At 69.7% G+C, this 48922-nt stretch carries 42 protein-coding genes, 1 tRNA gene and 1 other RNA gene; 18 read left to right on the top strand and 26 right to left on the bottom strand.

The genetic code is table 11. The annotated features are described in order from the left end of the window. Positions 1 to 1418: DNA polymerase III subunit gamma/tau (locus K2X24_RS14780; RefSeq protein WP_292499132.1), on the bottom strand; the 1418-nt coding region annotated here is incomplete at its 3' end. Positions 1419 to 1489: 71 nt separating this feature from the next. Then, positions 1490 to 1586: signal recognition particle sRNA small type (gene ffs / locus K2X24_RS14775), an RNA gene on the bottom strand. Between the two features lie 177 nt (positions 1587 to 1763). On the opposite strand from ffs, the gene K2X24_RS14770 reads away from it, so the two are divergent. Beyond that, complete coding sequence (locus K2X24_RS14770; protein ID WP_292499131.1) at positions 1764 to 2225, top strand: DUF5991 domain-containing protein; 462 nt, start codon at positions 1764 to 1766, stop codon at positions 2223 to 2225. A 38-nt stretch (positions 2226 to 2263) separates the two neighbouring features. Here the strand turns inward: K2X24_RS14770 and K2X24_RS14765 are convergent, their stop codons facing one another. Beyond that, positions 2264 to 2527, bottom strand: coding sequence for a PepSY domain-containing protein (locus K2X24_RS14765; protein WP_243912755.1), 264 nt, complete (start codon positions 2525 to 2527; stop codon positions 2264 to 2266). A 162-nt stretch (positions 2528 to 2689) separates the two neighbouring features. Between K2X24_RS14765 and K2X24_RS14760 the strand changes: the two genes are divergently transcribed. Both K2X24_RS14760 and K2X24_RS14755 read left to right on the top strand, forming a co-directional pair. Beyond that, on the top strand, positions 2690 to 4225 hold the full coding sequence (locus K2X24_RS14760; protein ID WP_292499130.1) for a YifB family Mg chelatase-like AAA ATPase: 1536 nt from the start codon (positions 2690 to 2692) through the stop codon (positions 4223 to 4225). Positions 4226 to 4456: 231 nt separating this feature from the next. Beyond that, positions 4457 to 5713: an NAD(P)/FAD-dependent oxidoreductase gene (locus K2X24_RS14755; RefSeq protein ID WP_292499129.1), complete on the top strand. Its 1257-nt coding sequence runs from the start codon at positions 4457 to 4459 to the stop codon at positions 5711 to 5713. Between the two features lie 93 nt (positions 5714 to 5806). Here K2X24_RS14755 and K2X24_RS14750 read toward each other — a convergent pair whose 3' ends face one another. The 3 genes from K2X24_RS14750 to K2X24_RS14740 form a co-directional block, all read right to left on the bottom strand. After that, the gene (locus tag K2X24_RS14750; RefSeq protein ID WP_292499128.1) at positions 5807 to 7240 is read right to left on the bottom strand and encodes a mannose-1-phosphate guanylyltransferase/mannose-6-phosphate isomerase; all 1434 of its coding nucleotides are present in this window, start codon (positions 7238 to 7240) and stop codon (positions 5807 to 5809) included. A gap of 154 nt (positions 7241 to 7394) precedes the next feature. Continuing rightward, positions 7395 to 9560, bottom strand: a complete 2166-nt coding sequence (gene scpA / locus K2X24_RS14745) for a methylmalonyl-CoA mutase (protein ID WP_292499127.1) — start codon at positions 9558 to 9560, stop codon at positions 7395 to 7397. 214 nt (positions 9561 to 9774) lie between these two features. Then, positions 9775 to 10683, bottom strand: coding sequence for an N-formylglutamate amidohydrolase (locus tag K2X24_RS14740; RefSeq protein WP_292499126.1), 909 nt, complete (start codon positions 10681 to 10683; stop codon positions 9775 to 9777). 208 nt (positions 10684 to 10891) lie between these two features. On the opposite strand from K2X24_RS14740, the gene cpdR reads away from it, so the two are divergent. The 4 genes from cpdR (at position 10892) to K2X24_RS14720 (ending at position 12954) form a co-directional block, all read left to right on the top strand. Next, a complete protein-coding gene (gene cpdR / locus K2X24_RS14735; protein ID WP_003603128.1) occupies positions 10892 to 11248 on the top strand; it encodes a cell cycle two-component system response regulator CpdR in 357 nt (118 codons plus the stop codon). A 92-nt stretch (positions 11249 to 11340) separates the two neighbouring features. Continuing rightward, positions 11341 to 11598 (top strand): glutaredoxin 3, encoded by a 258-nt coding sequence (gene grxC / locus K2X24_RS14730; protein WP_292499125.1) that lies wholly within the window; start codon positions 11341 to 11343, stop codon positions 11596 to 11598. Continuing rightward, entirely contained in the window at positions 11595 to 12443 is an 849-nt protein-coding gene (locus K2X24_RS14725) for a carbon-nitrogen hydrolase family protein (RefSeq protein ID WP_292499124.1), read from the top strand. Before grxC ends, K2X24_RS14725 begins: the two co-directional genes overlap by 4 nt. A gap of 25 nt (positions 12444 to 12468) precedes the next feature. Continuing rightward, positions 12469 to 12954 carry a DUF1178 family protein gene (locus K2X24_RS14720; RefSeq protein ID WP_292499123.1) on the top strand — a complete coding sequence of 162 codons (486 nt, stop codon included), beginning with the start codon at positions 12469 to 12471 and terminating at the stop codon, positions 12952 to 12954. A gap of 48 nt (positions 12955 to 13002) precedes the next feature. Here the strand turns inward: K2X24_RS14720 and K2X24_RS14715 are convergent, their stop codons facing one another. Both K2X24_RS14715 and K2X24_RS14710 read right to left on the bottom strand, forming a co-directional pair. Next, entirely contained in the window at positions 13003 to 13491 is a 489-nt protein-coding gene (locus K2X24_RS14715) for a disulfide bond formation protein B (RefSeq protein ID WP_292499122.1), read from the bottom strand. Between the two features lie 2 nt (positions 13492 to 13493). Next, positions 13494 to 14075, bottom strand: coding sequence for a YqaA family protein (locus tag K2X24_RS14710; protein ID WP_238280774.1), 582 nt, complete (start codon positions 14073 to 14075; stop codon positions 13494 to 13496). Between the two features lie 191 nt (positions 14076 to 14266). On the opposite strand from K2X24_RS14710, the gene K2X24_RS14705 reads away from it, so the two are divergent. Continuing rightward, a tRNA-Leu gene (locus tag K2X24_RS14705) sits at positions 14267 to 14350 on the top strand. Positions 14351 to 14382: 32 nt separating this feature from the next. Here K2X24_RS14705 and K2X24_RS14700 read toward each other — a convergent pair. Both K2X24_RS14700 and K2X24_RS14695 read right to left on the bottom strand, forming a co-directional pair. After that, complete coding sequence (locus K2X24_RS14700; RefSeq protein ID WP_292499121.1) at positions 14383 to 15078, bottom strand: type 1 glutamine amidotransferase; 696 nt, start codon at positions 15076 to 15078, stop codon at positions 14383 to 14385. A gap of 184 nt (positions 15079 to 15262) precedes the next feature. Next, positions 15263 to 16447, bottom strand: coding sequence for a ceramide glucosyltransferase (locus K2X24_RS14695; RefSeq protein ID WP_292499120.1), 1185 nt, complete (start codon positions 16445 to 16447; stop codon positions 15263 to 15265). Positions 16448 to 16626: 179 nt separating this feature from the next. Between K2X24_RS14695 and K2X24_RS14690 the strand changes: the two genes are divergently transcribed. The 4 genes from K2X24_RS14690 to K2X24_RS14675 all read left to right on the top strand — a co-directional run bounded on the left by K2X24_RS14690 (position 16627) and on the right by K2X24_RS14675 (position 20352). Next, positions 16627 to 17589 carry an NAD(P)-binding protein gene (locus K2X24_RS14690; RefSeq protein WP_292499119.1) on the top strand — a complete coding sequence of 321 codons (963 nt, stop codon included), beginning with the start codon at positions 16627 to 16629 and terminating at the stop codon, positions 17587 to 17589. Then, a complete protein-coding gene (locus K2X24_RS14685; protein WP_292499118.1) occupies positions 17586 to 18500 on the top strand; it encodes a histone deacetylase in 915 nt (304 codons plus the stop codon). Before K2X24_RS14690 ends, K2X24_RS14685 begins: the two co-directional genes overlap by 4 nt. Before the next feature lie 47 nt (positions 18501 to 18547). Further along, positions 18548 to 19402 carry a creatininase family protein gene (locus K2X24_RS14680; RefSeq protein WP_292499117.1) on the top strand — a complete coding sequence of 285 codons (855 nt, stop codon included), beginning with the start codon at positions 18548 to 18550 and terminating at the stop codon, positions 19400 to 19402. A 116-nt stretch (positions 19403 to 19518) separates the two neighbouring features. Beyond that, entirely contained in the window at positions 19519 to 20352 is an 834-nt protein-coding gene (locus K2X24_RS14675; protein ID WP_292499116.1) for a sterol desaturase family protein, read from the top strand. 7 nt (positions 20353 to 20359) lie between these two features. Here K2X24_RS14675 and K2X24_RS14670 read toward each other — a convergent pair whose 3' ends face one another. Next, positions 20360 to 20938 carry a TetR/AcrR family transcriptional regulator gene (locus K2X24_RS14670; protein ID WP_292499115.1) on the bottom strand — a complete coding sequence of 193 codons (579 nt, stop codon included), beginning with the start codon at positions 20936 to 20938 and terminating at the stop codon, positions 20360 to 20362. Positions 20939 to 21230: 292 nt separating this feature from the next. Here K2X24_RS14670 and K2X24_RS14665 point away from each other — a divergent pair, with 292 nt between their 5' ends. The 3 genes from K2X24_RS14665 (at position 21231) to K2X24_RS14655 (ending at position 26541) form a co-directional block, all read left to right on the top strand. Then, a complete protein-coding gene (locus tag K2X24_RS14665) occupies positions 21231 to 22292 on the top strand; it encodes an efflux RND transporter periplasmic adaptor subunit (RefSeq protein WP_292499135.1) in 1062 nt (353 codons plus the stop codon). Continuing rightward, positions 22289 to 23365: an efflux RND transporter periplasmic adaptor subunit gene (locus K2X24_RS14660; protein ID WP_292499114.1), complete on the top strand. Its 1077-nt coding sequence runs from the start codon at positions 22289 to 22291 to the stop codon at positions 23363 to 23365. The genes K2X24_RS14665 and K2X24_RS14660 overlap by 4 nt, the downstream gene beginning before the upstream one ends. A gap of 62 nt (positions 23366 to 23427) precedes the next feature. Further along, the gene (locus tag K2X24_RS14655; RefSeq protein WP_292499113.1) at positions 23428 to 26541 is read left to right on the top strand and encodes an efflux RND transporter permease subunit; all 3114 of its coding nucleotides are present in this window, start codon (positions 23428 to 23430) and stop codon (positions 26539 to 26541) included. 27 nt (positions 26542 to 26568) lie between these two features. Here the strand turns inward: K2X24_RS14655 and tsaA are convergent, their stop codons facing one another. Together tsaA and K2X24_RS14645 are read right to left on the bottom strand one after the other, a co-directional pair. Next, positions 26569 to 27066 carry a tRNA (N6-threonylcarbamoyladenosine(37)-N6)-methyltransferase TrmO gene (gene tsaA / locus K2X24_RS14650; protein WP_292499112.1) on the bottom strand — a complete coding sequence of 166 codons (498 nt, stop codon included), beginning with the start codon at positions 27064 to 27066 and terminating at the stop codon, positions 26569 to 26571. An 81-nt stretch (positions 27067 to 27147) separates the two neighbouring features. Then, positions 27148 to 29532: an EAL domain-containing protein gene (locus K2X24_RS14645; protein ID WP_366934505.1), complete on the bottom strand. Its 2385-nt coding sequence runs from the start codon at positions 29530 to 29532 to the stop codon at positions 27148 to 27150. 257 nt (positions 29533 to 29789) lie between these two features. On the opposite strand from K2X24_RS14645, the gene K2X24_RS14640 reads away from it, so the two are divergent. Next, positions 29790 to 31283, top strand: a complete 1494-nt coding sequence (locus K2X24_RS14640; protein ID WP_366934504.1) for an AMP nucleosidase — start codon at positions 29790 to 29792, stop codon at positions 31281 to 31283. Between the two features lie 9 nt (positions 31284 to 31292). Here K2X24_RS14640 and K2X24_RS14635 read toward each other — a convergent pair whose 3' ends face one another. The 11 genes from K2X24_RS14635 to K2X24_RS14585 are packed head-to-tail and all read right to left on the bottom strand — an operon-like array spanning position 31293 to position 43187. After that, positions 31293 to 32573, bottom strand: coding sequence for an ATP-binding protein (locus tag K2X24_RS14635; protein ID WP_292499110.1), 1281 nt, complete (start codon positions 32571 to 32573; stop codon positions 31293 to 31295). 14 nt (positions 32574 to 32587) lie between these two features. Beyond that, positions 32588 to 33643: a lysylphosphatidylglycerol synthase domain-containing protein gene (locus K2X24_RS14630; protein ID WP_292499109.1), complete on the bottom strand. Its 1056-nt coding sequence runs from the start codon at positions 33641 to 33643 to the stop codon at positions 32588 to 32590. Between the two features lie 58 nt (positions 33644 to 33701). After that, on the bottom strand, positions 33702 to 34412 hold the full coding sequence (locus K2X24_RS14625) for a uracil-DNA glycosylase (protein ID WP_292499108.1): 711 nt from the start codon (positions 34410 to 34412) through the stop codon (positions 33702 to 33704). Beyond that, positions 34402 to 35166: a PIG-L family deacetylase gene (locus tag K2X24_RS14620; RefSeq protein ID WP_292499107.1), complete on the bottom strand. Its 765-nt coding sequence runs from the start codon at positions 35164 to 35166 to the stop codon at positions 34402 to 34404. Before K2X24_RS14620 ends, K2X24_RS14625 begins: the two co-directional genes overlap by 11 nt. Positions 35167 to 35170: 4 nt before the next feature. After that, a complete protein-coding gene (locus K2X24_RS14615) occupies positions 35171 to 36394 on the bottom strand; it encodes a glycosyltransferase family 4 protein (RefSeq protein WP_292499106.1) in 1224 nt (407 codons plus the stop codon). Next, entirely contained in the window at positions 36391 to 37236 is an 846-nt protein-coding gene (locus K2X24_RS14610) for a sugar phosphate isomerase/epimerase (RefSeq protein ID WP_292499105.1), read from the bottom strand. Before K2X24_RS14610 ends, K2X24_RS14615 begins: the two co-directional genes overlap by 4 nt. Beyond that, entirely contained in the window at positions 37233 to 38858 is a 1626-nt protein-coding gene (locus K2X24_RS14605; protein ID WP_292499104.1) for a YcaO-like family protein, read from the bottom strand. The genes K2X24_RS14610 and K2X24_RS14605 overlap by 4 nt, the downstream gene beginning before the upstream one ends. Beyond that, the gene (locus K2X24_RS14600; RefSeq protein WP_292499103.1) at positions 38842 to 39858 is read right to left on the bottom strand and encodes a Gfo/Idh/MocA family oxidoreductase; all 1017 of its coding nucleotides are present in this window, start codon (positions 39856 to 39858) and stop codon (positions 38842 to 38844) included. The genes K2X24_RS14605 and K2X24_RS14600 overlap by 17 nt, the downstream gene beginning before the upstream one ends. Next, the gene (locus K2X24_RS14595; RefSeq protein ID WP_292499102.1) at positions 39858 to 41042 is read right to left on the bottom strand and encodes a methyltransferase domain-containing protein; all 1185 of its coding nucleotides are present in this window, start codon (positions 41040 to 41042) and stop codon (positions 39858 to 39860) included. Before K2X24_RS14595 ends, K2X24_RS14600 begins: the two co-directional genes overlap by 1 nt. A 31-nt stretch (positions 41043 to 41073) precedes the next feature. Further along, positions 41074 to 41997 (bottom strand): hypothetical protein, encoded by a 924-nt coding sequence (locus K2X24_RS14590; protein WP_292499101.1) that lies wholly within the window; start codon positions 41995 to 41997, stop codon positions 41074 to 41076. Then, positions 41997 to 43187, bottom strand: coding sequence for an inositol-3-phosphate synthase (locus tag K2X24_RS14585; protein ID WP_243914969.1), 1191 nt, complete (start codon positions 43185 to 43187; stop codon positions 41997 to 41999). The genes K2X24_RS14590 and K2X24_RS14585 overlap by 1 nt, the downstream gene beginning before the upstream one ends. Before the next feature lie 318 nt (positions 43188 to 43505). Between K2X24_RS14585 and K2X24_RS14580 the strand changes: the two genes are divergently transcribed. Beyond that, entirely contained in the window at positions 43506 to 44693 is a 1188-nt protein-coding gene (locus K2X24_RS14580; protein WP_292499100.1) for a lytic transglycosylase domain-containing protein, read from the top strand. Positions 44694 to 44815: 122 nt separating this feature from the next. Here the strand turns inward: K2X24_RS14580 and K2X24_RS14575 are convergent, their stop codons facing one another. Both K2X24_RS14575 and K2X24_RS14570 read right to left on the bottom strand, forming a co-directional pair. Continuing rightward, positions 44816 to 46345: a DHA2 family efflux MFS transporter permease subunit gene (locus K2X24_RS14575; protein WP_292499133.1), complete on the bottom strand. Its 1530-nt coding sequence runs from the start codon at positions 46343 to 46345 to the stop codon at positions 44816 to 44818. A gap of 136 nt (positions 46346 to 46481) precedes the next feature. Then, positions 46482 to 47681, bottom strand: coding sequence for an HlyD family secretion protein (locus K2X24_RS14570; protein WP_292499099.1), 1200 nt, complete (start codon positions 47679 to 47681; stop codon positions 46482 to 46484). 320 nt (positions 47682 to 48001) lie between these two features. On the opposite strand from K2X24_RS14570, the gene K2X24_RS14565 reads away from it, so the two are divergent. Then, positions 48002 to 48646, top strand: a complete 645-nt coding sequence (locus tag K2X24_RS14565) for an HdeD family acid-resistance protein (protein WP_292499098.1) — start codon at positions 48002 to 48004, stop codon at positions 48644 to 48646. The last annotated feature ends 276 nt before the right edge of the window (positions 48647 to 48922 follow it).

Here is a 48922-nt window from a genome sequence, read left to right as displayed (position 1 = left end):
GCGAGCCCGGAATTCACGAGGGCGGGGCGCGAACCGCCGCCGTTGGCCGCCATGGACAGGGCAGGGCGGGGCGGGGGCGCCTCGGCGGAAAAGGTCGGTATCGGCGGCAGGGCCGGCCGGGCTTCGGCCGAGATCGATCCCGGGGCGGAAACCGCCCGTGCGGCGCTAGATCCGGACGCCGAGCCTGCCAGCGCCTGGGCCTTCATCTGGCGCAGGGCCTCGTCAGGGGTCGGCAGGTCCGCCGCGTAGGCGAGACGCACCAGGGCCATCTCGGCCGCCGCCAGGGGACGCGTCGCGGTCTGCACCTCGGGGATTGCTTTCAGCAGGATCTGCCAGGCCCGCGAGAGCACGCGCACGGAGAGCTTGCCGGCGAAATCGCCGCCGCGCACCCGCTCCGCCTCGCTCAAGGTCGGGTCGGCGGCGGCCTCGTCGGGAACGAGCTTCAGGCGGGTGACGAGGTGAGTGAAGCCCGCGAGGTCCGACAGGATCACCGCCGGGTCGGCGCCGGCCTCGTACTGCCCGCGCACCTCCGCGAAGGCGGCTGGGATGTCGCCGCGCATCACCGCCTCGAACAGGTCGACGATACGGCCGCGATCGGCCAGCCCCAGCATGTCGCGCACGCTCTGGGCACTCACGATGCCGGCCCCGTGCGCGATGGCCTGATCGAGGAGCGAGAGCGCGTCGCGCACCGAGCCCTCGGCCGCCCGCGTGATCGCCGCCAGGGCCTCGGCATCGGCCTCCACGCCCTCGGCCGTGCAGATGCGGGCGAGGTGCCCGACCATGGTCTCGGCCTCGACGCGGCGCAGGTCGAAGCGCTGGCAGCGCGACAGGATCGTCACCGGCACCTTGCGGATCTCGGTGGTGGCGAACACGAACTTGGCGTGCGGCGGCGGCTCCTCCAGCGTCTTCAGGAAGGCGTTGAACGCCTTCTCCGAGAGCATGTGGACCTCGTCGACGATGTAGACCTTGTAGCGCGCCTCCGTCGGCGCATAGCGGATGCCGTCGATGATGCCGCGCACGTCGTCGATGCCGGTATGCGAGGCGGCGTCCATCTCCAGCACGTCCATGTGCCGGGATTCCATGATCGCCCGGCAGTGACGGCCGAGTTCCGGCATCGCGATGGTGGGACCGGTGTCGGGATGTCCGTCGCGGACGTAGTTGAGCCCGCGCGCCAGGATTCGGGCCGTGGTGGTCTTGCCGACTCCGCGCACGCCCGTGAGCATCCAGGCCTGCGGGATGCGGTTCGCCGCGAAGGCGTTGGCCAGGGTGCGCACCATGGCGCCCTGGCCGATCAGGTCTTCGAAATTCTGGGGGCGATACTTGCGGGCGAGCACCCGGTAGGGCGTCGCGGCCGGCGCTGGCTCGGGAAGGCCGGGCAGGAACCCGGCATCGCTCGGTAGACCGGAGGTCGCGTCCATGCCGCCTTAGCTGGGTTCGGAGCGGCTCCGGTCGGAGGATGCCGCCACGCGAGCCGAAAGGCATCGATCGAGGTGGGAGGCTGGACGAAGACCCGCTCGGTCTCGTTAGGGCTGCTTCCTTCCGGACCTGACCCGGTTGGCGAGTGAAACGTCCCTCGCCAACCTCCCGAGGGCTATATGGCCGGGGTCCGTCGCGGATGCAAGCCAATGACGCCACGAACCGGACGCGCCGCACGCGCCGAAGTCGCGGAACGCATCGCGAAGCGCCGGAGGGTGCCCGCAAATTGCCCGATCCGGGCGCGAGGCTGGGCGAAACCCACCTGTGAACGGATGAGGAGATGCCGCATGCTGGGACGTTTCGGCCTGAGCCTGCTGGCCCTGTCGGGCCTCGGGGCGTTGGCCGCCACCGCCGCGACGGAGGCGGCGCGGGCGTGGGCCGGCAGCTATCACTACGAGCACGATGCGGGCCGTACGGTCGGCGGCTCGCCGATCATCGTCACCTATCGGCTCGATATCGCCGCGGGGCGCGGCAACCGGGACTGCCTCCTGCGGATCGAGGGCTTCCAGACCGACGAGACCATCGTCTGCAAGCTCAGCGGCGGGGACGACGCGGTCGCGGTTGGCTTTCATACCTTCGGGGATGGGCGAACCGTGAACGCCTACGGCACCCGGCTCTACGATGTCGGAGCGCCGCTCTTCGAGATGCGCCGGGGCGCGGGCCGCCTCCTGACGCAGTGGCGGGGCCTCAATCCCAGCGGCGCGGGGGCGAGCCCGCCCGCCGGGACCTACTTCTCCCGCCAGGGCTGATCCGGCGTCACGGCCGGACCGCCCGCGGAAGCCGAAACCTACTCGGCCTTGCGCTTCACGATGGCGAAGGTCTTCGGGTCGAGCTCGAGGTCGAACTGCTTGCCGTTCGCGTCGATCGCGTCGTCGATCTCGATCTCATCGTCCTCGACCTCGATCTTCTTCCATTTCGTGAAGCCTTCCTGCTTCAGGACGGCCTCGATCTTGGTCTGCTCCTCGGGGGTGGGCGCCCGATCCGCGAAGGCCGAACCGGTGAAGGCGAGGCCGAGGGCGAGGGCGGCGAGGCCCGTGAACTTGATCGACATGTCATCTCCCGTGGGTGGTGGAGTCCGTCTTCCGACGCCCACCGAACCGTCGAGGCCCGACGAGGTTCCAGCCCCGGCGGGAAAAGGCGCACGCGCAAAGGTTGTGTCGCGCTCGCCTGCCCCCTACGGTCGCGGGAGCGTCGACCCCAGGGGCGGTTCAGCATGGTCACCCGCGTTGCCACCGTCGCTTTCGAGGGAATCGAAGCGCGGGCCGTGGACGTCCAGGTGCAGATCGCCCCCGGCATCGTCGCCTTCACGGTGGTCGGGCTCGGCGACAAGGCCGTGGCGGAATCCCGCGAGCGGGTGCGCTCCGCCCTCATCGCCTCGGGCCTCGCGCTGCCGGCCAAGCGCATCACCGTCAACCTGGCGCCGGCCGACCTGCCGAAGGAGGGCTCGCATTACGACCTCCCCATCGCGCTCGCGGTCATGGGCGCCATCGGCGCCCTGCCGGCGGACGCCCTGGCGGGCTACTGCGTGCTGGGCGAACTCGCCCTCGACGGCACCATATCGCCCGTCTCCGGCGTGCTGCCCGCCGCCATGGCCGCCAACGCGCGCGGCCTCGGCCTTATCTGCCCGGCCGCCACCGGGCCCGAGGCCGCCTGGGCGGGCGGCGACATGGACGTTCTGGCGCCCCGCTCCCTGATCCAGCTCGCCAACCACTTCAAGGGCACGCAGGTCATGGCCCGGCCGGAACCCGCCATCGCGGCGGCCGGCGGCCCCCTGCCGGACCTGCGCGACATCAAGGGACAGGAGGGCGCCAAGCGCGCCCTGGAGATCGCGGCGGCCGGGGGGCACAATCTGCTGATGAACGGACCTCCGGGCGCGGGCAAGTCGATGCTGGCCGCGCGCCTGCCATCCATCCTGCCGCCCCTCGGTCCCCGGGAACTGCTGGAGGTCTCGATGATCCAGTCGGTGGCGGGGGAACTGAAGGGGGGCGCCCTCTCGAACCGGCGCCCGTTCCGGCAACCCCATCACTCCGCTTCCATGGCGGCCCTCGTCGGCGGCGGCATCAACGCCCGCCCCGGCGAAGCCTCGCTGGCCCATGGGGGCGTGCTGTTCCTCGACGAACTGCCCGAGTTCACGCCTCAGGTGCTCGATTCCCTGCGCCAGCCCCTGGAGACCGGCTCGGTGATGATCGCGCGCGCCAATCACCGGGTGACGTATCCGGCCCGCTTCCAGCTCGTCGCCGCGATGAATCCCTGCCGCTGCGGTCAGGCTCTGGAGCCGGGCTATGCCTGCCGCAAGGGGCCGAACGAGCGTTGCGTCGCTCAGTACGGTGCCCGCATCTCGGGCCCGCTCCTCGACCGTATCGACCTGCGCATCGAGGTCGGTGCGGTGACGGCGGCCGATCTCATCCTGCCGCCGCCCGCCGAAGGCTCGGCGGAGATGGCGGCCCGGGTCGCGGCCGCCCGCGCGCTCCAGGATGCGCGCTACGCGGCCTACGATCTCACCGGCGTCGTCACCAACGCCACCTGTCCCGCATCGGTGATCGAGGCCGTCGCGGCCCCCGATCCGGAGGGGGCGGCGCTGATCCGCTCCGCCGCCGAGAGCATGCGCCTCTCGGCCCGCGGCTTCCACCGCACCCTGCGAGTCGCCCGCACGCTCGCCGACCTCGACGGCGAGGCCAGGGTGCGCCGGATCCACCTCGCCGAAGCGCTGTCCTATCGGGGTCGCGCGGAGAGGCCGGCGCAGGTGTGATTCGTCAGGGCCGACCCGGCGATGAAAGCGTCTCGCAGGCAGGCGCGATGTGGAGACGATGGGCCGTTAACTATAAAAACTCAGGCCATCTCTTCGAGTGAAGCAAGTCGATCTGCGTAACGAGTACTGAGCCGGCGACATTCCGGCTTTCTTCCGGTCCTGCGGGCTTTCCATCTTGTCGGATTGCTGCGAGTGAATCTGAAAATTAATCCCTCGCGACCGTGAGGTTTTATGCTGAGCCAAGAAACCATCCCCGTGCCCATCGAGGACGCTGCGTGCGAGCCTTCGTCGGAGGCGGCGCGCGCTGTCCGGCGGACCGATGTCGTCATCATCGGGGCGGGTCTCGCCGGGAACGTCGCGGCCTCGACCCTGGCGCGGGCCGGCATCGATGTCGTGATCATCGACGCCGCGGCCGTCGTGCCTCCCAGCCTGCGGGCCGAAAAGCTCGGAACCCCCATCCTCGCCCTGTTCGATCGGCTCGGGCTCGGCGAAACGGTGCGGGCCGCGGCCACACCGATCTCAAGCGTGTGGATCGCCCGGTTCGGACGCGTCATGACGCGCCGGACCCGGCGCGAATACGCTTTCGCCTACAAGGACCTGGTCACCGCCTTGCGGGCGGTGCTGCCGGAGCGGGCCGAACTCCGGTATGGGCGCGTCACCGATATCGCCAGCGGAGCGGATCTCCAGCGCGTCACCCTGAACGACGGCTCCGTGGTGGAGGGCCGCCTCCTCGTCGTCGCGACGGGGCCGGGGGCCGCCATCCATCGGCGCGTCGGGATCGACATCGTGGATGCCCAGCGCGACCACTCGATCTGCATCGGGTTCTACCTGAAGGCGCCCCCGGCGGCCTTCCCCTTCGAGTCGATCGTCTATTACGGCGAGCGCTGGAACGACCGCGTGTCCTATATCTCGCTGTTCCCGATCGGGTCGCGCATGCGCGCCAACCTGTTCGTGTATCGCGAGCACGACGAGCCCTGGATGCAGGCGTTCCGCGCCGATCCCACCGAGACCCTACGGCGGACGCTCCCGAACCTCGAGCGGGTGTGCGGACCCATCGAGATCGCGGGCAACCTCGATATCCGTCCGATCGACCTTCGCCAGACGCAGGGGCACGAACGCGCCGGCGTGGTCCTGATCGGTGACGCCTACTGCACCTCGTGCCCCGTCTCCGGAACCGGGATGCACAAGGCCTTGATCGACGTGGAGCGCCTCTGCCGGGAGTACGTGCCGGCCTGGCTCGCGACGCCGGGTATGGACGCCGACAAGATCTCCGCCTTCTACGCCGACACCGTGAAGACCCAATTCGACCGGAACAGCCTCGCGATCAGCAATCGCCTGCGCGGTCTCGCCGTGGGGCGTGGCGCCCGTTGGCGCGTTTCCCGCGCGGCGGCGAAGGCCCGTTCCGCCTGTGTCTTCACCGCACACCGCTGCGCGCACCTCGCCGCTGTCCTGGCCACGCCGATCGCGGAGTTTCTGGAGCGGATCTGAAGGCGCGCCCAGAGCACGGTCGCGCCCGAAGCCGTCGCCATGGGGTCGTCCCGGCCCGTCCGACGCCATCGGACGGGCCGGATCGTCGCGGTCCTACCGACCGTAGATATCCTCGACGCGGATGATGTCGTCCTCGCCCGTATAGGAGCCGACCTGAACCTCGATGAGCTCCAGGGGGATCTTTCCGGGATTGGTCAGGCGATGCATCGAGCCGATCGGCAGGTAGACCGCCTCGTTCTCGTGCACCAGTACGACCGCGTCGTTGAGCGTGACCTCCGCCGTGCCCTTGACCACCACCCAGTGCTCGGCACGATGAAAGTGCTTCTGGAGCGAGAGCCGTCCCCCCGGCGTCACCATGATGCGCTTGACCTGGAAGCGCTCGCCGATGTCGATGCGCTGGTACCAGCCCCAGGGCCGGTACATCCGGCGATGGGCATCGGCCTCCGGATACGCCTTCGCGCGCAGGTTCGCGACGAGGTCCTTGACCTGTGAGGCTCGCGCCTTCGACGTCACCAGGACCGCGTCGGCGGTCGCCACCACCACCACGTCGTCGAGGCCCACCACCGTCGTCAGGTGCTCGCCCTCGCTGTGGATCAGGCTGCCACGGGTATCCACGGTCTCGACCCGGCCGCGCAGCGCATTGCCGTCCGCATCGTGCGGCAGCACCTCCCAGACCGCGTCCCAGGTCCCGACATCCGACCAGGGAAAGGAGACCGGGCGCACGCCGGCCCGCTCGGTGCGCTCCATCACGGCGTAGTCGATGGAGGTCTTGGGCGCCCGGCCGAAGGCGGCCGCATCGAGACGCACGAAGTCGAGGTCGCGGACCGCGCGCGCGAGAGCGGCCTGGGTGGCCTCCAGGATCTCCGGGGCGTGGGCTTCGAGTTCGGCCAGCATCACGTCGGCGCGGAACAGGAAGTAGCCCGAGTTCCAGAGCGCGCCTTCGGCGATCAGCCGCTCGGCCCCGGCCCGGTCCGGCTTCTCGACGAAGCGCGCGACCCGGTGATTCCCGGAGGCGTCGTCGAGGGGCTCGCCGACGCGAATGTAGCCGTAACCGGTGGCCGGTGCCGTCGGGGTGACGCCGAGCGTCATGATCTGTCCGGCCCGCGCGCCGGCGGCGGCGGCCCGGGCGGCCTCGACGAAGGCCCGCGTGTCGCCGATGACGTGGTCGGCGGCCATGATCAGCACTACGGCTTGCGGGTCCTGGGCGGCCGCGTGGAGGGTGGCGACCGCCACCGCGGCGGCCGAGTCGCGCCGATCGGGCTCCAGGATGATGTCGGCCGCGATGCCGGCCTGGGCGAGCTGCTCGGCGACGATGAAGCGCGCATCGCTGCTGGTGAGCACCGTGGCGCGGGCGAAGACGCTCGCATCCGTCAGACGGCGGGCCGTGTCCTGGAAGGTGGAACTATCGGGATTGATCAGCGGCGTGAACTGCTTGGGCATGCTCTCGCGGGAGGCCGGCCAAAGCCGCGTGCCCGACCCACCGCATAGGATCACCGGATGGATCAGATCGCCGGACCGCTCTGACATGACATTCTCCCCTCAAGTGATCATGCACGCCGAATTGCGTACAACCCGCATCTGCTGAGGGTCCTACCGTGTCACGGCTGGAACCGCCATCGCTCGCGGCGCCCTTCGACGACAGAATCGCGGCTTTCGAAGCCCTCCCCGATCCGCGGACGGCCTACTCGGCGGCTTGGCGGGCGGCGTAGCCGAGGCGCCCGTTGAGCTCCTCGATCAGTTTCACGGCGGCCTCCGCGATCACGGTGCCGGGTGGGAAGATCGCCGAGGCACCGGCGGCGTAGAGGGCGTCGTAATCGCCGGGCGGGATCACGCCGCCGATGACGATCATCACGTCGCCGCGGCCCTGCTCCGTCAGCGCCGCCTTCAACTCGGGCACCAGGGTCAGGTGGCCGGCGGCCAGCGACGACACGCCGACGATGTGCACGTCGTTCTCCACCGCCTGCCGCGCGGCCTCGGCGGGGGTCGCGAACAGCGGTCCGATATCCACGTCGAAGCCGAGATCGGCGAAGGCGGAGGCGATGACCTTCTGGCCGCGGTCGTGCCCGTCCTGGCCCATCTTGGCGACGAGGATGCGTGGGCGGCGCCCGTCGTTCTCCTCGAAGGTCTCCACGAGCTTGCGAACGGTCTCGACCACCGGCGACATGCCACCCACCTCCCGCTTGTACACGCCCGAGATCGAGCGGATCTCGGCCCGGTGACGGCCCCAGGCCTTCTCCAGAGCGTCCGAGATCTCGCCCACCGTGGCCTTGGCCCGTGCCGCGCTGACGGCGAGTTCGAGGAGGTTGCCCGTCCCCTGCGCCGCCGCCGTCAGCGCGGCGAGCGCGGCGTCGACGTCGGCCTGGCTGCGCTCGGCCCGCAGGCGCTTCAGCTTGTCGATCTGAAGGGTGCGGACGTTGCCGTTGTCGACGCGCATCAGCTCGATGGCGCGGTCGTCGTCCGGCTTGTACTTGTTGACGCCCACGATGGTCTGGCGGCCGGAATCGATCCGGGCCTGGGCGCGGGCGGCGGCTTCCTCGATGCGCAGCTTCGGGATGCCGGCCTCGATCGCCTTGGCCATGCCACCCAACTCGTCGACCTCGCGCAGGTGCTCCCAGGCGCGGGCGACGATATCCTGAGTGAGCTTCTCGACGTAGTAGGAGCCGCCCCACGGGTCGACGATGCGCGTCGTGCCGCTTTCCTGCTGCAGGAAGAGCTGGGTGTTGCGGGCGATGCGGGCCGAGAAGTCGGTGGGCAGGGCCAGCGCCTCGTCGAGGGCGTTGGTGTGCAGGGACTGGGTGCCCCCTTGCGTCGCCGCCATCGCCTCGATGCAGGTGCGGGTGACGTTGTTGAACACGTCCTGGGCGGTCAGCGACCAGCCGCTCGTCTGCGAATGGGTGCGCAGCGGCAGGGACTTGTCGGATTTTGGCTCGAACTCCTTGACGAGCTTGGCCCAGATCAGGCGCGCGGCCCGCATCTTGGCGATCTCCATGAAGAAGTTCGTCGAGATGGCCCAGAAAAAGGACAGGCGCGGAGCGAACTGGTCGATGGTGAGACCCGCCGCGAGGCCCGCCTTGATGTACTCGACGCCGTCGGCCAGCGTGTAGGCGAGTTCGAGGTCGTTCGTCGCCCCGGCTTCCTGCATGTGATAGCCGGAAATCGAGATGGAGTTGAACTTCGGCATGTTCTTGGAAGTGTAGGCGAAGATGTCGCCGATGATCCGCATCGAACCCGCCGGGGGGTAGATGTAGGTGTTGCGGACCATGAACTCCTTGAGGATGTCGTTCTGGATCGTGCCCGCGAGCTTCTCCGGAGGCACGCCCTGTTCCTCGGCCGCCACGATGTAGAGGGCGAGGATCGGCAGCACCGCGCCGTTCATCGTCATCGAGACGGTCATCTCGTCCAGCGGAATGCCGGAGAACAGGGTCCGCATGTCGTAGATCGAGTCGATGGCGACGCCCGCCATGCCGACATCGCCCGAGACGCGCGGGTGGTCGGAGTCGTAGCCCCGGTGGGTGGCGAGGTCGAAGGCCACCGACAGGCCCTTCTGACCGGCGGCGAGGTTGCGCCGGTAGAACGCGTTCGAATCCTCCGCCGTGGAGAAGCCGGCATATTGCCGGATGGTCCAGGGCTGGGTCACGTACATCGTCGGGTAGGGGCCGCGCAGGTAGGGCGCCACACCCGGATAGGTGTCGAGGAACTCGATGCCTTCGCGGTCCTGCGGACCGTAGACGCCCTTCACCGGAATGCCCTCGGGCGTCATCCAGGGGTCGCCGATGGGCGGCACCGGGGCCGGAACGGCGTCGGCCGCGTACGGAACGGTCGCGAAGTCGGGGATGCGAGACGTCATGGGCTCTGGCTCGTGCGGCGGCAGCGTGCCTGCATTATAGGTACGCGCTCGGTCTGGGCTACTCCTAACCGGACTTGCGCGGGATGGGGCGGCAAAACCGTCACTTTCCCGCGCGGACCGGCGAAATCTTTTCGGGGACGCCGCAAAGATTTCTTGGCCTCACGTGCTCGGCTCCACGTTCTTCGCCCCCGCGGAGGTTTCGCGGACCGAGACCTTATTCGGCAGCCATCCGCGTCGGCGAGAGGCCCTGCACCTCGGCGGCGACGGCCGCCACGACGCTGCGCAGGTGCCAGACCAGTTCCGAAAACCCCGGGGTGATCGCGAGGGTCGCCTCGTTCATGTAGAGGCCCCGGTTGATCTCGATCTGCAGGGCGTGGCGCTCGACGTTCGGCTCGCCGTAATGCTCGGTGATGAAGCCGCCGGCGTAGGGCTTGTTGCGCAGCACGCGGTAGCCCCGCGCCCTCAGGTGGTGCTCGAAGGCGTCGATCAGGATCGGCGCGCAGGCGGTGCCGAAGCGGTCGCCCAGGATGACGTCGGCCCGTGCCGCCTCGTCGCGCCCGAGGCTCGACGAAGGCATCGAGTGGCAATCGATCAGGATCGCGTGCCCGAACCGGCGGGCCGTGCGCTGGATGAGGCCGCGCAGGGTGCGGTGATAGGGCTTGTAGAGGGACTCGATCCGCTCCACCGCGACCTCCACGGGCAGGCGCCCGCGATAGATCTCCTGCCCGTCGGCCACGAGGCGCGGAATGGTGCCGAGGCCGCCCGCCACCCGCATGGAGCGGGTGTTCGCGAAGGCCGGCAGGCGCCCGTCGAACATGCGCGGATCGAGCTCGTAGGGCTCCCGATTCACGTCGAGGAAGGCGCGCGGGAAATGCGCCCGCATCAGGGGTGCGCCGAGATCGACCACCGGTGCGAACAGCCGGTCCACATGCGCATCCTCCGAGCGCCGCAGCGCGAGGCCCCCGAGCCGCGAGGCGGCGAGGAAGGCCGGCGGATAGACTGCGCCCGAATGGGGTGCGTTGAACACGAAGGGGAGGGTGTGCTCGGTCGGCTCATCCACCGTGAAGGGCGGATCGAAGGCCGCCGCTCCGGACGCCTCGGGGGCTTGGGACGACTCTGTCATCGCGGCGTGGGCGCCTCGGTGCGGACGGAACAACGCATGCGCTCACTTTGCGGTTTGCCGGCTGGCCTGTCCAGCAGCATGGGCGCGCCGCGAAGCCGCTACGGGTGCCGTTGGACACCCCGGCCGGAGCGCTTGGCAACGTTCTGTTTACCAAGCCGGTGCTTTGTGAAAAGAACACAACGAATCAAATGGTACGGGACGCCGCGCGATGAAAATCCTCCTGGCGGAAGACGACAACGACATGCGCCGCTTCCTGGCCAAGGCGTTGCAAAACGCCGGCTACGACGTGCTGTCGTTCGACAACGGCCTGTCGGCCTACAACCGCCTGCGCGAAGAGCCCTTCGAACTGCTCCTCACCGATATCGTGATGCCCGAAATGGACGGTATCGAGCTGGCGCGCCGCGCCACCGAGCTCGACCCGGACATCAAGGTGATGTTCATCACGGGCTTCGCCGCCGTGGCGCTGAACCCGGATTCCAAGGCCCCGAAGGACGCCAAGGTCCTGTCCAAGCCGTTCCACCTGCGCGATCTCGTCAACGAGGTCGAGAAGCTGTTGGCGGCCTGAGCAATTCTCGCCCCGTCGCCGGCTGACCGGTAGTAGGAAGTGCGGTCGCGCTCGCCTATATGCTGGTTGGATTGGGGTGGGGCGTTACGACGATGAAGCCGGTCACAATCTACACAACCGCATGGTGCCCGTACTGCTCGGCGGCCAAGAGCCTCCTGCGCGACAAGGGCATCGCCTTCACCGAGATCGACGTCGAGAGAACCTCCGGCTCGCGCGCCACGATGGTGCAGCGGGCAGGCGGGCGCACCAGCGTGCCCCAGATCTTCGTGGGCGACACCCATGTGGGCGGCTGCGACGACCTCTACGCCCTGAACGGCGCCGGCAAGCTCGACCCGATGGTGGCCGCGTGAGCGCCGCGCCCCGGTTCACCGCCGCCTGCGTGCAGATGCGCTCCAGGCGCGATCCGCTCGCCAACCGCGATGCCGCCGTGTCCCTGGTGCGCGAGGCCGCCGATGCGGGCGCGCATTACGTGCAGACGCCCGAGATGACCTCTCTGGTGGAGCGCAGCCGGACCAGCCTGTTCGAGAAGGTCACGGGGCAGGACGACGACCCGACCCTGGCGGCCCTGCGCGAGGTCGCGCGCGCGCGCGGGATCGTGATCCAGATCGGTTCGCTCGCCGTGCGCAACGGCGACAAGATCGCCAACCGCGCCTTCCTGATCGATGCCGAGGGCGCGATCACAGCGTCCTATGACAAGCTGCACCTCTACGACGTCGATCTGCCCAACGGCGAGCGTTGGCGGGAATCCGCCACCTATACGGGCGGTGCCTGCGCGGTGGTCGCCGACACGCCCTGGGCGGCGATCGGGCTCGCCATCTGCTACGACATCCGCTTTCCCGCCCTCTACCGGGCGCTGGCCGAGGCGGGGGGCGCGATCCTCACGGCGCCCGCCTGCTTCACGCAGCAGACCGGAGAGGCCCACTGGCACGTGCTCCACCGTGCCCGCGCCATCGAGACGGGCTCCTTCATGATCTCGGCCGCGCAGGGCGGGCATCACGAGGACGGGCGCGACACCTATGGGCACTCGCTCATTGTCGATCCCTGGGGCAAGGTGCTCGCCGATGCCGGCGGCTCCGAGCCCGGCGTGATCCTGGCGGAGGTCGACCTGTCCCGCGTCACAGACGCCCGCGCCCGCATCCCGACCCTCGAGCACGCGCGCCCCTTCACCGTCGAGCGTGTCGGACGTCCCGCCTGACCCTCGTTCCCCGAAACTCGGTCCCATGATCCGCTACACCCTCGCCTGCGAGGCCGGGCACGGCTTCGAGAGCTGGTTTCCGTCAAGTGATTCCTACGACGCGCAGGCCGCGCGCGGGCTGGTCACCTGCCCGGTCTGCGGATCGGCCCGCGTCGGTAAGAGCATGATGGCGCCCTCCGTCGCCCGTACCGACCGGGGCCCGCGCGGGGCCGCCGCCGAAGCGTCCTCCGAGCCCGCTCTGCCGGTTCCGTCGGTGGCGTCGACGCCGGAACTCGCGGCCAGCGAGCCCGAGCAGCGCCTGCGAGCGCTGATGCAGGCCCTGCGTGCCGAGGTGGTCCGGAACGCCGACGATGTCGGCGCGCGCTTTCCCGAGGAGGCCCGCCGCATCCATTACGGCGAGGTGGAGACCCGCGCGATCTATGGGGAAGCCAGCCTCGACGAGGCGCGGGCCCTCATCGACGAGGGCATCGACGTCGCGCCACTGCCGCCGGCCCTCGACGACCGGCACTGATATCCAGGCCTCCGCCCCAGGTTTTCTCGCCGTATCGGCGAACGATGCCTAGCGCTTGAGTGCCGCCGTGCCGGCCACCGTGGCGAGCGTGAAGGCGATGAGCGCGTTCCAGCCCGCCAGGGAAATCCCGAGGAGGCGCCAGGCGGCGGTGGAGCAATCCGCAACCCGCGTGGTCTGCAGGGTGTTCAGGAAGTCGCCGATCTCCTTCGGATTCGCGCCCGCGCCGCCGCCGCAATCCGTGGGCCCGGCCCAGAGCGCCCATTCGGCGCCCGCGTGATAGACGCTGAGGCCAGCTCCGTAGAGCAGGCCGATGGCCGCGAGACCGAGGACGAGACGGGTGGCCCAGGCGGGAACGAACAGGCAGAGGAGCGCCAGGGGGATCGCCGCGTAATAGGGAATTCGCTCCTGCAGGCAGAGCTTGCACGGCACGTAGCCGAGCCCCCACTGGAAATAGAACGCGCCCGCGATCGTCAGCACGGAGCCGACGAGAACGAGGAGGGCAGCCCGGCGCAGGCGGAGGAGCGAAGCGTAGTCCATCTCTACAGAAGCACCTTGAACAGAACGAAGCCCAGGATGATCACCGCGACGGAGATCGCCGCCACGACGTTGAGGTGCCGATCGAGCACCCCACGGATCTGAACGCCGTAGCGGCCGAGAAGTCCCGCGAGCAGGAAGAAGCGTGCGCCGCGCGTGAGCAGCGACAGCACCACGAACCAGAACAGGTCGTAATGCGCGAAGCCGGACGTGATCGTCACGAGCTTGAACGGGATCGGCGTCAGGCCTTTGAGCAGGATCACCCAGTGTCCGTACTGCGCATAGGAGGCCTGGAAGGTCGCCGCCTTGTCGGTGAGCCCGTAGACCCGGAACACCCACTGCCCGATCGAATCGAACAGCAGCGCCCCGATGGCGTAGCCGAGCACGCCGCCCGCCACCGAGGCCAGGGTGGTGACGAGGGCGTAGAACCAGACCCGGTCCGGCCGGCTCACCGCCATCGGCACCAGCATCACGTCCGGCGGTACGGGGAAGAACGAGCTTTCCGCGAAGGCGACGGCACCGAGGGCATAGGGCGCGGACGGCTTACCCGCCAGCGCGAGGATCCACTCGTAGAGGCGACGGATCATGAATGGGTCCGAGATGGCTTGAGAACGGCGAAGGGCGCCCTTTGACCACACCGTGCCCCGGCTGGCGAGCGCCCCGGGGCCGCATAGCCCGACGAGCCCGCCCGAATGGATCCGCAGGCGGACACGGGGCGGTCTCCGTTTCGGGGATCGGTTGACAGCCGCAGGCCCGCGCGGCAGGACATGCGGCGCGTGCCCGCGTGGTGGAATGGTAGACGCGTCCGACTCAAAATCGGAAGCCGAAAGGCGTGGGGGTTCGAGTCCCTCCGCGGGCACCAGCGACGATGCTGCTCCGCCACCGTCCCGCTCCTCATTCCGTGTCGAGAAACCGCGCGATCCATCGCTTGACGCGGGCGCCGTCACCCGGTCTCTCAAGGGACGCGAGGGCGTCGCTGCGTTGCTTCGGATCGAGGTCCCCCGGCCGGTGGCCGGCGATCAGCGCACGGGAGTAATCCGCCTCGAATTCCGGATGGAACTGGAACGAGATCGCGCGCCGGTCGGCATAGGCCAGGATGCCGTGCGGGGTGAAGGCGCTGCCGGCGAGCGTGCGGGCGCCGGGCGGCAACGCCATAACCTGATCCTGATGGATCGCCGGAGCCGACACCGTGGCCGTGCCGTCCATCCACGGCGCCTGCTCGTGGATGTCGTAGGCATGAAGCCCGAGTCCCCAGCCCTTCGCGGATTTCTCCACGCGCCCGCCATAGGCCTGCGCCATGGCCTGATGGCCGAAGCAGATACCCACCAGGGGCTTGGCCCGGTCGAGGCGGCGCAGGAAATCGAAGAGGTCCGCGATCCAGGGGTGAGGATCGTAGGCGCCTGCGGGTGACCCCGTGACGATGACGGCGTCGTAACGCTCCGGGCCGGTCGGCCATTCGCCGCGGGTGATGGCGTGGATCGTGCCCACATGTCCCGCCCCGAGGAAGTCGGCCGTCATCCGTCCGTAGCCGGGATAGCGGCCCCCCAGCCGGTCCGGGGGTGCGCCCGCTTCGAGGATCGCGATTCTCATGCGCACCCCATAGCCGAGCCCAGCCGGAGCTCCAGCCGAAATACGCGCCCGAGATCACGAGGCCGACCGCGACACCCCAGAGGTGGACGGCGTCGAGACTCCTGTGGGGTCCATCCCCGCTTGCATCGCGCCATCCCCTTCGCCGGTTGTCAACGGCCCTCGGTGGACGGGAAGGGCGCGGCCCTCAGGCAGCGCTGGCGCGCGGGCGCCGCCAGGACCGGGGCGGGGCCGGATCGAAACCGCCGGCCTTGGGGCGAATGTCCATCGCGTTGCCACGCCAGAGAATCGCGCCCCGCATCCAGGCGCAGGTCCAGAGGGCCGGGATCAGGGTGTCGCGGATGAGGAAGGCGAGGAGGAGCCGCGGCCGGCGATACCATCCGGCCCGGTGGGCGAGGCCGATCTCGGCCCCGTACCAGAGGGTGGTGAGGCCGAAGAGGATCGCCGCGAGGCCGAGGGAGGGGGCGGCGCTAAGCGCGATGCCGAAGGGCAGGAGCGGGCCGCAGCCGATTTCGGGGGCGAAGAAGAGCGGAAACGTGACCCGGCGCAGGCGGGCCCAGCGCAATTGACGCGACCAGACCTCCGACAGGGTGCGGCGGCCGAGGGGCTGGTCGAAGGGCGCGGCGACGAGGTGGACCCGGGCGCCCGCCGCGCGCACCAGCTTGGTGGCCGCCGCATCCTCGGCGATCTCCGCGGCCAGGGCCCGGATGCCGCCCCGCGCCTCCAGGAACGGCTTGTGCCAGAGCATGCTCTTGCCCTGCGCGAAGCCGAGGCCGAGGGCCTCGCCGGTGTATTGCCAACGCGCCTGGAGGGTGTTGAGGAAGGCGCATTCCACCGCGGCGAACAGGCCGTCCGGCCGGGCGCCGATCGGCGTCGAGCAGACGAGGCCGGTATCCGGGCCCCAGGCCGCCTGGAGCTGCTGCAGGTAGTCCGGCGGCATCGCGACGTTTGAATCGGCGAGCACCACCCAGTCGTGCCGGGCCGCCTCCCAGCCCCGCACGCAGTTGTTGAGCTTCGGGTTGTCGCTGATGCGCTCGTCGCCGACGATCAGGCGGGCGGAGATTCCGGGATGCGCGGCCATCAGGCGGCGGAGCAGGGGCACGATCGGGTCGTCCGCGTCCGCCACGCAGAACAGGATCTCGTAATCCGCATAGGCGAGGTGGAATCCCCGCGTCAGCAATTCCTCGCTGAACGCCTCGACGCCGCAGACGGGCCGGACCAGGGAGACCGGCGCGCCCGCCGGAACCAGACCGATGCTCTGCCCGCGTCCGATCCGGCGGGCCGCCATCGCGATGCCCGCGAGGTTGATCAGGGTGAGGGCGCCGCAGAGGGCGAGGGCGACGAGCGTGCCGGTCGCGCCCAGGTCACGCATCGCCGCGTTCCACATCGGCCCCTCCCACATCCGTGACCTCTTCCCTGGCGGGCCTTGCGGCACCCGTCGCGCGCCGGCCCGCCGGACACGGGGTCGCGGTGCTTCGCGCATCAGCGCCCCTAACAGCCCGGATGCTTCAGGCGTATGACAGGGCAGCGGTGTCGTGAGGGAGACGGGGTTTGGCCAGGCCGGCGCAGGTGGCGATCGTGGGGGCCGGAATGGCGGGGGCGAGCGCGGCGCGCCGCCTCGCCGATGCCGGGTTCGCCGTGAGCGTGTTCGACAAGGGGCGCCAGGTCGGGGGCCGCATGGCGAGCCGCCGCGACCGCGAGACCGGTCTTCGCTTCGACCACGGCGCACAGGTCCTGCGTGCCCATGGGCCGGCCTTTCGGCACCGCCTCGACGCTTGGCGCGCGCGCGGGATCGTGGCGCCCTGGGACGCGCCGGGCACGCACGCGGCGGTGCCCGACATGACGGCCCCCGTGCGCGATCTTCTCGCCGGCCTCGAAGTCCATGTGGGGCGCACGGTGACCGGCTTGACGCGGAATGCCGCCGGCTGGCGCCTCGCCCTCGCCGAGGCGTCCGAGGCCCGGGTGTTCGACGCGCTGGTGCTCACGCCCCCGGCCCCCCAGGCCGAGCGTCTCATCGACTCGATGGCGCCGGGCCTCGGCGCGCCGGGCTTCGCGGGGCTCCGCAAGGCCGCCTACGCGCCGTGCTGGTCGTTGATGCTGGCTGTCCCGCAGGAGCTTCCCTTCGCGGGCGATGTGCTCCGGCCGGGCGAGGGGCCGATCGCGGCCGTGTTCCGGGAGAGCGCGAAGCCTGGCCGCTCGGGGGCTGCGCCCCACGTCACCCTCCACGCCTCGCCTGAGTGGTCGGCGGCACACCTGGAGGAGACCCCCGAGGCGGTCGAGGCCGCTTTGCTCGCGGCCCTCGGCGCGCTCCTCGGCATGGCCATCGCCCCGACCCATCGGCGCGCTCATCGCTGGCGCTACGCCCTGGTGACCGCGACCTGCGGTGCGCCCTACTTGTACGATGCGGCCGCGCGCCTCGGCTATGCGGGCGATGCCTGCCTCGGGCCGCGCGTCGAAGCCGCCTACGACAGCGGCGCTGCCCTGGCCGAGCGGCTGGCGGCGGATCTCGCATGAGCCTGCCCATCGTCTTCCATCCGGCCTACGAGGCGACCCTGCCGGAGGGGCACCGCTTCCCCATGCGCAAGTACGGCCGGCTCGCCGAGATCCTGGCGGCGCGGGGCCTGGTGCCGAACGGCTTCGCCCGCCCTGAGCCCGCCGGGGCCGAACTCCTCGCCGTCGCCCATGACCGCGCCTACGTGGAGGCCGTGCTGGCCCACGACGTCTCGCGCGAGATCGAGCGCACCATCGGCCTGCCGGTGGGCGAATCGGTGGTGGCTCGTTCCTGCGCGTCCGTGGGCGGAACCCTGCTGGCAGCGCGGCTGGCCCTGGCGCACGGCATCGCGGGCAGCACGGCCGGGGGCAGCCACCACGCCCGGCGCGAGACCGGAGCGGGCTTCTGCATCTTCAACGACGTCGCGGTGGCCGCGCGCCAGCTTCACGCCGACGGAACCATCGCCCGCGCCCTCGTAATCGATTGCGACGTCCACCAGGGTGATGGTACCGCCGACTGCCTCGGCGGGACGCCCGACCTCTTCACGCTGTCGATCCACGCCGAGAAGAACTACCCGACCCGCAAGATCGCCAGCGACCGCGATGTCGGACTGCCCGATGGCCTGGACGATGCCGGTTACCTGGAAGTGCTGGAGGCCCATGTCGGGCCGCTCCTCGACGCGATTCGACCCGACATCGTGTTCTACAATGCCGGCGTCGACCCTCACCACGACGACCGCCTCGGCCGCCTCGCCCTCACCGACGAAGGCATCCTGGCGCGCGACCGGTTCGTCGTCGGCGAGGCCCGGCGGCGCGGGGTACCCCTCGTCGGCGTCATCGGTGGGGGCTATTCCACCGACATCGACGCCCTGGCCGGCCGCCACGCGCTCCTCTTTACCGCGATGGCCGAGGTGACGGGGACACCGGTCCGTTAACGCCCGAGGCCTAGCCTTCCACCGCCCTCCGTCGTTCCGAGCCCGTGATGCCCCCTCCGTCCCGACACCCGTCCCGCTTACCCGTCGCGGCGAAGTGGGGCACCTTGTGCCTCGCGGCCCTGGTCGCCGGGCTGGTGTTCGTCGGCCGGCCCTTGACGGCTCCGCTCTCGGGCGAGGTCGAGATCGCGCGGATGACATGGGTGGAGGTGCGCGGCGCCGTCGCGCGGGGCGCCACCACCGTGCTCGTGCCGAGCGGCGGCATCGAGCAGAACGGCATCCACATGGTGACGGGCAAGCACGACCGCATCGTCGGCTGGGCCGCGCACCGGATCGCCGAGGGGCTGGGCCAAACCCTCGTCGCCCCCGTGATCTCCTATGTTCCGCAAGGCGCCTACGATCCGGCCGAAGGCCACCTGCGCTTTCCTGGCACGATCGGCGTCCCGGACGCCGTCTTCGCCGGCACCCTGGAGGGCATTGCCCGCAGCCTGAAGGGCGCGGGCTTCCGGACGATCGGCTTCCTGGCTGACCACGGGGCGAGCACAGGGCCGCAGCGCGAGGTCGCCGAGCGCCTGTCCCGGGAATGGGCTTCGCAAGGGGTCCGCGTCGTCGACGTGAGCGCGTATTACGACGATGCCGCCCAACTCGACTGGCTCCGGGCCGCTGGCGAGACCATGGAGACGATCGGGCGCCACGCCGGTATCCAGGACACCTCCGAACTCATGGCGATCTGGCCCGAGGGGGTCGACCTCGGCCGCCTTTCGGGAATCGGGTTTCGCGCCGAGGCGACTGGCGCCGGCGGTGATCCGAGCCGCGCGTCGGCCGAGCGCGGGCGGACCCTGATCGACATGCGCGTGCGGGCGGCGGTTGCGCAGATCGAGGCTGCGCGGGCGGCCGGACGCTGAGTCCGCGCGCCCTGGACAGGGTACGGATCACGTGGGTTTCCCCCGGTGCGCATAACCGCCCCTTAAGGCGGATCTGACAGTTCTACGGGAGCAGTGTCGAACGCGAGGGCTGACGCATGACCGATTGGGCCTTGGCCGTCGTGACCCAATTCAGTGAGGCGATCATCGCGGGCCTGCCGACGACGCTGGCCCTGGCGGTCGTCCTGACGATCCTGTGTGCGCTGTTTCCCGGAGCTTCGGGCAAGCCGTGGTGGCGCACCTCCGATATGATCACCGACATCTGCTGGTGGTTCGCCACCCCGCTGTTCACCCGTTACCTCAGCCTCCTGCTCCTCATCACCGGTACGGTCTGGTTCTCGATGATCCGGGGCCAAGACGCCACGGATACGTCTCCGTCGCTCGGGGTGTCTCTGCTCGCCGGCATGCCGTTCTGGTTGAGCGTGATCGTGTACATCGTCCTCATCGACATCATGATGTACGTGACCCACCGGGCGTTCCACACCATGACCCTGTGGCACTACCATGCGGTGCATCACTCGACCGAGGAGTTGCACTGGATGTCGGCGCGCCGCTTCCACCCGATGGACGACCTTATCCACATCGTGCTTCCGGACGTGGTGCTGATCCTGCTCGGCATGCCGATCGAGATCATCGCCTTTGTGGCGCCGTTCCAGGTCTGGCATTCCGCTCTCATCCACAGCGACCTGAACTGGGATTTCGGGTTCCTGAAGACCGTCATCGTCAGCCCGATCTATCATCGCTGGCATCACACCGGCATCGACCAGGGCGGCTCGAAGAATTTCTCGGCGACCTTCCCGATTCTCGACCTCATGTTCGGGACCTACTACATGCCGAAGGGTGAGCGACCCGAGCGGTTCGGGATCGAAGACCCGACCTTCCCGAAGGATTTCGCCGGCCAGCTCCTGCATCCCTTCCGCAACCGCGCCTGAGGCGCACTCAGGGCGTCGGGCTCCCGGAATTCGGCAGACCCTTGGCGGCGTGTTCCATCGCGTCGAAGAGCTTTTCCAGTTCCGCCCCTTCCAGGCAGTGGAAGCCGAGGGTCCGGGTCAGCAGCAGGCCGAGGGTGGCGAAGGTCAGCATCGCGCCGGCGCCGGGGCAGCAGGCCACGTCCTCCATCTGGGCGAGGCGCTGCTTCAGGAAGGCGTTGAAGCCCGCGAAGGCATCCGGGCTCTCGGCGGAGGCCAGCAGCAGGGCGCGGGGAAACCCGTCCTCGTCGGCGTAGACCTGCCGCGCATGGGCGATCAACGCCAGGGGGAGGGCGGCCGCGTTCGCCCCCTGCTCGGCTTCGTGAGCCGCCACGCTCTCGCGGATCTCCCGCAGCTTGCGCTCGGCCAGCGCCGAGATCAGCGCGTCCTTCGAGGCGTAGTGATGCAGAACGCCGCCCTTGCTGAGCGAAGCCTCGGCCGCCACCGCGTCGATGGTGAGGGTGCGCGTGCCCATACGCCGGATCAGGCGTTCGGCAGCGTCCAGAATCACGAGGGGGCGGTCTTCGCGTCGGGTGCGCGCCTTCATCATCGACAATCTGGCCGGTCCGTCAGCGATTTCGAGGGGGGAAAGATCAACGCTGCAACCGGCAAGAAAGTCGATCACCCCAATGGGATACCCAGGAACGGCCGAGCCGCGAAGACGCTCCGCCGGGAGGACGATCCCTGAAAAAGAACCGTCTGGACGGTCGGTAAGATAGCAGATATGTGACGCCGGAGGGTAGGGCCTTTCGAATCTCGAGGACGCGATGGTGAGTTGGCTGACCGTTTGGCCGCGCCGGTGCGGGGGTATGGCCCTGGTGCTCGCGGCCTGTGTCGTCGCGATGTCGTCCGCGTCGCATGCCGAGGAAGAAGCCAAGGCGGCGGCAAAGCCCGCGAGCCCCGCGGTCGCGGTGGTCCGCACGGTGGTCGCGCGCGACACCACCATCGCCTCCGACCTCATCTTCACCGGCGATATCCAGGCCCAATCGCAGGTGAACGTCGCCTTCCGCACCAACGGCAAGATCGCCAAGCGCCTCGTGGAAGTGGGCGATCACGTCACCGCCGATCGGGTGCTGGCCAAGCTCGACCCGCAGGAGCAGCGGGCCAACCTCAACAACGCGCAGGCCGCGCTCACCTCGGCCGAGGCGCTGCTGACCCAGGCCAAGCTGAACTTCAAGCGCCAGGAGCAGCTCATGGCCAGCGGCTACACCACCCGCCCGAGCTACGACGACGCCGAGCAGCAACTGCGCACCACGCAGGCCTCGGTGGACTCGGCCAAGGCGGCCCTGGGCAGCGCCGAGGAGCAGTTCTCCTACACGGACCTGAAGGCGGGTGTGGACGGCATCGTGCTGAGCCGCACCTTCGAGGTCGGGCAGGTCGTCCAGACCGGCCAGACCGTGCTGGTGATGGCGCAGGACGGCCCGCGCGACGCCGTCTTCAACATCTTCGAGGCGGTGCTCGCCGCCCCCCCCGAGAGCAAGACCGTCGCGGTCACGCTCCAGGCCGATCCGCGGGTTACGGCGGTCGGCCGGGTGCGGGAGATCTCCCCCAGCGTGGATGCCGCCTCCGGCACCGTGCGGGTCAAGGTCGGGCTCGACGAGACGCCCAAGGCCATGAGCCTCGGTGCCGTCGTCATCGGCACGGGCAAGTTCCGGCCGCGCCAGGCGATCGTGCTGCCCTGGTCGGCGCTCTACCGCTGGGAGAACGGCCCCGCGGTCTGGGTACGTGATCCCGCCAGCGGCACCGTCTCGCCCCGAACCGTCACGATCGAGCGCTACGGGCCCAACACCATCGCGCTGAAGGGGGGCGTCGAGCCCGGCGAGGAGGTCGTCATCGCGGGTATCCAGCTCCTGCGGCCGGGGCAGACCGTTGCCGTCGCCGAGACCCTGGAGGCCACGCGATGATCCGTCCGGCCCTGCTCGCCGTCGCCCTCGTGCTTCCGCTCGGTGCCTGTCAGGCCGCCGAGGGCACGGCTCCGCCGCCACCCGTGCGGCCGGTTCTCTACCGGGTCGTAAAGCCGGTCTCGGCCCAGGTCTTCGGCCCCTTCGCGGGCGTGGTGGCGCCGCGCTACCAGTCCGAGATCGGTTTCCAGATCGCCGGGCGCATGATCGCCCGCGACGTGACCGTGGGCGACATCGTCCACAAGGGGCAGCGCATCGCCGCGCTCGATCCGGTGGTGACGCGCTTCGCCCTGACCAGGGCCGAGGCCGAGCTCGCCGATGCCAGGGCGCAGGCCGAGAACGCGAGCGCCACGGAATCGCGCCGCCGCCGCCTGCTCGCCGGCGGCAATGTCAGTCAGGCGCAACTCGACACCGCCGTGGCGAGCCGCGACACGGCCCAGGCCCGGGTCTCGCAAGCCGAGGCGAGCCTGCAGCGGGCGCAGGACCAGATGGGCTACACCGAGTTGCGCGCGGATTTCGACGGCGTCGTCACGGTGCGCAGCGCCGAGGTCGGTCAGGTGCTCAGCGCGGGACAGGCGGTCGCGACCCTGGCCCGACCCGAGGAGCGCGAGGCCGTGGTCGACATTCCCGAGGACCTCGTCGGCACCATGCCGGCCGATGCCGAGTTCACGGTCTCCCTCCAGAGCGCCCCGGACGTGACGGCGACGGCGCGTGTCCGCGAGATCGCCCCCTTCGCCGACCAGACCACGCGCACCCGGCGCATCCGCATGACCCTGATCAAGCCATCGGAGGCCTTCCGCCTCGGCTCGACCCTGACCGTCACCCTGGCGCGCGCCGAGCCGCCCCATGTCGACCTGCCCGCCACCGTGGTGCTGACCGAGGACGGCCGCGATGCCGTCTGGGTCGTCGCGCCTGACGGGAAGAGCGTGCTCAAGCGGCCCGTCACCGTCACGCGCCGGGACGCGAACCACGTCAGCATCGGCGCGGGCCTGAACGCCGGCGACCGCGTGGTCCTGGCCGGCGTCCACTCGCTCAAGGACGGGCAAGCCGTGCGCCTGCCCGATCAGGCGCCGTGAACGCGCAGGGCCCCGCTGCCATCCATCATCAGCCGCCACCCCGGTGAGGCGAGAGCAATCCCTTGAAGAACTTCAATCTCTCCGAATGGGCGCTGGAGCACCGTTCCTTCGTCTGGTTCCTGATGCTGATCTCGGTGGTGGCCGGTTTCCTGGCCTACGAGCGCCTCGGTCGCGAGGAGGACCCGCCCTTCGCGATCAAGACCATGATCGTGCAGGCGCGCTGGCCCGGCGCCACCATCGGCGACACCCTCGATCAGGTCACCGAACGGATCGAGAAGGAGGTGCAGCAGATCGATGCCGTCGATTTCAGCCGCAGCTACACCACGCCGGGCCAGGCCACGGTGTTCGTGCAACTCCGCGAGACGACGCCGCCCAAGACCATTCCGGCGATCTTCTACCAGGTGCGCAAGCGCATCGGCGACATCCAGAACACCTTCCCGCAGGGGATTCAGGGGCCGTTCTTCAACGACGAGTTCGGTGACGTGTTCGGCAACGTCTACGCCTTCACGGCCGACGGCGTGACCCCGCGCCAACTGCGGGACTACGTCGAGCGCGTCCGCGCCGAGGTGAAGAAGGTGCCGTCTGCGGGCAAGATGCAGCTCCTCGGTGCGCAGGACGAGGTGATCTACCTCGACTTCTCCACACGCAAGCTCGCCGGCCTCGGCCTCGACACCAACTCGGTGATCAAGACCCTGCAGTCGCAGAACGCCATCGCGCCCTCCGGCGTGATCCAGGCCGGGCCCGAGCGGGTCTCCGTCCGGGTCGGCGGCCAGTTCGTCAACGAGGAGAGCCTGCGCGCCGTGAACCTGCGGGTGAACGACCGCTTCTTCCGCCTCTCCGACGTCGCCGAGATCTCCCGCGGCTTCACCGATCCGCCCACCGACCTGTTCCGCTTCAACGGCCAGCCGGCGATCGGCCTCGCCATCGCGATGCAGCCCTCGGGCAACCTGCTCACCTTCGGCCACGATCTGAAGGCGCGGATGGCCAAGCTCGAGGGCGAACTGCCGGTGGGCGTCGGCATCCACCTCGTCTCGGACCAGCCCAAAATCGTCGAGGAAGCGGTGGGCGGCTTCACCAAGGCGCTCGTCGAGGCCGTGGTGATCGTGCTGGCGGTGAGCTTCATCTCGCTGGGCTGGCGCGCCGGCCTCGTGGTCTCGCTGTCGATCCCGCTCGTGCTCGCCATCGTGTTCGTGATCATGCAGATCATGGGCGTGACGCTGCAGCGCATTTCGCTCGGCGCGCTGATCATCGCCCTCGGCCTCCTCGTCGACGACGCGATGATCACCGTCGAGATGATGGTGGCGCGCCTGGAAGTCGGCGACAGCCTGAAGAAGGCCGCGACCTTCGCCTACACCTCCACCGCCTTCCCGATGCTCACCGGCACCCTGGTGACCGTGGCGGGCTTCCTGCCCATCGGTTTCAACGGCTCGTCGGCGGGCGAGTACACCTACTCGCTCTTCGTCGTCATCGCGGCGTCCCTCCTCGTCTCCTGGGTGGTGGCCGTTCTGTTCGCGCCCCTCATCGGCGTGAAGCTCCTGCCGAAGCAGATGAAGCACAAGGACCACGACGCCCCGAGCCGGTCGATGCGGATCTTCACCGGGATGCTGCTGGGCGCCATGCGCTGGCGCTGGACCACCGTGATCGTCTGCGTGGGCATGCTCGGCGCGGCGATCGTCGGCATGGGCTTCGTCCAGCAGCAGTTCTTCCCGGCCTCCGACCGGCCCGAACTCCTCGTCGACATGACGCTGCCGCAGAACGCCAGCATCGCTGAGACCAAGGGCCAGATGGACCGTTTCGAGGCGACCCTGGTGGGCGACCCCGAGATCGTGCGCTGGTCCTCCTACGTGGGCCAGGGCGCGGTGCGCTTCTACCTGCCCCTCGACCAGCAGCTCGGCAACGCGTTCTTCGGTCAGATCGTCATCGAGACGAAGTCGATCGAGGCGCGCGAGCGCATGAAGCTGAAGCTCGACAAGCTCGCGCGCGAAAAATTCGTCGGCACCGACTTCCTGATCCACTCCCTCGACCTCGGACCGCCGGTCGGGCGCCCGGTGCAGTACCGCCTCAGCGGTCCCGACCTGCAGACCCTGCGGGCCTACGCGCTCGCCCTCGGCAACATCGTCGGCGCCAACCCGCATCTAGACGTGCCGACCTTCGACTGGAACGAGCCCGGCAAGGTGCTCAAGGTCGACATCATCCAGGACAAGGCACGCCAGCTCGGCGTGACCTCGGAGGACATCGCGGGCCTGCTCAACGGCATCGTGGGCGGCCGGGCGATCACCCAGGTCCGGGATTCGATCTACCTCGTCAACGTGGTCGCCCGCGCGCAGGCCGTGGAGCGCAACTCCCTCGACACGCTCCAGAGCCTGCAGGTGCCGCTGGCCAACGGCAGCGTCGTTCCGCTGCTGGCCTTCGCCACCATCGGCTACGAGCTCGAGCAGCCCATCGTCTGGCGCCGCGACCGCCTGCCCACCATCACGGTGCGGGCCTCGATCTCGGACGACACCCAGCCCGCCACGGTGGTGAGCCAGCTCGACGAGAAGATCACCGCGTTCAGCAAGAGCCTGCCGGACGGCTACGTCCTGGCGGTGGGCGGGGCCGTGGAGGAGAGCGCCAAGGGGCAGGGACCGATCGCGGCGGTGGCGCCGGTGATGCTGCTCACCATGGCGATGTTCCTGATGATCCAGCTCCAGAGCTTCCAGAAGCTCTTCCTGGTGGCGAGCGTGGCGCCCCTCGGAATCATCGGCGTCGCCATCGCGCTGCTCGCCTTCAACAAGCCGATGGGCTTCGTGGCGATCCTGGGCGTGCTGGCGCTGATCGGCATCATCGTTCGTAACTCGGTGATCCTGGTGACCCAGATCGACGAGTACGAGCGTGACGGGCTGCCGCCCTGGGACGCGGTGGTGGATGCCACTTGCCACCGCATGCGCCCGATCCTGCTCACGGCGGCCGCCGCGAGCCTCGGCCTCATCCCCATCGCCCGCGAGGTGTTCTGGGGGCCGATGGCCTACGCCATGATCGGCGGCATCCTGGCGGCCACCTTCCTGACGCTGTTCTTCCTGCCGGCCCTCTATGTCGGCTGGTACCGGATCAAGGCGCCGCCGAAGGGCACGCCCCGCAGGGTCCACGGCGCGGACGGGCAGATCCACGGCGCCGAGGAGCCGGCGCACGCGGGCTGATCGCCGAGGTCGCGCGGGGGTATCGCGTCAGCGCGGTGCCGTTCCGGCGCGGTCCACCGTGGCGCCTGGACGCGAATCCGTCGTCGCGAAGTAAGGCTTGATGTCGAGGAGCGGGGTTCCGTCGCGGCAATCGAGGCCGCGCACCCGCAGGGTCGACCCGTCCCGTTCCAGAAGCTCGACCACCGACAGGGCGATGGGGTTGGGCCGCACCGGCGAGCGCAGGGAGAAGGTTCCCCGGCTGCCCTCCGCATGGCGGGGACGCTGCAGCGCGAGGTCGCGGGCGGCCTCGTCCATCCAGTAGAGCACGATGAGGTGGCTCGCGCCCTCGACGTTCTGGAGCGCCTCGGAGAACGGCGCGTCGACGGCGAGGGTGCAGGCCGCGTCGGTCTTGAGACCGTTCTTCGGGCATTCGCCGCGCGTCGCCCAGGGGGTACGGATGCGGCCGATGAAGTAGAGCCCGGCATCGTAGGTCTCGGGCAGGGCGATCGCCGCCTCGCCCGGCCGGTGTCCCGTCGCGTCGCTCATCCCGAACTCCTCTGCCTGGCGCGCAGGACCCGCGTGCGCGGCTCCGTTTCGAACAAGCCGGTGCCGGGAGCAAGGCGGGCTTTAACCGACCCCCGCACGGGCCGGCGCGGGTAAGCGGTGGGTATGGCGGGCGAAGGCGGCGATCGGGCCCGGCCGGCCGATGAAGTAGCCCTGCGCGGCGTGACAGTTCTCGGCGTCTAGGAACGCGAGTTCGGCGGCGGTCTCCACGCCCTCGGCGATGACCGGCAGGCCGAGGCCGGCGCCGAGACCGAGCACCGAACGCACGATGGCCGCCGCCTGGGGGTTGGAATCCACTGCCGCGACGAAGGAGCCGTCGATCTTGATCTGGTCGAAGGGGAAAAGGCGCAGGTTGGACAGGGAGGAGTAGCCGGTTCCGAAATCGTCCATGGCGATGCGCAGGCCCAGCGCCTTGAGTTCGCGCAGATTGGTGGAGGCGCGGTCGGGATCGCGGATCAGGGCCGTCTCGGTGATCTCGAGTTCCAGGCGCGCCGGATCGAGGCCGGTCGCGGACAGGATCGCCCGGACACTCGGCGCGAAGGCGGGATCGTGGATCTGGACGCCGGAGACGTTGACCGCCACGCTGAGGGGAACGTCCCAGCTCGCCGCCTCGCGGCAGGCCTCGGTCAGGGCCCAGGCGCCGATCTCCTGGATGAGCCCGCTCTCCTCCGCGATGGGGATGAACAGGGCCGGCGAGACGAAGCCGCGCTCGGGATGCTGCCAGCGCATCAGCACTTCGAAGCCGGTGACCGCCCCGGTTCGGATCGCGATCTGCGGCTGGTAGACGAGGCGCAGTTCACCCTGGACGAGGGCCCGGCGCAGGGCCTTCTCCAGCACGCGCCGCTCGCGGACCTCCTTGCCCATCGCCGCCTCGAAGAACCGGTAGCTGCCGCGCCCCACGGTCTTGGCGAGTTGCAAAGCGGCGTCGGCCGCGTTCAGGAGATCGTTGCGATCCGTCGCATCGTCCGGAAACAGCGCAATGCCGATTGAGGTCTCCGGCAAGGGTTCGCCCCCGGCGAGACCATCGGCGGCGTAGAGGGCGGCGCGGATCTCCTCGGCGAGGCGACCGGCCGCGACGCCGTGGGCGCACGGCGTGAGGACCGCGAACTCGTCGCCACCGATCCGCGCCGCGATCTGTTCCTTCCCGAGTTGATCGCCGATCAAGTCGGCCACCCGCGCGAGGGTCGCGTCCCCGTTGGCGTGGCCGTACAGGTCGTTGACCTGCTTGAAACCGTCGAGATTGATGGCCAGGAGGGCCAATCGTGTGCCCGATGCGGTCGCCCGCCGGATTTCACGATCCAGGCAGGCGTGGAAGTTCTGCCGATTGCACAGGCCCGTCAGGGTGTCGTGGCCGGCCAGGTACCGGATCTGGCGCTCCGCGCGCCGACGGGCCGTCAGGTCGCGCACCGCGATCGCGAGATGCGGCGCGCGGCCGTAGGCCACCGGGCGCGCGATCAATTCGACCGGCAGTTCGCTCCCGTCCGAACACCGCAGGAGTCCCTCGACACCGTCTTCGGGGGCACCGGCCAGGACGTCGTCGGTGGCGAAGTCGGGCAGGAAGTGCGACACCTCCATCCCGGTGAGGCTTCGCGCGTCGGTTCCGGTCAGGCGCGCGAAGCTCTCGTTGGCACTGACGATCCTCCCACCGTGGCAGATCACCAGGCCCTCCACGGCAGCGTTGGCGAGGCTTCGGAGGCGTTCCCGATAGACCGTCCGCTGGCGCTCGCGGATGTCGAGGACCATGGCGATGCAGGCCATCAGCAGGATCGTCAGGCTCGCCAGGACCACCGGAACGGCGAGCCAGACGGGCGGCACGGCCTCGGCCGGAACGACCACGCGGGGATCGGGCACCAGGGTCAGGGCCGAGAGGCCGAGGACGTGGTGCCCGCAGATGGCCACGACCAGCAGGATCGGCCCCAGGATTCGGTTTCGGGCGCGGTTGTCGGCAAGACCCACCCGGAGGGCGCCGGCGGCCATGACCGTGCCGAACACGACGGAGAGCACCACGAGGTCGGCGCGCCAGGCCATGTGGCCCTGGAACTGGTAGGCCGCCATCCCGGTGTAGTGCATCGCCGCGATACCCAGGCCGAGGATGCCGCCGCCGAGGAGGGGGGCGATCCGTCCCGGTCGCGCGATCGCCGTCGCGAGGCCGAGGCCGCTCAGCAGGACGGCGAAGACCAGCGACAGCGCCGTCGGCGCGGTGGCGTAGCCCACGGGGTATTTCGGGTCGCAGGCCAGCATCGCCAGGAAATGCGTGGCCCAGATGCCGGTCCCGCCCGCGAAGGCCGCGATGACGAGCCAACCCTGGCGCCGCGCTCCGGATGTCTTCTGCGCATGGCGGAGGAGGGCGATCGTCGCGCCCGCCGCCAGGGCGCAGATCAGCGCGGCCGGGAGGACGAGCCATTGATCATTGTCGGCCCTGAAGCAGCCGACGAGTGTCAATATCAACGCAGCGTTCCCCCGCCATGCCTGCCCTCGTTACGTCCACCCGCCCGGTCACGGGCACCGGACGGACGGCAAGGCGTTTTCGAGGTTGCATAGTACAGGTTAACAAGGCGAATTCGCCGAAAAATTGAGAGAAACTACAACCTTCTTCGACAGCGTCACAAACCGGCATTGGCTGTCGGAACGGCCGTTCGCCGGTGTTCGCGTCCGGCCACGGGGCGGTGTAAGAGACCGTCACCGAGGTTTGGCCAGGAGGCACCGTGATCCGCGACGAGTTGCGACCGATGGAATCCGTCTCCGACCCCGAGACGGTCGTGGACCGCCTCGCCGCGCTGCATGCGGGCGCGATCGAGGCGCTGCAATCGGCCCTGGCCCGCTACCTCGATGGCGGGGCGCCCCCCGACTCCACCGAGCGGCTGCAATTCCGCTATCCGGAGTTGCGGGTCACCTACCAGCCGACAGGGCCGATCCCGCGGGTCGCCCGGGCGACGGCCAAGTTCCAGGCCCCGGGCAGCTACGCCACCACCGTGACCCAGCCGGCGCAGTTCCGCGGCTACCTGCTGGAACAGCTGCGCCCCCTGGTCCGCGACTATGGCGCCACCCTCGAAGTGGGCTTGAGCGCCCAGGAGATTCCCTATCCCTACGTGATCGAGCCCGGCGCTGATCTCGGCCGTAGCGGGGTCACGCCCCGCGACCTCGCCACGTATTTCCCCGTGCCGCTGCTCTCGGTGGTGGGCGACGAGATCGCGGACGGGCTCTGGCAGGACTTGCCAGACCTGCCGCGCCCGCTGGCGCTCTTCGACGCGATCCGGACCGACTACTCGCTGCGGCGCCTCGTGCATTACACGGGCAGCGACTGGCGCGACGTGCAGCCCTGGATCCTGCTGACGAACTACCATCGCTATGTCGACGGCTTCATCCGCCACGGCCTCGAGCGCCTGGCGCGCGGCGACGAAGGCTTCGAGCGGATGATCCTGCCGGGCGGCATCTCGGTCTCCCGGTCGGAGGCCGCCTCCGTCGATCCGGCGGCCCTCATCGCGGCCTCGCCCTGGCACAAGTATCAGATGCCGGCCTACCACCTCGTAGCGCGCGGTCCCGACGGCAGCCAGCAGGGCACCACCCTGGTCAATATCGGCGTCGGCCCGTCCAACGCGAAGACGATCACCGACCACCTCGCGGTCCTGCGCCCGCATTGCTGGCTCATGGTCGGCCATTGCGGCGGTCTGCGCCAGTCGCAGACCATCGGCGACTACGTCCTGGCGCACGGCTATCTGCGTCGCGACCGCATCCTCGACGAGCTCGTGCCGCCCGACGTGCCGGTGCCGGCGCTCGCCGAGGTCCAGCTCGCCCTCCAGGCGGCGGCCGCCCACGTCACCGGCGAGAAGAGCGAAGCTCTCAAGCGCCGGCTCCGGACCGGAACGGTCGTCACCTACGACGACCGCAACTGGGAACTCCGCTTCAGCCAGGAGCGCCGGCGCATCAACCTCTCCCGCGCCATCGGCGTCGACATGGAAAGCGGCACCATCGCGGCCCAGGGCTACCGCCTGCGGGTTCCCTACGGCACCCTGCTTTGCGTCTCCGACAAGCCGCTGCACGGCGAGATCAAGCTACCGGGTGCGGCCAACGCCTTCTACGAGCGCGCGGTCGCCGAACACCTGCTCATCGGGCTGGCCGCCCTCGACATCCTGCGGGCCGAACGTCACGGCCTGCATTCGCGCAAGCTGCGCAGCTTCGACGAGCCGCCGTTCCGCTGACGCGCCGCCTCAGGACGATGGAGTGACGACGTCCGGGTTCGCCGCCGGCGCGAACTCGGGCAGGATCGCCCGCACGGTGGTGCCCTCGTCGAGCACGCTCTCGATGAGCAGCCGGCCCCGGTGCCGGTTGACGATGTGCTTGACGATGGCGAGCCCGAGGCCGGTACCGCCCTGGTCGCGACTCGAGGCGACGTCGACCCGGTAGAACCGTTCAGTCAGGCGTGGGATGTGCTCGGCCGCGATCCCCGGCCCATGATCGCGTACGGCGATCTCGACGTTGGTCCGCCCGCTGGCCGCATCGGTGTGGCGCCGGAGCGCGACTTCGACGCGGCCCCCGCTGCCACCGTACCTCACGGCGTTCTCGATCAGGTTCTCCACCACGCGCAGCAACTCGTCGCGCTCGCCGAGAATCGGGAAGGCGCCCTCCGCCGCGAGGCTCAGCACCACGCCGCGATCGCGGGCCAACGGGCCTTGCGTCTCCACCATCTGGCGGGCGATCCGGGTCAGGTCGACGGGCTGCGTCGGCGCGACGTGCTCGCGCAACTCGATCCGCGACAGCGACAGGAGGTCGTCGACGAGGCGCGCCATCCGCTGCGCCTGGGCCTTCATGATGCCGAGGAAGCGCTCCCGCGCCGGCGGGTCGTTGCGGGCGGGGCCTTGCAACGTCTCGATGAAGCCGAGGAGCGAGGCCAACGGCGTGCGCAGCTCGTGGCTGGCATTGGCGACGAAATCGACCCGCATCGCTTCCAGGCGCCGCGCCGAAGTGAGGTCGCGCAGGAACAGCACGACGTTGGGCTGCCCGCCCACCACCCCGTCCGGCATCGGCAGGGCCCCGATCTGCACCTCGAAGGCGCGCTCGGTGGGGACACGCGTGGAATAGAGCGTCTTGAGCGAGGCGCCGGTGCGCAGGACCTCCTCGATCCCGTCGAGGACATCGGGCGCGCGCAGGGCGAAGGAGAGCGGATGGCGCAGCTTCAGCGCCGGCAACAGGGCACGGGCGGCGGGATTGACCTCGATCACCACCGCGCGGCGGTCGACCAGGATCACGGGATCGGGGATGTTGGCGAGAAGGGCTTCCGCGACGGAGTGGCGGTTGGCCCCGGGGCTCTCCGGGACGCGCACGATCCGTGAGCGCCCGAGGCTGCCGATGACGCCGCCGAGACAGAGAACGACGAGGGACGCCGCGACCGCCGGGGCATCGAGGGTGCCGCGTCCGGCGGCGAACACCCCGAGTCCGATCGTCACGACGGTTGCGGCGGTCCAGGACGATCGGCGCGCCCCCCGTGCCATGCGGCCCCCCGGCGTTAAGGCGCGCCGCGGGTCCTGGCGCCCCGGCTGCGCTTGACGATCTCGTACACGGTCAACATGGCCAGGGCGATGACAAAGGGTACGAGGTAGTAGCAAACCCGGAACAGCAGCAGCGATCCGAGCACCTGATCGCGGGGCAGGCTCGACAGGGCGAGCAGGATCGTCGCCTCGAACACCCCGATGCCGCCCGGTGCGTTCGACGCGATGCCCAGCATGGCCGCCAGGACGTAGATCGCCACGAAGGTCGTGAAACCGATGGAGGTGCCCGCCGGCAGGAGCACGTAGAGCGTGGCGGCGGCCGCGCAGACGTCGCCGATGCCCACCACCATCTGGCTCAAGGAGACCGAGGCGCCGGGCAGTTCGAGGCGCCAGCTCTTCACGCGCACGTGGCGGCGCTTCAGCGACACCCAGAGCAGGTAGGCCACCACGGCGAGGAGCGCGCCGAAGCCCACCCCCTGGTTCAGCGCGATGCTGGTGAAGGTAAGGGCGGCGAGCTGTCCCGCCTCGACGATGAGGCTGAGGCCGAGGACGACGCCCATGCCGAGCCAGAAGGTGAAGCCGGCGATCACCGTGAGGGCGGCGATTTTGGCCGCGCCGAGACCCTTGCTGGAGTAGATCCAGTAGCGGATCGTCCCCGCCGTCAGGAGCGGGAAACCCAGGGTGAAGCTGACGGCGTAACTGGTGAACGAGGCGAGCGCCGTGGTTCGGTACGGCACCTTCAGCTTCAGCTGCCGGAGCGCCAGGGCGTCGTAGCAGGTGAGGAAGAGGTAACTCACGCCGACGAACAGGAAGGCGAAGCCGAGCTGCTTGGCCGAAGCACCCGTGAAGGCCGCGTGCATCTCGGCCCAGGTGACCGTCTCGACGAGCTTCCACAGGACGAACAGCGAGCCCGCCAGGATGGCGAGGCTGGCGATGGTGCCGAGCCAGGCATAACGACCGCGCATTCCGGATTTTGCCGGGACCGCCTCGGGTTTCGAACCGTCGATCGGGGACGCCTCGGGCGCGAGCGCCTCGGCCGTCTCGATCTGCTTCTGCTGTCCCGCAAAGTTCATCGTGTCGGCGTCCGCCTCTGCTGGGCTCCCCGCGCACGGCCGCGACGGCGGCATGGGGTCAACCCGAGCTTGTGCCGGACCACGGCCCGTCGCCCGCATTTAGGGTCATCGGGCGGTAATTGCCAGCGAGGGAGGCTCGATGCCCACCGGCGATGCAGGTCTGCGCCTGCGCGAGGCCCGCGCGGATGCGCTCCGCGACGCTCGGCGCGGTGCAGACATAGGTCGGGCTCGGATGCGGGACGGCGATCACCGGGAGGTCCGGCCGCCGCGCTACGAGCTCGTCCCGCGCAAGGCCCGCGACCCGGCCCGAGAGCACGACGACGCGGAGCCGTGGCAGGCATGCGAGAAGCGGCGCGAGGCAGGGCAGGGCCCGCCTCACCTCCGATCGGCGCGGGGCCCGGTTCAGGGCGCCGGGCGCATGGATCACCCACGGGATCGTGTTCCAGATCAGGGTTTCCCGGCGGGCGATTCCGGCCTCGGCTAGGAAACGGAACAGGTTGGCGGCGGTGCCGGTCGGGTTGTCGCGCGAGACGAAGCCTGTGCCCCGGATACTCGGCCCCGGCGTCTCCAAGAGGAGCAGCAGCCGGGCCTCGACGCCGCCGTCGAGGGGGTCGGGGTCGGGCACCTCGGCCCCTTGCGCCTCGGCGATCTGCCGGGCGAGGGCGCGGATCGGGGCGATGCGGGGGCTGTCGAGCAGCGCCTTTCGCGCGGTCAGTGCGCCCGGGTCGCGCAGGCTCTTCGGTTCGGCGGGCGGTGCCTCAGGCGGCATCGGCGACGAGACGCCCCAGGCTTTCGGGAAGAACGCCTTGCCGGCGGAAGCGCTCGCGGCCCCCTTCCTGCTCCAGACGCCGGACGAGACCCTCGCGGCCGCCGAACTGGAAGCCGAGCTGCGTCGCGTAGGCGGCACAGGCCTCGGCCTTGGCCTCCCGGCCCTCGGGGCCGAAACGGATCTGCGCCTCCGGCAGCGCGGCGAAGCGCGCTCGCAGCGGCTCCTTCGGGGTTTGGTCGCGCACCGTGTAGGGAAAGTCGCGCCACCACAGGATCGGCGCGGCGGGCTCGGCCGCATCGAGGGCCCGGACCACCTGGACATGGTCGACATGGCCGCCGATCGCCTGGGGGGCGAGGATCAGGTCGGGTGCCGTCTCGGCGAGGACCGCCCGGACAGCGTCGGTCAGGGCGGGCACGATTCCGTCATCGGCCCGGACGTCGCGAAACAGTTCGGGGGCCGAGGCATAACCCCGGTGGGGCGCCTCGCGGAAGGGCCAGTGGCGCGGGCGCGCCAGTCCGAGGGCCCGGATCGCTGCCGTATCCTCGGCCCGGCGCAGGTCCATGTAGTCGATCTCCGGCCCGAGCCCCTTGTCCGTCTGGCAGGCGAGGGCGAAGCCGGTCGGGTTCGCCACCGAGGCGGTGAACACCGTCACGGTCTCGACGTCCCAACCCGCACGGCCGAGGGCGTGGAGCAGACCGCCGCAGGAGAAGGCGGCGTCGTCGAGATGCGGCGACAGGGCGAGGATGGTGGGCATCGGTTCAGAGCAGGTGCGGTTCGGCGCGAAAGCGGCAGGACGGATCGTGCGGCAGGGTCGTGGCGAAATCGGTCGCCGGGTCGTCGTTCGCCACGCGCGCGTACACGTCCATGATCTGGCGTCCCACCGCGCCCCAGGAATAGACCCGGCGGCATTCGGCCAGACCGTCCTCGGCGAGGCGACGCCGGAGGGGCGCATCGGTGATCACCCGGGCGAGGGCGTCGGCCAGGGCCGGCACGTCGCCGGGCTGGACCAGGAGGCCGTTCTCGCCGTCGCGCAGGCAGTCGGAGACGCCGACCGCATGAGTCGAGACCACCGCGAGCCCGGCCGCCATCGCCTCCAGGATGGTATTGGAGAACCCCTCCGCGTAGGTCGGCGACACGAAGACGTCCGCCGCCCGGTAGAGGTCCGGCACGGTGTCGTAGTCGGCGTAGCCGGTGAAGCGGATCTCGGCCTCGGAGAAGTTCAATTCAGCCGCGCGGGCCTTCGACGATTCCACGTCCGGCCCGATCCCCGAGATGATCGCCTCGAACGGAATCGCGCGGGCGCGCAGCAGCGCGAGGGCGTCGATGAAGTCGAGCACGCCTTTCCGGCGGTCGACGCGGCCGTGATAGAACAGCCGTACCGGGCCGGGATGGCCCCCGGGACCGGGGGTGAAGCGCGTGGTGTCGACGGCGCCGGGGACGATGGTGAAGCGGGCTGGGTCCGAGCCGAGCCGGTCGCAGACTTCCTCGACGAAGGAGGCGCCACCGATCAGCAGGGCGTTGGCGTGGGCCAGCACCTCGCACATGGCGACCCGGTGCGTCTCGCAGCAGGAGCCGACCCAGTGCCCGTCGCCGCCTTGGATCGAGACGACGTTCGGCACGCCGATGGCCCGCGAGGCCAGGAGGGTCGCCCAGCCGGTGGGATAGCCGTACTGCGCATGCAGGATGTCGAACGGTTTCTTCGCGTGCTCGGCCTGGATCGTCGCCACCATCGTGTCGATGTCGCGCTCGAAATCGCCGCTCTCCTGCTCGCCGGCCTGTTCCAGGCCGATGACGGTGACGCCGGGCACGGCGGGCGGCGGGCCGCCGCCGTAGACCCGCGTGCCGAAGGCGTCGCCCCGGTACTGCGAGATCATCGTGACGTCGTGGCCGGCCTCGACGAGTTCGCGCAGCAGGTTCTGCGCGTAGACGCTCATGCCGGAAATCGCCGGAAAGTAGCGGCGCGAGACGAAGCAGATCCTCACGCGGAGGCTCCCGGGTTCGGGTTGCGGCAGTCGCGCAGGTATCGCAGCGAGGCCGGGACCATCAGGTCGGCGCGGTGGCTCTCGCGGGAGAGTTCGACGCAGATGAGTTTCTCGAAGCCGATCGCGTCGAGGGCATCGAGCACCGCGGGCACGTCCATGTCGCCCTCGCCGAAGGGCAGGTGGACGTGGACGCCCCGCGCCATGTCCTCCAGGGCCACGGTGCCGAGGCGGTCCGCGAATTCACCGACCGCAGCGGCCGGATCGCGCTCGCCGGTGACGAGGCAATGGCCGGTGTCGAGGGCGAGCCGCAGGCCGGGGATGTCGAGGGCGGCATAGTCGTCCAGCGTCTCGATCAGCATGCCGGGCTCGGGCTCCAGGCAGGCGACCACGTTCCGCTCGGCGGCGTAGGCGACGACCTCCGTCAGGCCCTCGCGCAGCCAGGCCCCGGCCTCGTCGCGGTCGATGTCGTCCTTGGGGACGCCGGCCCAGAACGAGACCGCCTCGGAATGCAGGATCGCGCCGATGTCGATGGCGCGCTTGAGGAAGCCGATGCGGCGGGCCCGCCCCGTCGCGTCGCCGCACACCAGGGTCGGCTCGTGCTTGGCCTTCGGGTCGAGAAGGAAGCGCGCGCCGGTCTCGATCACCGAGCCGAGGCCGAGGCGCTGCAGGCGGCTCGACACGCGCTGCGCCTCCGGCAGCCAGGCCTCGGCGAAGGGGTCGAGGTGATGGATGTCGAGGGTCAGCGCCACGCCCTGGTAGCCGGACTCCGCGATCAGGTCGATCGCGTCGTCCATGCGGTGATGGGCGGTGCCGTTCGTGTTGTAGGCAAAGCGCAGGCTCATGCGGCGCGTCCCTGCTGCTCCAGGCGGAACGGAGCATGGTGCGATTCCGGCTCGCGATAGAGCGGGTAATGCGAGCCGACGATCTGGTCGGCGAGCGCGGTGTCGAACAGAGGCTGGCCGCCGAAGCGCTCGATCGCCTCGGGGGTCAGGCGCACGGGCTTCAGGGTGTCGGTGGCCTCACCGAAGCGGATCAGCGGATGGTCGCGCTCGATGAGCTTCTGCGTGTTGCGCGCGCCGATGCGGTGATAGCTCATGGTCTCCACCTCGAGCCCCGGCACGATCGCCTTGACCACGCCGACCGCGCCGCCGGGCGGCGAGCAATCGACGTAGAGCACGTCGAACCCGGCGTCCTCCAGGCGCTCGCGGGCGATGCGGCCGCGGGCATGACCGTCCGGCGCCTCCGTCGTCGGCAAATCCTGGAAGCGCTTGGTGGAGCGCTCGGAATAGACGGTGTTGCGAAGCACGTCGGCGATGCCCTCCGGCGGCTTGACGATCCATTCGAGCATCGCCTTCAGGGCGCGGCTCTCCTCAAGATCGAGGCTCGGCAGCGCCTTGTCGATGAAGGCCTTGACGTAGCCCGGGGGGGTGACCCGCTCGGCGAAGGCCAGCGGCCCGTGCCCGAAGGCCTTGCGCACGCGGGCGGCCTGGAATTCGAGGAGCGCCTTGCGCAGGGCCCGCTCGCGGTCCGGATCGCAGGCCTCGCCGCAGGCCGAGAGGGCGATCGGTACCGGCGTGTCGGCGAGATTGCGGTCGTGGCCGACGACGTAGAGGTTGGTCAGGCCGAACTGGTCCGTGGCGAATTTCGGCAGGGCCTTGATCCCGAGGGCGTCCAGCCGGTCGAGCATGCCGCGCGTCTCGGGGCCGAGGCCCTCCGAGAGGTCGAGCACCACGCCCTGGTCGAGGGCGCGGAACAGCAGGCCGTTGCCGTCGCGCTGCAGCAGTTCGAGGAGGCCGTGACCCAGCGCGAACGCCACGTCCGGCCCGGCGCCGAGACCGTTCGTGATGAGATTGGTGAAGGGCTTGTAGCCCTCCGACAGCTCGAAATAGTCGGTGGCGGCGATGTCCAGCGGCATCAGCACCGTCTCGCCGGTGCGAGCCCGGACCGTGGGCGTCCATTCGAGGGTGGTGGCGCCCCCCACCGGGCTGCCGGCCGGCAGGCACAGCGTGAGGGGGTCGGCGACCGCGCCGGCGCCGTAGACCCGCACGAGGTCGTCGTAGCTGGCGCGCTCCTTCTTGCGCGGCATCACGGCCAGCGACGGCATCAGGTTCTCGGCGATCTCCGCCACCGCGCCGATGATCGCCTCGTCGTCGGTGGCGCCGTAGCCGATGCCGCTCGGCATGGCGCCGACGAAGAACGGATCGTCGAGGAACAGCGACACGAACCAGACCGGGATGCCGGTCCGGTCGAGGGGTGCCAGGGGGAAGCCGACGATGCGCCCCTCCGGCAGGATGTCGAGATAGGCGCGCACCGGCTCGGGCAGAGCGGCCGGCAGGCCCTCGATCCGGCGGGGGGCGCCGTAGCTGTAGGCGCGCGGCGCCTTGATCCGGCTGTGGCGGGCGCGGTCGTCCTGGTCCTGCTCGTTCACGGTGGTGGTGTTCCGTTCCTCAGGGCAACGCGGCATAGGCGCGGGCCAGCAAGCGCATGGTGTGGAGGTCGCGGGTGGCGCTGTAGGCCTCGCGCTCCTCCGGCCGGCGCAGGGCCGAGCCGAAGGCCTTCACCTGTTCGAGGAAGGGTGAGGCTTCCCCGTCGAAGGGCAGAATGTCCGATGCGCCGGTTGACCCGTCGGTGAACGACAGTGTGCCGCCCGCCACCTGTCCCATCGTGTCGATGGCGGCGAGAAGACCCTTCGTACCGGTCACTTCGAGGCGGCGGCGGGGCAGGGCGTCCGGGCAATTGTAGGCGACGTGCAGGTTGGCGAGAACGCCGGAGGGCGTGCGCCCGATCAGGAGGGCGCCGTCGTCGACGGCGTAGTCCTGGGCGCGGGCCTGGGTCAGGGCGGCGAGGTCGTGAATCGATTCGTCGAGGAGGAAATCGACGAGGTCGAGGCCGTGGGGCGCGAGATCCATCAGGGCGCCACCGCCGGCCTTGGCCGGGTCGATGCGCCAGTTGTCCTGGCCAGCGAACGAGGTCCAGGCTTTCGGCAGCCAGCAGGCGTAGACGATGCGGATCGCCGTCACGGTGCCGAGCCGGCCCTCCCGGATGGCGGCCCGCACGGCTCGGTGGGCCGGGTGGTGGCGTTGGTCGAAGGCGGTGCCGTAGAAGGTGTCGCCACCGCGCAGAGCCGCCACCATCGCCTCGGCGTCGTCGAGCGAGGCCGCCATGGGCTTCTCGCACAGGATGGCCTTGCCGGAGCCGGCCAGGGCCTCGATCGCCTCCCGGTGGAGGTGGTTCGGCGTGGCGACGTAGACCGCCTCCACCTCCGGGTCGTTCACGAGGTCCTGAAGCCGCGCATAGGCGCGGGCCCCCTCGGCTTCGGCCGCGGCGCGGGAAGCTTCGCCCGGATCGGCGACGGCCACGAGCCGGTGCCCGGCCATGCGGATGCCCGGCGCCATGTAGTCTCGCGCGACCCAGCCGTAGCCGACGATACCCCAGGCGACGGGGCTGTTGTCCTGGGTTGCCATCACCAGCGCTCCGGCAGGTCCACATAGGTCCGGTCGCGGACCCGGTCGGCCTGGGGGGCTTCGAGTTCGCCCTGCCAGTCGAGGCTGTCCGGCCCGGTGAAGGTGTTCGGATAGGTGGCTTGGGCCGCGTATTCGGCCTCGTAGCGCTCGGAGGGCCAGCGGATGGCGTAGCGATCCGCCCCCTCGGCGAAGTAGAGCGGATTGAGGCGGAGCGTCCGCCCGGGGCGCGGCACGGTAATGCCGTCGATCACCGGGCGGGGAGCCGGGCGCATGCCGGGACCCGCCACCACCGAGAAGGCCTCGCAGCCTTCCAGATCCTGCGGCTTGCGGGGGGCGGGAGCCCGTCGTTCCACCAATGACCGGGTCAGGTCCGCGTCGTCGTAGACGAGGCCGTCGGGAAAGAGTTCGTCGATCTCGGCCGCCGAGACGGCGCGCCCCGCCGAGAAGCCGGGCCGATCGCTGTTGTGGATATGACTGACGGCGAGCCAGCCGTCGTCGCCGGCATTCTGGCGCAGGCATTCCAGCACCTCGGCCTTGCGGTCGAGGAAGTAGAAGGCGTCGTTACAGACGACGAGGTCGACCGGCGCACCGGGAATCGGCCAGTGGGGCGAATTGGCATCGAAGCAGACGAACTGCGCCGGCTTGCCGACCACCCAGTTCCGGGCGACCCAGAGCTTGGCGAAGACGACGTCGGCGCCCGCCACCTTGATGCCACGCGTCTGAAACTCGCGCAGGTAGTGGCCGATGCCGCATGCGAACTCGAACACGCAGACCGGGTCGTTCCAGTGCGCTTCGAGGAGGGTGAGCCCGGCAAGGAAGGTCGGGTCGGTCCAGCGGTGCAGGAAGTAATCGCCGACGCGGCCCCAGCCCAGAAGGCGAACCGCATCGCGCAACGAGCGCCGGTCACGCTCGCGCACGAGTTCGTGCAGGTCCAGCGGGTCGGCCGGCGGGCCCGTCCACCAGTCGTCCTGGTCGGCCAGGAGGCCTTCGAGGGCGAGGTCGGTCTCGCCGGCATCGAGCAGCTTCAAGGTCTGCGCGACGAGATCGGCACGGTTGGTCCGCAGATAGGGGATGCCGTCGATTACCGGCCAGCGCGCGCCGCCCTGAGCCTCGCGCAGCGAGTGCGGGGTGTCGGCCTTGAGGGGCTCGCCGGTCTCCGGCGAGCGAAGATCGAAGGGAATCATGACGGGGCGCCCGTGCGGTCGCGAGGAGGCTTCACGGGATCTGCATGTCCTTCAGCACACGGTCGTGGAAGCCCTTCACCGGCCCGGCATGGACGAGTTCCATCTCGTCGAGAACGGTGTCCATGGTCAGGCTCGCCGCCCGCAGATGCTGGGCGATCTGCAGCACCCGGTCGATGCAGTCTGCCGCGTGGAAGGCGCGGCCTTCCGCCGTGGCGTCATCCGGAAGGACGCCGCGTGCCCGCTGAACCGTCTCGCGCAGGGCCGGGTCCAGTTCGTCGAGGGACCACTGCGTCGTGCGGGCCATGATCGGCAGCAGATGGTCGCCGAGCAGCATCTCGCCGGTGAAGCCGGCATCCGGCATCGCGGCGTTGTGGAAGTGGTGCGCCATTGCTGCGAGGAAGACCACGGTCGGGTCGGCCCGGTAGAACTGGCTCAACACGACGCCGTAGACCGCCACCATCAGGCAGTGCTCGGCATGGTTTTCAGGCGGCTCCAGCAGGATGCGGGGCTTGCCGGGGCAGGTCACGCCGGCCCGTGGTTGGCGCGCCAGGGCGGCGACGAAGCCCGGCAGGGGACCCTGCACGAAGCTCGCCGGCGCGCGCAGGGCCGCCCGCAGGCGGTCCCGCAGGCCGGGCTCGACGCTGTCGGTCACGGCGTCGAACCCGGAGACCAGGATGTCGGCCGTCGCCCGTTCGTCGAGCCCGGCGGCAGCGAGGAACGCCGCGTCGAGGTCGCAGAGGCGGGCAGCGGCCAGTGCCTTGGCGGTGATGTCGAGGGCGACGGCCTCCGGTGCGGCGCCCCCGGTGAGGGCGCCCCAGCCTTGCGCGAAAAGGCGCTCGGCGATGGAGCCGGTCCGCCCTGCGGAATGCACGCGCTTGAGGTCGTTGACCTCGACGAGGAGGGCGCGAAGCGCCAGCGGGGCCGCGGGACCGGCGCCCTCCGTCCGCGTCGACATCAGTGCGCGCCGAGCCACTCGAGCAGCATGGTCTGCTGCTTGCCGAAATCGTGCTCGGGGCCGTGGCCGTTCTTCACCATCGGGGCCTTGAAGAAGCTCGAGAGCTGCTCCTGGACACCGCCGTCGCCGCGCTGCTTGGCGAGTTCGAGGACGCGGGCGATCTCGATGACGAGGGGCGCGGCCAGGATCGAGTCCTTGCAGAGGAAGTTGACCTTGATCTGCATGCGCTGGCCCATGAAGCCGCTGACGTCGATGTTGTCCCAGGCTTCCTTGTCGTCACCGCGGGGGCGGTAATAGTGGATGTGCACGAGGTGGTCCTCGACCGGATAGCCGAGGATCGAGTCGAGCACCGTGCCCTTGGTGTTGAGCTTCGACTGGAGCGAGTCCTTATCGTTGAGCGCCAGACCGTCGCGGTTGCCGAGGATGTTGGTGGAGAACCAACCGTCCACGTGCAGGGCACGGGCCTTGAGCGCCGGGGCCAGGACCGTCTTCATCATGGTCTGGCCGGTCTTGCCGTCCTTGCCGGCTACTGGGACGTTCATCTCCTTGGCAAGTTCGAGCAGGGCCGGCACGTCGGCGGCGACGCTGGGGGTGAAGTTGGCGTAGGGCACGCCGCTCTTGATCGCCGCATAGGCGTAAAGCATCGCCGGGCTGATCGACTCGTCGCTGCTGTCGAGGCCCTTCTCGAAGGCTGCCGTCGAGTTCAGGGTCGGGTCGGAGAGGTTCGGCCAGCGCTCGGTGGAGGCGAGGTTGATCACCACGACCTCGTCGAGATTGCTCTCGGCCTTGAACCGGCGAAGATCGTTGGCAATCACCGAGACCGCCTCGCGGTGGTCCTTGGCGACGATGCGGTTGGCGCCCTCGATGTTCTTACAGAACTTGGCGCTGCCGACGGCCGGCCAGGGCTTGATGCCCTTCAGGACCTGGGCGCCGTTCTCGATGTCCTGCGCGGTGAGGACGCCGTGGCCGGTGGCGGCCGAAGCGAGGTCATCGTCGTTGAGATCCCATCCGCCGAACACGAGGTCCTTGTAATCGGCCATCCCGGCGACGGGAACACCCGCGAGGGGCAGGCCATCGAGGCGGTTCGATCCGGATTTAATCATCTCGATGCCTGCGATGGCGGTGGTGGCGACAGCGCCACCCATGCCAACGAACGCAACGCCGACGCGGCGACCGGTCTGCATGCTCATTGGAAAACGGCTTCCTTCTTCGGATTGAACGGAAGCCTTTCCCAACCCGGGGGCTGTTCCGTTCAGCCCTCACTAACTGGGCTACCGGGGCTGCGTTCCAACCCTGGCCAGGACGCCTTTTTGACGCGGTCAGGCTGAACGGCATCCGAACGAGGGATTAAAATTCCGTAAATACAGTGCCTTAACCACGCGTTAAGCGTGCCATCGTTGAATCACGGAGCTGTCCCATTCTGGTCACAGCTACCGGCGAGACGTCCCCTCGCTGAACGACAACGAAGCCGCGCCCGACGAAGGCAGCGGTACGAACAAGGACCAGTGATGGGGGTTTTCCCGGAGCCGGCGCTCTGCGCCGACGACGTGAGCCGTCTCGTGCCCAACGAGACCTTCGACACAGACCATACCGTGGCATGGCTGCCGCGGACCGAGCGCAAGGTGCGCCGGAATCTCGCCGCATTGGGGCGCCGGACCCTCGCAACGCTGCTTGCGGGCGCCGTCTTCGGCACCGCCCTCCCGCAAAACGCCCTCGCTCCCGCGGCGGCGGCCCATGATCGGATCGACGAGCGCGCGATGACCGCGCAAAGTCTGGTGCGCGGGCAAACCGAAACACCGGACCCCTTCAACGCGGGCGACTGGCGCGGGGTTCCCATCGTCGAGCAGGAACCCGCGACCCTCGATCTGATCGAGAGCGATCTGGCCAATCTCGCCCCTAGCCGGGACGCATCCGGTACCGAGCGCCTGCGCTTCGGCGACATGGCCGTGCCCCGTGAGATCGTCGACACGATCCTGCGCGCCGCCGCCGAGACCGGGGTCGATCCGGTCTACATGATGGCGCTCGCGGATAAGGAGTCGAGTTTCTCCACCACCGTGAAGGCCGCGACCTCGTCCGCCGAAGGGCTGTTCCAGTTCCTTTCGGGCACTTGGCTCGAACTCATCCGGAGCTACGGCGCGCGACATGGCCTTGCCGACGAGGCGGCGGCCGTGAAGGGACGCGGCAGCGCCATCACGATCGCCGACGAGGCCACTCGCACGCGTGTGCTGCGCCTTCGCCAGGACCCCTACGTCGCCGCCTTGATGGCGGGCGAACTCATCAACCGCGATAAGGGTCGGATCGAGCAGCGCATCGGCCGCGACCTCTCCACCGCCGAACTCTACTTCGCGCATTTTCTCGGCACCGCGAGCGCGGGTCGCTTCCTCGCGCTCACCGCCGATAAGCCGGACCAGGTCGCCAAGCAGGTCTTCAAGGCTGCGGCGAAGGCCAATCGCAGCCTGTTCACCGAGAAGGCCGGAAAGGGCCGCCGGAGCCTGACCGTCGCCGAGGTGCGGGAGAAGATCGGTGGCATGATCGACCGCCGGCTCGACCGCTACGAGGGCGTGGCCGCCCTGGTGCCGCCCGAGCCGAAGACCGAGGTGACGCTTTCCGAGATCGAGACCGCCTCGGAGCCGGTCTCGGTGGAGGTCGCGCGTAAGCGCGTTCACGTCACCGAGGCTCTCGCCCCGGCCGAGTGATGTGCTCGGTTCGCCTCGCGGATTTCCGATCCGTGCCGCAACCCGTTCGATTCCCCGGACGGGGACTCGGTTGGCCCGGCGTCTGATGCGCGTGAAGTCGCGGAAGGCCGGACGAAGCCGGCTCAGTGCCCGGCGGGCGCGCCGCCGCCGAGCTTGACCTTGCTGAGGATCATCGCGAGGGGTACCGCCGCACCCGAGACGAGGCAGAGCGACCAGAACACATCGATGTAGCCCCAGTACGCCACCTGGGTCTGGAGCTGCTGGCCGATCCAGGCGATGGCCTGGTTCTGCGCCTCGACGCCGGTGGCCCCGTGGGCCCGGAAATACTGCGTCGCCGCCCGCAACGTCTCCTGGTAGTTCGGGTTCGCGCTGGAGATGCTCTCCCCGAGCCGGCTCTGGTGGAACTGCTGCCGGTAGGCGAGCACGTTCTGGGCGAGACTGACGCCCATCGAGCCGCCGACGTTGCGGGCCACGTTGATCAGCGCCGAGGCCTGGTCGGTCTGCGCCTTGTCGATGCCTTCGTAGGATGCTGCGGTGATCGAGATAAAAATCATCGGCAGGCCGATGCCGATGTAGATGCGCGACCAGGCGAAGAACCAGAAACTTGTGTCGCCGTAGAGCCGCGTGAGGTCGTACATCGCCGCAGAGACGATCGCGGCGCCCAGCGCGATGAGGTATTTCGGCTGCACTTTCCCCGAGAGGCGGCCGATCACCAGCATCATGAACACCGTGACGAGCCCGCCCGGCGCCAGGACGAGGCCGGCCAGCGTGGCGGTGTAGCCGTAATATTCCTGCACCAATTGCGGCACGAACTGCGTCGTGGCGATCAGGATCGCGCCGGTCGCCATCATCACCAGGAAGCACGAGCCGAACTGGCGGCTGCCCAGGAGCCGCAAGTCGACCACCGGGTTCTTCCGGGTCAGCTCCCAGGGAATCATCGCCACGAAGGCGACGGCGCAGATCACCGCGAACACGACGATGAAGTTCGAGCCGAACCAGTCCTTGCGCTGGCCTTCGTCCAGGACGACTTCGAGCGCGCCGAGGAAGGTGGCGACGAGCAGGAATCCCACGAGGTCGAAGCGCACGCCCTCGCGGCGCAGGCGCCGACGCTCGTCCACCGCCCCCGGCGGGTCCTCCAGCAGCATGTGCATCAGCCCGAGGGCGATCAGGCCGATCGGGCCGTTGATGAGGAAGCACCAGTGCCAGGAGACGTTGTCCGAGAGCCATCCGCCCAGCGTCGGCCCGACCACGGGCGCCACCACCACGGCGAGACCGTAGAGGGCGAAGGCCTGGCCTCGCTTTGCCGGGGGAAACGAATCGGCCAGGATCGACTGGGCCAGCGGCGCCATGCCGCCACCGCCGAGCCCCTGGAGCACGCGGAAGACCAGCAGCGACTCGAGGTTCCAGGCGAAGCCGCACAGCACCGAGGCCACGGTGAAGAGCGCGATGCTCCACATGAAGAACGCCTTGCGGCCGAACCGCTTGGCGAGGAAGCTCGAGGCGGTGAGCACGATGGCGTTGGCGACGAGGTAGCTGGTCACCACCCAGGCCGCTTCGTCCGGCCCCACCGCGAGGCCGCCGGAGATGTAGCGCAGGGCCACGTTGGCGATGGTGGTGTCGAGCACCTCCATGAACGTGGCCAGGGAGACCACGAGGGCGATGGCCCAGGGGTTGTGCCCGCCGGGCGCCTTGGCCGAGGCGCCCGACTTTTCCTCGGCCTTGCCGCTCCCCTTGCTGTTCCCCCTGCCGCCCGCCTGCGCCCCTCCGGCGCTCACAGCGCGGTCCCCGTCACCGGACATGAATGCGGGGCACGATCGACATGCCGGGACCAATGGCGACGTCGGTCGGCCACTGGTCGACCACGATCTTCACCGGGACGCGCTGAACCACCTTCACGTAGTTGCCGGTGGCGTTCTGGGCCGGGAGCAGGCTGAAGGCCGTGCCGGAGCCGGGCTGCACGGAATCCACGTGCCCGGTGATCTTGCGCTCGGGATAGGCGTCGATCCCGATGTCGGCGTGCTGACCCGGCCGCATGTCGGTGATCTGCGTCTCCTTGTAGTTCGCGATCACCCAGATATCGTCGGGCACGAAGGTCGACAGGGTCTGCCCGGCCTGGGCGAACTGTCCCTTGGCACCCGACAGTTGCACCACGCGGCCCGGCTGGGCCGCCGTGACGGTGGTATAGCCGAGATTGAGCTCGGCCTGCGCCACCTGGGCTTTGCCGATGGCGAGACTGGCCTCGGCCCCCGCCTTCTGCGCGTCGAGGGCGCCGACCTGGGTGCGCGCCGCGACGACGTTCGCCCGCGCGCGGTCGTAGGCGGCCTGCTGCTGATCGAGGGTCGAAGACGAGGATTGCGAGCGCTGGATCGTGCCGGCGCCCTTCTCGGCGAGGTCCCGGTAGCGCGCCGCGTCCTCGCGGGCGAATTTCAGGGAGGCCTCGGCCTGCGTCACCTCCGCCTGCGAGGCGGCGACCTGCGCCTTCTGGCCCTCGATCTGCGCGTCGAAGTTCCGGATCGAGGCCTCGGCCGAGGCGACCTGCGCGCGCGCCTGCGCCAGGGCCACCGCGTAGTCTCGCCGGTCGATCTGGAACAGCACCGCCCCGGTCTCGACATGCTGGTTGTCGGTGACCGGCACGTCGACGATGTAGCCGGCGACCTTGGGGGCGATGGAGAATTGCCGGGCGTCCACGAAGGCGTCGTCGGTGGATTCGTAGGGATGCAGCCGCGTCAGCCAGTAGACATACCCCCCGGCCGCCAAGGCGACGACCGCCGCGGCGATGCCCAGGGCCCAGAACGGATGCCGGCGCAGGATGTTCGGCTCGCCGGCCGAATCGTCGCTCGAATTCTCCGCGTCCGAGGGAGGCGCATCGCCCGAAGACGTGGCGTCATCCGCGGATCGTCCGGGGACGTCGTCGATGTCGTCCCGCTTCCGCCCCTGGGCGGGCGACGCGTCGGTTTCCGCGATTAACCCGGGCGCTTCTCCCGCCACGGACGCCCGGCCGTCGGGATCGAAAGGCCGCGTTCCATCGCCTCGTGAGGGCTGGCGCCCCACGGTCTGCTGATCCTGAAGCATCGACAGATCGTCCGCACGCATCCAGGGGCCGCGCGATCGAAACCGCGCCGCCCGAAACTCCCGCCTCGATGACAAAAAGAAGGTGCGCTGGTGAAGGTTCCCGGTGCCGGCCACGATTGCGGACACCACCGAAAGGTGGACGGAACGTCGGAAATCCAGCGCGCGTTTTCAGGTTCGGTGGACGGGATTCCTCAGACACGGGGTTCCGGTTTGTCCGCGACCTGTAGGAGCTGCGTATGCCGGCCGGTTCTCCCCTGACCCCTCCCGGTGCCGCCGGTCCGGGCGGCATCGATCGACTCGATGCGATGAGCACGGTGCTCGCCCGCAACTGGTGGCTGATGGCCCTGCGCGGCGTGGTGGCGATCCTGTTCGGACTGATCGCCTTCGTGGCGCCGGGGGCTTTCGTCCTGTCGCTGGTGCTGTTCTTCGCCGCCTACATGCTGGTCGACGGCGTCTTCGGCGTTGTCGCCTCGTTGCGGGCGGCGCAGCGCCACGAGCGCTGGGGCTTTCTCTTGCTGGAAGGCCTCCTCGACATCGTGGTCGGCGTCGCGGCCGTGCTGGTGCCGGCCGCCGCCGTTTGGGCCTTCGTCTACCTCGTGGCCTTCTGGGCCCTCGTCACCGGTGGTCTGATGGTCGCCGCGGCTTTCCGCCTGCACGCCCACTACGGACGCTGGTGGCTGGTACTCGGAGGCGCGGTCTCGATCTTGTTCGGAATTGCGCTGCTCATCAATCCCGGCATGTCGGCGCTCGTCCTGACCTGGTGGATCGGCAGCTACACGATGGTGTTCGGAATCCTGCTGCTCATCCTGGCCTTCAACCTACGCGGGCGCCACGCGGAGGCCGGTGGATCGGGACGTCTCGGGCGGCCCGGAACGGCGTAGCTTTGGCCACGCGAGATGGTCTAGAACCGACCGGATATCGTGCGGCGGCTCGCTGTCGAGCCCCGTTTCCCGTGACCATGGCCCCCGATGACCTCTCTCGACCCGGAACGCCCGAGCCACGAGAGGGCAAACCCGCCCAGGGAGGCCCCTGCGAGCCCGACATCGGCAGGTCCCGGTTCCGACGACACGCGCGCCGCCGCCCGGGAGGCGGCAGCCGCGGCTCGGACCCTCGGCCGGCACCTCGGCGTCCTGGCCGCGGGGGCGGCTCGCGGAGCC

It is taken from the genome of Methylobacterium sp., from assembly GCF_019750675.1.
Classification (GTDB): domain Bacteria; phylum Pseudomonadota; class Alphaproteobacteria; order Rhizobiales; family Beijerinckiaceae; genus Methylobacterium.
Note: the sequence above shows the minus strand (reverse complement) of the source record. Positions and strands in the feature narration are given on the sequence as shown.

Excerpts from the sequence above, each read along its gene's own strand:
- K2X24_RS14680 (WP_292499117.1), top strand. The coding sequence starts at position 18,548 with ATGCCCCCTCCGTCCCGACACCCGTCCCGCTTACCCGTCGCGGCGAAG.
- K2X24_RS14760 (WP_292499130.1), top strand. The coding sequence starts at position 2,690 with ATGGTCACCCGCGTTGCCACCGTCGCTTTCGAGGGAATCGAAGCGCGG.
- K2X24_RS14660 (WP_292499114.1), top strand. The coding sequence starts at position 22,289 with ATGATCCGTCCGGCCCTGCTCGCCGTCGCCCTCGTGCTTCCGCTCGGT.
- K2X24_RS14580 (WP_292499100.1), top strand. The coding sequence starts at position 43,506 with ATGGGGGTTTTCCCGGAGCCGGCGCTCTGCGCCGACGACGTGAGCCGT.
- cpdR (WP_003603128.1), top strand. The coding sequence starts at position 10,892 with ATGAAAATCCTCCTGGCGGAAGACGACAACGACATGCGCCGCTTCCTG.
- K2X24_RS14635 (WP_292499110.1), bottom strand. The coding sequence starts at position 32,573 with ATGGCACGGGGGGCGCGCCGATCGTCCTGGACCGCCGCAACCGTCGTG.
- K2X24_RS14700 (WP_292499121.1), bottom strand. The coding sequence starts at position 15,078 with ATGAGAATCGCGATCCTCGAAGCGGGCGCACCCCCGGACCGGCTGGGG.
- K2X24_RS14765 (WP_243912755.1), bottom strand. The coding sequence starts at position 2,527 with ATGTCGATCAAGTTCACGGGCCTCGCCGCCCTCGCCCTCGGCCTCGCC.
- K2X24_RS14740 (WP_292499126.1), bottom strand. The coding sequence starts at position 10,683 with ATGACAGAGTCGTCCCAAGCCCCCGAGGCGTCCGGAGCGGCGGCCTTC.
- K2X24_RS14670 (WP_292499115.1), bottom strand. The coding sequence starts at position 20,938 with ATGATGAAGGCGCGCACCCGACGCGAAGACCGCCCCCTCGTGATTCTG.
- K2X24_RS14665 (WP_292499135.1), top strand. The coding sequence starts at position 21,231 with ATGTCGTCCGCGTCGCATGCCGAGGAAGAAGCCAAGGCGGCGGCAAAG.
- K2X24_RS14610 (WP_292499105.1), bottom strand. The coding sequence starts at position 37,236 with ATGAGCCTGCGCTTTGCCTACAACACGAACGGCACCGCCCATCACCGC.
- K2X24_RS14625 (WP_292499108.1), bottom strand. The coding sequence starts at position 34,412 with ATGCCGCCTGAGGCACCGCCCGCCGAACCGAAGAGCCTGCGCGACCCG.
- K2X24_RS14685 (WP_292499118.1), top strand. The coding sequence starts at position 17,586 with ATGAGCCTGCCCATCGTCTTCCATCCGGCCTACGAGGCGACCCTGCCG.
- K2X24_RS14630 (WP_292499109.1), bottom strand. The coding sequence starts at position 33,643 with ATGAACTTTGCGGGACAGCAGAAGCAGATCGAGACGGCCGAGGCGCTC.
- K2X24_RS14715 (WP_292499122.1), bottom strand. The coding sequence starts at position 13,491 with ATGGACTACGCTTCGCTCCTCCGCCTGCGCCGGGCTGCCCTCCTCGTT.
- K2X24_RS14620 (WP_292499107.1), bottom strand. The coding sequence starts at position 35,166 with ATGCCCACCATCCTCGCCCTGTCGCCGCATCTCGACGACGCCGCCTTC.
- K2X24_RS14585 (WP_243914969.1), bottom strand. The coding sequence starts at position 43,187 with ATGAGCATGCAGACCGGTCGCCGCGTCGGCGTTGCGTTCGTTGGCATG.
- tsaA (WP_292499112.1), bottom strand. The coding sequence starts at position 27,066 with ATGAGCGACGCGACGGGACACCGGCCGGGCGAGGCGGCGATCGCCCTG.
- K2X24_RS14720 (WP_292499123.1), top strand. The coding sequence starts at position 12,469 with ATGATCCGCTACACCCTCGCCTGCGAGGCCGGGCACGGCTTCGAGAGC.
- K2X24_RS14750 (WP_292499128.1), bottom strand. The coding sequence starts at position 7,240 with ATGTCAGAGCGGTCCGGCGATCTGATCCATCCGGTGATCCTATGCGGT.
- K2X24_RS14595 (WP_292499102.1), bottom strand. The coding sequence starts at position 41,042 with ATGATTCCCTTCGATCTTCGCTCGCCGGAGACCGGCGAGCCCCTCAAG.
- grxC (WP_292499125.1), top strand. The coding sequence starts at position 11,341 with ATGAAGCCGGTCACAATCTACACAACCGCATGGTGCCCGTACTGCTCG.
- K2X24_RS14770 (WP_292499131.1), top strand. The coding sequence starts at position 1,764 with ATGCTGGGACGTTTCGGCCTGAGCCTGCTGGCCCTGTCGGGCCTCGGG.
- K2X24_RS14565 (WP_292499098.1), top strand. The coding sequence starts at position 48,002 with ATGCCGGCCGGTTCTCCCCTGACCCCTCCCGGTGCCGCCGGTCCGGGC.
- K2X24_RS14600 (WP_292499103.1), bottom strand. The coding sequence starts at position 39,858 with ATGGCAACCCAGGACAACAGCCCCGTCGCCTGGGGTATCGTCGGCTAC.
- K2X24_RS14590 (WP_292499101.1), bottom strand. The coding sequence starts at position 41,997 with ATGTCGACGCGGACGGAGGGCGCCGGTCCCGCGGCCCCGCTGGCGCTT.
- scpA (WP_292499127.1), bottom strand. The coding sequence starts at position 9,560 with ATGACGTCTCGCATCCCCGACTTCGCGACCGTTCCGTACGCGGCCGAC.
- K2X24_RS14695 (WP_292499120.1), bottom strand. The coding sequence starts at position 16,447 with ATGCGTGACCTGGGCGCGACCGGCACGCTCGTCGCCCTCGCCCTCTGC.
- K2X24_RS14755 (WP_292499129.1), top strand. The coding sequence starts at position 4,457 with ATGCTGAGCCAAGAAACCATCCCCGTGCCCATCGAGGACGCTGCGTGC.
- K2X24_RS14605 (WP_292499104.1), bottom strand. The coding sequence starts at position 38,858 with ATGCCGCGTTGCCCTGAGGAACGGAACACCACCACCGTGAACGAGCAG.
- K2X24_RS14710 (WP_238280774.1), bottom strand. The coding sequence starts at position 14,075 with ATGATCCGTCGCCTCTACGAGTGGATCCTCGCGCTGGCGGGTAAGCCG.
- K2X24_RS14675 (WP_292499116.1), top strand. The coding sequence starts at position 19,519 with ATGACCGATTGGGCCTTGGCCGTCGTGACCCAATTCAGTGAGGCGATC.